The 43,029-nt window shown below is 38.7% G+C and carries 35 protein-coding genes and 1 pseudogene; all 36 read right to left on the reverse strand.

What is annotated here, in order from left to right:
* Nucleotides 1–212 precede the first annotated feature (212 nt).
* Nucleotides 213–1,511 carry an SLC13 family permease gene (locus EO120_RS06925; protein WP_127134758.1) on the reverse strand — a complete coding sequence of 433 codons (1,299 nt, stop codon included), beginning with the start codon at nucleotides 1,509–1,511 and terminating at the stop codon, nucleotides 213–215.
* A gap of 57 nt (nucleotides 1,512–1,568) precedes the next feature.
* Nucleotides 1,569–1,835 (reverse strand): hypothetical protein, encoded by a 267-nt coding sequence (locus EO120_RS06930; RefSeq protein ID WP_241234912.1) that lies wholly within the window; start codon nucleotides 1,833–1,835, stop codon nucleotides 1,569–1,571.
* Nucleotides 1,836–2,018: 183 nt separating this feature from the next.
* Entirely contained in the window at nucleotides 2,019–3,134 is a 1,116-nt protein-coding gene (mmdB, locus tag EO120_RS06935) for a methylmalonyl-CoA decarboxylase subunit beta (RefSeq protein WP_127134760.1), read from the reverse strand.
* Between the two features lie 60 nt (nucleotides 3,135–3,194).
* Nucleotides 3,195–3,575: a methylmalonyl-CoA decarboxylase subunit gamma gene (gene mmdC / locus EO120_RS06940; RefSeq protein ID WP_127134761.1), complete on the reverse strand. Its 381-nt coding sequence runs from the start codon at nucleotides 3,573–3,575 to the stop codon at nucleotides 3,195–3,197.
* A 68-nt stretch (nucleotides 3,576–3,643) separates the two neighbouring features.
* The gene (gene mmdE, locus EO120_RS09180) at nucleotides 3,644–3,811 is read right to left on the reverse strand and encodes a methylmalonyl-CoA decarboxylase subunit epsilon (protein WP_164725732.1); all 168 of its coding nucleotides are present in this window, start codon (nucleotides 3,809–3,811) and stop codon (nucleotides 3,644–3,646) included.
* 24 nt (nucleotides 3,812–3,835) lie between these two features.
* Nucleotides 3,836–4,173: pseudogene (gene mmdD, locus EO120_RS09380) on the reverse strand (methylmalonyl-CoA decarboxylase subunit delta).
* A gap of 76 nt (nucleotides 4,174–4,249) precedes the next feature.
* Nucleotides 4,250–5,779 (reverse strand): methylmalonyl-CoA decarboxylase subunit alpha, encoded by a 1,530-nt coding sequence (gene mmdA / locus EO120_RS06950; RefSeq protein ID WP_127134763.1) that lies wholly within the window; start codon nucleotides 5,777–5,779, stop codon nucleotides 4,250–4,252.
* A gap of 39 nt (nucleotides 5,780–5,818) precedes the next feature.
* Nucleotides 5,819–6,241 carry a methylmalonyl-CoA epimerase gene (gene mce / locus EO120_RS06955; RefSeq protein WP_004696488.1) on the reverse strand — a complete coding sequence of 141 codons (423 nt, stop codon included), beginning with the start codon at nucleotides 6,239–6,241 and terminating at the stop codon, nucleotides 5,819–5,821.
* Nucleotides 6,242–6,289: 48 nt separating this feature from the next.
* Nucleotides 6,290–7,228: a methylmalonyl Co-A mutase-associated GTPase MeaB gene (gene meaB, locus EO120_RS06960; protein WP_127134764.1), complete on the reverse strand. Its 939-nt coding sequence runs from the start codon at nucleotides 7,226–7,228 to the stop codon at nucleotides 6,290–6,292.
* A gap of 79 nt (nucleotides 7,229–7,307) precedes the next feature.
* Nucleotides 7,308–7,703, reverse strand: a complete 396-nt coding sequence (locus EO120_RS06965) for a cobalamin B12-binding domain-containing protein (protein ID WP_127134765.1) — start codon at nucleotides 7,701–7,703, stop codon at nucleotides 7,308–7,310.
* Between the two features lie 28 nt (nucleotides 7,704–7,731).
* Entirely contained in the window at nucleotides 7,732–9,378 is a 1,647-nt protein-coding gene (locus EO120_RS06970) for an acyl-CoA mutase large subunit family protein (protein WP_127134766.1), read from the reverse strand.
* A 28-nt stretch (nucleotides 9,379–9,406) separates the two neighbouring features.
* Complete coding sequence (locus EO120_RS06975; RefSeq protein WP_206512477.1) at nucleotides 9,407–10,912, reverse strand: acetyl-CoA hydrolase/transferase family protein; 1,506 nt, start codon at nucleotides 10,910–10,912, stop codon at nucleotides 9,407–9,409.
* A gap of 526 nt (nucleotides 10,913–11,438) precedes the next feature.
* Nucleotides 11,439–12,695: an O-antigen ligase family protein gene (locus EO120_RS06980; protein ID WP_127134767.1), complete on the reverse strand. Its 1,257-nt coding sequence runs from the start codon at nucleotides 12,693–12,695 to the stop codon at nucleotides 11,439–11,441.
* 9 nt (nucleotides 12,696–12,704) lie between these two features.
* Nucleotides 12,705–14,012: a bifunctional folylpolyglutamate synthase/dihydrofolate synthase gene (locus EO120_RS06985; RefSeq protein WP_127134768.1), complete on the reverse strand. Its 1,308-nt coding sequence runs from the start codon at nucleotides 14,010–14,012 to the stop codon at nucleotides 12,705–12,707.
* A 9-nt stretch (nucleotides 14,013–14,021) separates the two neighbouring features.
* A complete protein-coding gene (locus EO120_RS06990) occupies nucleotides 14,022–16,679 on the reverse strand; it encodes a valine--tRNA ligase (protein WP_127134769.1) in 2,658 nt (885 codons plus the stop codon).
* Between the two features lie 22 nt (nucleotides 16,680–16,701).
* Nucleotides 16,702–17,580: a twin-arginine translocase subunit TatC gene (gene tatC, locus EO120_RS06995; protein WP_127134770.1), complete on the reverse strand. Its 879-nt coding sequence runs from the start codon at nucleotides 17,578–17,580 to the stop codon at nucleotides 16,702–16,704.
* Between the two features lies 1 nt (nucleotide 17,581).
* Complete coding sequence (locus tag EO120_RS07000; RefSeq protein WP_127134771.1) at nucleotides 17,582–18,553, reverse strand: polyprenyl synthetase family protein; 972 nt, start codon at nucleotides 18,551–18,553, stop codon at nucleotides 17,582–17,584.
* Nucleotides 18,550–19,248 carry a ribosome biogenesis GTP-binding protein YihA/YsxC gene (gene yihA / locus EO120_RS07005; protein WP_127134772.1) on the reverse strand — a complete coding sequence of 233 codons (699 nt, stop codon included), beginning with the start codon at nucleotides 19,246–19,248 and terminating at the stop codon, nucleotides 18,550–18,552. The genes EO120_RS07000 and yihA overlap by 4 nt, the downstream gene beginning before the upstream one ends.
* The gene (gene lon / locus EO120_RS07010; RefSeq protein WP_127134773.1) at nucleotides 19,248–21,557 is read right to left on the reverse strand and encodes an endopeptidase La; all 2,310 of its coding nucleotides are present in this window, start codon (nucleotides 21,555–21,557) and stop codon (nucleotides 19,248–19,250) included. Before lon ends, yihA begins: the two co-directional genes overlap by 1 nt.
* 64 nt (nucleotides 21,558–21,621) lie before the next feature.
* Nucleotides 21,622–22,875: an ATP-dependent protease ATP-binding subunit ClpX gene (clpX, locus tag EO120_RS07015; protein ID WP_127134774.1), complete on the reverse strand. Its 1,254-nt coding sequence runs from the start codon at nucleotides 22,873–22,875 to the stop codon at nucleotides 21,622–21,624.
* A 12-nt stretch (nucleotides 22,876–22,887) separates the two neighbouring features.
* Nucleotides 22,888–23,481 (reverse strand): ATP-dependent Clp endopeptidase proteolytic subunit ClpP, encoded by a 594-nt coding sequence (clpP, locus tag EO120_RS07020; RefSeq protein WP_127134775.1) that lies wholly within the window; start codon nucleotides 23,479–23,481, stop codon nucleotides 22,888–22,890.
* Nucleotides 23,482–23,515: 34 nt separating this feature from the next.
* Entirely contained in the window at nucleotides 23,516–24,820 is a 1,305-nt protein-coding gene (gene tig, locus EO120_RS07025) for a trigger factor (RefSeq protein ID WP_127134776.1), read from the reverse strand.
* 157 nt (nucleotides 24,821–24,977) lie between these two features.
* Nucleotides 24,978–25,433, reverse strand: coding sequence for a CBS domain-containing protein (locus EO120_RS07030; RefSeq protein ID WP_127134777.1), 456 nt, complete (start codon nucleotides 25,431–25,433; stop codon nucleotides 24,978–24,980).
* Between the two features lie 101 nt (nucleotides 25,434–25,534).
* Complete coding sequence (gene rlmH / locus EO120_RS07035) at nucleotides 25,535–26,014, reverse strand: 23S rRNA (pseudouridine(1915)-N(3))-methyltransferase RlmH (RefSeq protein WP_127134778.1); 480 nt, start codon at nucleotides 26,012–26,014, stop codon at nucleotides 25,535–25,537.
* Nucleotides 26,015–26,115: 101 nt separating this feature from the next.
* Entirely contained in the window at nucleotides 26,116–26,916 is an 801-nt protein-coding gene (locus EO120_RS07040) for an MBL fold metallo-hydrolase (protein WP_127134779.1), read from the reverse strand.
* Nucleotides 26,913–28,088 carry a RuBisCO large subunit C-terminal-like domain-containing protein gene (locus EO120_RS07045; RefSeq protein WP_127134780.1) on the reverse strand — a complete coding sequence of 392 codons (1,176 nt, stop codon included), beginning with the start codon at nucleotides 28,086–28,088 and terminating at the stop codon, nucleotides 26,913–26,915. Before EO120_RS07045 ends, EO120_RS07040 begins: the two co-directional genes overlap by 4 nt.
* A gap of 90 nt (nucleotides 28,089–28,178) precedes the next feature.
* Nucleotides 28,179–29,525, reverse strand: a complete 1,347-nt coding sequence (locus tag EO120_RS07050; protein WP_407834511.1) for a nucleobase:cation symporter-2 family protein — start codon at nucleotides 29,523–29,525, stop codon at nucleotides 28,179–28,181.
* Between the two features lie 177 nt (nucleotides 29,526–29,702).
* The gene (gene xdh, locus EO120_RS07055; RefSeq protein ID WP_127134782.1) at nucleotides 29,703–32,252 is read right to left on the reverse strand and encodes a selenium-dependent xanthine dehydrogenase; all 2,550 of its coding nucleotides are present in this window, start codon (nucleotides 32,250–32,252) and stop codon (nucleotides 29,703–29,705) included.
* A gap of 18 nt (nucleotides 32,253–32,270) precedes the next feature.
* Nucleotides 32,271–33,620, reverse strand: coding sequence for a dihydropyrimidinase (gene hydA / locus EO120_RS07060; protein ID WP_127134783.1), 1,350 nt, complete (start codon nucleotides 33,618–33,620; stop codon nucleotides 32,271–32,273).
* Complete coding sequence (locus EO120_RS07065; protein ID WP_127134784.1) at nucleotides 33,617–35,308, reverse strand: selenate reductase; 1,692 nt, start codon at nucleotides 35,306–35,308, stop codon at nucleotides 33,617–33,619. Before EO120_RS07065 ends, hydA begins: the two co-directional genes overlap by 4 nt.
* Nucleotides 35,309–35,425: 117 nt before the next feature.
* Nucleotides 35,426–36,751 (reverse strand): putative aminohydrolase SsnA, encoded by a 1,326-nt coding sequence (ssnA, locus tag EO120_RS07070; protein WP_127134785.1) that lies wholly within the window; start codon nucleotides 36,749–36,751, stop codon nucleotides 35,426–35,428.
* A 42-nt stretch (nucleotides 36,752–36,793) separates the two neighbouring features.
* Complete coding sequence (arcC, locus tag EO120_RS07075; protein WP_127134786.1) at nucleotides 36,794–37,729, reverse strand: carbamate kinase; 936 nt, start codon at nucleotides 37,727–37,729, stop codon at nucleotides 36,794–36,796.
* Nucleotides 37,730–37,878: 149 nt separating this feature from the next.
* The gene (ygeW, locus tag EO120_RS07080) at nucleotides 37,879–39,072 is read right to left on the reverse strand and encodes a knotted carbamoyltransferase YgeW (RefSeq protein WP_127134787.1); all 1,194 of its coding nucleotides are present in this window, start codon (nucleotides 39,070–39,072) and stop codon (nucleotides 37,879–37,881) included.
* A 246-nt stretch (nucleotides 39,073–39,318) separates the two neighbouring features.
* Nucleotides 39,319–40,626, reverse strand: a complete 1,308-nt coding sequence (locus tag EO120_RS07085; RefSeq protein ID WP_127134788.1) for a YgeY family selenium metabolism-linked hydrolase — start codon at nucleotides 40,624–40,626, stop codon at nucleotides 39,319–39,321.
* A 109-nt stretch (nucleotides 40,627–40,735) separates the two neighbouring features.
* Nucleotides 40,736–41,947: a diaminopropionate ammonia-lyase gene (gene dpaL / locus EO120_RS07090; RefSeq protein ID WP_127134789.1), complete on the reverse strand. Its 1,212-nt coding sequence runs from the start codon at nucleotides 41,945–41,947 to the stop codon at nucleotides 40,736–40,738.
* A 10-nt stretch (nucleotides 41,948–41,957) separates the two neighbouring features.
* Nucleotides 41,958–42,602 carry a helix-turn-helix transcriptional regulator gene (locus tag EO120_RS07095; protein WP_127134790.1) on the reverse strand — a complete coding sequence of 215 codons (645 nt, stop codon included), beginning with the start codon at nucleotides 42,600–42,602 and terminating at the stop codon, nucleotides 41,958–41,960.
* Nucleotides 42,603–43,029 lie beyond the last annotated feature (427 nt).

Consider the following 43,029-nt stretch of genomic DNA (forward strand, 5'->3'; position numbering starts at 1 on the left):
AGATTAAACCCTTATAACACTAGATATTTACTAGTATTACAAGGGTTTTTACACACACTTTTTGTCCTATAAGCCTAAAATAACCTATATATAATAACCATGAACACATAAAGTCATACAGCTCCGATAAAAATCTTGGTAAAAAAATCGGCCAAACCAAAAGGTTTGACCGATTTCAGTGCTTATATAATTGTAGAGTAACCTAGCCCCTATTATTTACCAGGGAAGAATGGCCATACCATTGGAATTATAATAATACTTACGATGAAGCATACTACAATTAAAGGTACACCGGCTTTAACATAATCCATAAATTTATATTGACCAGGACCAAGAACCAATGTATTTGGAGGAGTACCTACTGGTGTGCCAAATGCACAAGATGCAGCTACACCAATGGCCATCAATACTGCATGTGGATCTGCGCCCATCCCTTTTGCAATGGCAATACCAATTGGTGCCAACAATGCAGAGGATGCAGTATTAGACATAAATTGAGTCATTACACAGGATAAGATAAATAGAACAGCTGTAGCAAAATAAGGACTCGGATCAGAACCCATAACGCCTAATACAGCATTGGCAATCATTTGACCTGCACCGGATTTATCAAGCGCTTCTGCGACAGGCATCATACCAGCAAACAAGAAAATAGTTACCCAGTCAATCGATGTGTAGGCTTGTTTTTCTTTCAAACAACCTGTCAATACACAAAGCATTGCACCAATAACAGCAACCATACTTAATGGCAAGTTAATACCAAACTTTTTCAAGAAATCTCCAGCAATCATAGCGATGATAACACCTAAAAGAATCAAGCCAGAATATAATTGCTTTTTAGGGTCATTTGAAATTTCATCAGCAGATACTTCTTGTTCCACTTCACCAGCATCTGTAATTTCATGTTTTGGTAAGAAATATTTACCTATAAACATCATAAAAACAATAGTAGCAATAGTAAGAGGAACACCAATCCAAGCAAATTCAAAAAATCCAAATGGTGTAATACCGGATTTAGCCAATGTACCATTAACAATAATATTAGGAGGCGTACCAACCATAGTAATAATACCACCTATACCAGCAGCAAAGGCTAATGGCATTAATTGTCTAGATGCAGGTATTTTCGCAACAGAGCAAATACCAACTACTACTGGAAGCAATGCTGCTGCTGTACCAGTATTAGAAAGGAATGCGGACATTGTTGCTGTTACCAACATGATAGCAAGCATCAATCCATTTTCACTAGTACCAGCGTGAGATACAACAGTTTCACCGATTTTTTGAGCCAAACCAGTGTAGAACAAAGCACCACCTACTACGAACATACCAGCAAAAAGAACTACCGTACTATCCGATAAACCAGAGAAAACTACTTTTGGTGTAATAATCCCCAATAACCCTAACGTAATCGCGCCACCAAGGGATGTAATTGCTAGTGGAATAATTTCTGTAACAAATAAAACAGCCATAACTGCAAGGACGATTAAAGTTTGTTCTGCAGCACCCATACATCATCATCTCCTCTCAGAGAAATATGTCCATTGCTATATACGAATCAACCTATACTACAATATACACATCAAATAACTTACGGCACCAATGACTACAACCATTATACCTGTTACCCCATAACCTTCTTTTGTTTTGGGATATCCAAAATGTAATAGCTCACTAATAATTCCTCTTCTATTGAACCAAGAGTATTTAGTTCTTTTTTGAAACCACTGTGCCTTTCTATCAGCACCAATAATAAGTGCAGTAACAAAAAAAACAATAAATGCCCACACAAAACAAACCAGTATTTTCATTTCTACCGATAACAAGATGACCACCTCTACTTACTAAGCACGTTGACAGGTTATTCTGTGAAATTCTTGCTCATCACTAAATGACCGATTCGATGTATTGCATTTATTGCTATAAAACTAATTAATATACATACATAATACATATTCTATTTTTATTTTGCCAAAGTGTATTACAACAATACACCTTGGCAAATAAAGGTTAATAACTTATCGAGACATCATAGCTAACATAGTGCCCGCTGCAACAGCTGTACCAATTACACCTGCCACATTTGGCCCCATAGCATGCATGAGCAAGAAGTTTGCTGGATTTGCTTTAGCACCTACCACTTGAGATACACGAGCCGCCATAGGAACAGCGGATACCCCAGCAGATCCAATGAGTGGATTAGTTTTACCATCAATCATATACATTAATTTGCCAAACAATACACCACCAGCAGTACCAAAGATAAATGCAACAAGACCTAAGAAAATAATAAGTAAGGTTTGTGCACTAATAAAATGCTCTGCATCCATGGTTAAACCAGTACCTGTAGCTAAGAAGATAGTTACAGTATTGATTAACGCATTTTGAGATGTATCCGACAAACGATTTGTTACGCCAGACTCACGGAATAAATTGCCAAGCATCAACATACCTAACAATGCAGTAATAGATGGTAATAATAGAGAAATAAATATAGTTGCAACAATTGGGAATGCAATTTTTTCAAACTTAGTTACTTCACGCAATTGCTCCATTACTACTTCACGTTCTTTTTGTGTAGTGAACAATTTCATTACAGGAGGTTGAATAAGCGGCACTAAAGACATATAAGAATATGCTGCTACCGCGATAGCTCCTAGTAATTCAGGTGCCAATTTTGCTGCTAAATAAATTGATGTAGGACCATCAGCACCACCAATGATACCAATAGCGGCAGCTTGTTGCTCTGTAAAGCCTAAAAGCATCGCTCCAGCTAGAGCAATAAACACACCAATTTGAGCTGCTGCACCTAAAAGTAAAGTCTTCGGATTTGCAAGTAAAGGCCCGAAATCAGTCATCGCCCCAACGCCTAAGAAAATTAAAGGTGGGAAAATTTCTTGTGATACACCAGCACTGATAAGTGCCATAACACCTTCATCAAATCCGTTACGAGGAATGTTTGCTAAAATACACCCAAAGGCAATTGGACCTAACAACAATGGTTCAAACTCTTTAGCAAATGCCATATACAATAAGATTAAACCGACAAGAATCATAATAGCGTTACCACCTGTAAAAGCTTGGAATGCGCTATCTGTCCATACAGAGTTAATCGCTACGATAAAAGCATCCATATGCGTTCCCCTTTCATAAAATATAGAGTTATAAGGGAGGCACTAGCCCCCCTTTGTTAATTAGCCAAGAACTACCAAGTCTTCGCCAGTGGATACTGTTTGGTTTGCAGAAACACGAACTTCTGCAACAACTGCATCATGAGGAGCAGCAATTTCATTTTGCATTTTCATTGCTTCAAGAATCAACAATGTTTCGCCTTTTTTAACTGCTTGACCAGCGGATACTGCTACAGATAGGATTTTACCAGGCATTGGAGCTTTTACAGTTTCTGCGCCAGCTGGAACTGGAGCTGCTGGAGCTGCTGCAGGTGCAGGAGCTGCTTTAGGAGCAGGAGCTGCTGCTGGAGCTGCTTTAGGAGCTGCTGCAGGAGCTGCGGCTTTTACTTCATTAACTTCTACTTCGTATGCTGTGCCATTTACTGTAACGTTGAATTTTTTCATTTTAAATTCCTCCAAATGTGTGTTTACACAAAAATTTCAAATAATTTACACATATAAATAGGATAATCCTATCGATTACCGCGTAAGCGACCTTCCATTTTCCAATTATAGCTTACAATTGGACGGATATGAGCAATCTGACTACTGGAGTAACCCATTGCTTCTAAAGCACCAACGATAACAGCCACTACTTCTTTGCTAGGTGCTGCACCATTAGTTTTTGTAGCATTGTTCATTACAAATGCCTCCTCAATAATGAATTAATTTCTACCGCTCAAACGACCTTCTAAGCGCCATTGACGACTCGTTGCAGTAGGTCGAATGGATGCGATTTGTTCCGAAGAATAACCCATCGAAACAATTGCACCTACGATAGCCGCTACTACCTCTTCATTATTTGCTGACACGGTTGCTTCCGATACTACAGGTGCTGCGGGAGCAGCAACAGGTGCAGTAACGGGCTCAGGCTTTTTTTAGTCGGGTCAATCCAATGAATGACTTTCATAAGTACGCCTAATGCAATAAGAACAGCAAAAACGACTGTCATATTGATTGCCATAACGAGCCAAGGGCTAGTAGTAACTACGTGGCCTTCCATAATCATTTCCCCTTTCTATAAATATAAAATAAAGAAAGGTATCTCCCAAAGACGATAGTAAACTTACTACATCGAATTATAATGGAATATTACCATGTTTCTTAGGTGCACGGTTTTCTCGTTTGCTTGCTAACATCGCTAATGCATTGATGATTGCAGGACGAGTATGTTTAGGTTCAATAACAATATCTACGAAACCGCGTTCAGCAGCTTTGTATGGTGTTGCGAACTCTTCCACATATTTTGCTGTTTTAGCATCTTTATCTTCATCTTTTTTGAAAATAATATTTGCTGCACCAGCAGGGCCCATTACTGCAATTTCAGATGTAGGCCAAGCGTATACTTGATCTGCTCCCAAATCTTGAGAACACATTGCCAAGTAAGAACCACCGTACGCTTTACGAGTGATAACAGTAATTTTAGGTACTGTAGCTTCAGAGTAAGCATAGAGCATTTTAGCACCATGACGAATGATACCGCCCCATTCTTGATTTGTGCCAGGCAAGAAACCAGGAACGTCAACAAAGTTAACGATTGGAATATTGAAAGCATCACAGAAACGGATAAAACGGGAAGATTTGTCAGAAGCATTGATATCTAAGCAACCAGCCATAACTTTAGGTTGGTTAGCGATGATACCTACAGATTGACCATCAAAACGTGCAAAACATGTGATGATATTTGTAGCATAGAATGGTTGAACTTCATAGTATTCACCATTATCAACAGTAGCAGCAATAACATCTTTCATGTCATAAGGCATATTACTGTTATCTGGCAACAAGCTATTTAAGCCTTCATCTTCACGAGTTGGGTCATCGCCAGTATCTACTAATGGTGCATCTTCCATGTTATTAGAAGGTAAGAAGCCCAATAAGTAGCGAATTTGAGCAATGCAGTCATCTTCATTTTCAGCCGCAAAATGAGCTACACCAGATACAGAGTTGTGAGCCATTGCGCCACCAAGATCTTCAGCTGTAACTTCTTCACCTGTTACAGATTTGATAACAGCTGGACCAGTGATGAACATTTGAGAAGTGTTTTTTACCATGTAGATGAAATCAGTCAATGCTGGAGAATATACAGCACCACCTGCACATGGTCCCATGATTACGGAAATTTGAGGAATAACGCCAGATGCATTTGTATTTTCAAAGAAAATTTTACCGTAACCAGCAAGTGCGTCTACAGCTTCTTGAATACGAGCCCCGCCGGAATCATTAATACCAATGATAGGCGCACCCATTTTCATTGCTAAGCGTTGTACTTTTACGATTTTTGCAGCGTGCATTTCACCAAGGGAACCACCTTCTACAGTGAAGTCTTGAGCGAATGCATACACTAAACGCCCATCAACAGTACCGTAACCAGTTACAACACCTTCGCCTGGTAATTCTTTTTTGTCTTGACCGAAGTTTACACAACGATGTTTAACAAATTGGTCTAGTTCAACAAAAGAATTTTCATCAAACAATTTTTCCAAACGTTCACGAGCAGTCATTTTACCTTGAGAGTGTTGTTTCTCAATGCGTTTTTCACCGCCACCAGCTTTAACTTTAGCTAGCTTTTCGTGCAATAACTCAATTTTTTCTTGCACTGTTTGCATGTCAGCACCTCCATAAAAAAAACTTGTTACATTATTATTTTATTTCATTCGTTGGCAAAGTTCAAGTAGAACACCACCAGTTGCTTTAGGATGCAAGAATGCAATAGAGGAACCGCCAGCACCATAACGAGGTTTTTCGTCAATCATACGAACACCTTTTGCCATAAGATCAGCAATAGCATTTTCAATATTATCTACGCGTAAAGCTACGTGTTGGATACCATCGCGACCACCATTTTTTTCGATGAATTTGCCGATAGGACCGTCTGGGGTAGTAGTTTCCAAAAATTCTAATTCCGCATCACCGCATGGGAAGAAGGAAACTTTTACTTTTTGTTCTTCAACAATTTCATCTTCTGGAAGATGTTCAATGCCTAACGCATTTTTATAAAATTCTTTAGTTGCTGCTAAATCATTAACACCAATACCGATGTGATCCACTTGTAATACTTTAAAAGCCATTTTGATTATCTCCTTTAAGGCTAACATTTTATGCTATGTAGTCGCCGCCTACTTTAGCACACTAGTCATGACATTATTGACAACTGTATACGGATCATTTGTCCGTTCATTTACAGCTGCTACCTGACTATTAAATTCATCGCTAACAACTACTTTTTCAGCTACATAGCGACCAATTTGTTCGTTAATCATTGCAATGATTTCATCTCGAGTCCGTTCAGCTCGGCGATTTTGTAATTCACCAGAATCTTCTAAATACTCGAAATGTTCATCTAAGGCATCAATCAATTCGTCTACGCCTTGATCTTTACTAGCGATAGTACGTTTAATTGGTGGTCGCCATTTAACTTCGCGAGAGTCGAGATCAAGCATCATTTCAATTTCAACATTCAAACGATCACAACCATCTCTATCTGCTTTATTAATAGCAAATACATCACCAATTTCAAGGATACCTGCTTTAATAGCTTGGATATCATCACCTAAACCAGGTACGAGAACAACCAACGTAGTATCAGCATTTTTTACGATATCTACTTCGGATTGACCTACCCCTACAGTTTCGATAATTACTAAATCCATGCCAAAGGCATCCATAAGTTTTACTACATCAGCAGTCTTTTTGGATAAACCACCAAGACTACCTCGAGTGCCCATGCTTCGAATAAAAACATTTTCGTTTAATGTTAAATCATTCATTCGAATACGGTCCCCCAAAATAGCACCACCTGAAAATGGGCTAGTTGGGTCGATGGCAACGATGCCGATTTTTTTACCTTGATCTAAGTAGTGTTTTACCACTTTATCAGTTAAGGTACTTTTACCAGCACCAGGGGCCCCTGTAATACCAAGAATACGAGCATTTCCTGTTTTAGGATAAATGGCCTTCATAATGTCGATGGCATTATCATACTCATTTTCTACGGCCGTAATGGACCGTGCTAAGGCGAGCCTGGAACCTTCAAATAGTCCTTTTACTAAATCCATGCGCCTCACCACCTATCTAAAAATATGGGAATAGAGGGATCCAATATGTAGTTGAGTCCCTCTGCCCCATTAAGTTACATTATTTTACATTGGCATTGATGAAATCAACAATGTCGCCAGTTGGTGTACCAGGTGTAAATACAGCCGCTACGCCAGCTTCTTTCAAGCCAGGAATATCAGCATCAGGGATTACACCACCGCCGATAACAAGAACATCGCCCATACCTTTTTCTTTCAAAAGTTCAACGATTTTAGGGAACAATGTGTTGTGTGCACCAGAAAGAAGGGATAATGCAACTACATTAACATCTTCAGAAAGAGCTGCTTCAACGATTTGTTCTGGAGTTTGACGAAGACCTGTATAGATTACTTCGAAACCAGCATCGCGAAGTGCGCGTGCTACTACTTTTGCACCACGGTCATGACCATCAAGACCTGGTTTTGCTACGATAACTCTAATGCGTTTTTCTGCCATGATATATTACCTCCGAAATTAGCTATGATTATAATGTAGAGTGAGCTTCGTATTCACCGAATACTTCACGTAATACATTACAAATTTCACCCAAAGTAGCATATGTTTTAACTGCTGCAAGAATTAGAGGCATTAAGTTAACGTTTTCGTCAGCTGCACCTTTTTTCAATTCTGCAAGAGCTGCATCAACTGCTGCTTGATCACGTTCTGCACGAACAGCTTGAGTTTTTTTGGATTGGTTTACACCAACGGAAGCGTCAACGCGAAGCAAGTCTTTTGGAGCTTCTTCTTCTACTTGGAATTTGTTAACACCTACGATTGTACGTAAGCCAGATTCAACTTCCATTTGCCATTTGTAAGCAGATTCTTGGATTTCTTTTTGGATGTAGCCTTTTTCGATTGCTACTACAGCGCCGCCCATTTCATCGATTTTTTTGATGTATTCCATAGCTTCGTCATAGATAGCATTTGTCATAGCTTCTACGTAGTAGGAACCACCCAATGGGTCAACTACGTCAGCCAAACCAGATTCATAAGCCACGATTTGTTGTGTACGAAGTGCTACTTGTACAGATGCTTCTGTAGGAAGAGCCAATGCTTCGTCGCGAGAGTTAGTATGTAAGGATTGAGTACCACCCATTACAGCTGCAGCAGTTTGTAATGCTACACGAACGATGTTGTTATCAACTTGTTGAGCTGTCAACATAGAACCTGCTGTTTGAGTATGTACACGGAGCATCATGGATTTTGGTTTTTTAGCACCAAAACGTTCTTTCATGATAGTCGCCCATAAACGACGGGATGCACGGAATTTTGCAACTTCTTCAAGTACATTGTTATGTGCATTCCAGAAGAAGGACAAGCGACCAGCAAATGTATCAACATCAAGACCAGCTTTCAAAGCTGCTTCTACATATGCGATACCGTCAGCAATCGTAAATGCGATTTCTTGAGCTGCTGTAGAACCTGCTTCACGAATATGGTAACCAGAGATGGAAATTGTATTCCATTTTGGAACGTATTGAGAGCAATATTCGAAGATATTAGTAATCAAACGCATAGATGGTTTTGGAGGGAAAATGTATGTACCACGAGCTGCGTATTCTTTCAAAATATCATTTTGAATAGTACCTTTCAATTCTGTAGAAGGTACGCCTTGTTTTTCAGCTACTGCAATGTACATTGCCAACAAAACGGATGCTGGAGCGTTGATTGTCATAGATGTAGAAACTTTACCGAGATCGATACCGTCGAACAAAATTTCCATATCTTTCAAGGAGTCGATAGCAACCCCTACTTTACCAACTTCACCTTCTGCCATTACATCATCAGAGTCATAACCGATTTGTGTAGGCAAGTCGAATGCACAGGAAAGACCTGTCGCACCGGATTCGATAAGGTAACGATAACGTTTGTTGGATTCTTCCGCTGTTGCAAAGCCTGCATACATACGCATTGTCCAAAAACGACCGCGGTACATAGTAGGTTGAACACCTCGAGTATATGGGAATTCGCCAGGCATTCCCAAATCGCGTTCGTAATCAAAGCCTTCGATGTCTACTGGAGTGTAAACACGATTATATTTCAAATTTTGACGCTCTGGAGTTTTCGCAGATTTTTCGTCACAAAGTTTATTGTACTCAGCAATTTGGGCTTTAAGGTTTTCGTAAGCCATGTTTTCATCATCCTCCTAAAAAAACAGGTTATTTTTTCATGCTTCCAGTATCTGTGAAGCGTTTATGCCAAGAAAGAGCTTCGTCAAGCAACATTGGTGTATGGGCATTCTTTGTTGCTGCTAATGCTTTTTCTAGGTATTCAGTTAACATAGGTTTGTAATCAGGGTGTGCACATTTTTCAATAATCAAACGTGCTCTTTCCACTGGGCTTAAACCACGGCAATCAGCTACGCCTTGTTCTGTACAGAAAATCATTGTGTCATGTTCTGTATGATCCACATGAGATACAAATGGAACGATAGAACTAATGTCGCCGCCTTTTGCTACAGAATTAGTACAGAAGATTGTAAGATATGCACTACGTGCAAAATCACCAGATCCACCTACACCATTCATCATTTTAGACCCCATAATATGAGTGGAGTTTACATTGCCAAGAATATCAAATTCGATAGCGGTATTCATGGCAATAACACCTAAACGACGAGCAATGCCAGGGTTATTAGATAATTCTTGAGGACGAAGAATAATTTTCTTACGATACTCATCAATATTATCATAGAATCGTTTTAATCCATCTGGAGAAGGACTCAATGCCGTACCGGAACATACTGTAACTTTTCCAGCATCGATAAGATCAAACATACCATCTTGGATTACTTCTGTATATATAGATAAGTTTGTGAAAGGACCTTGTGCTAAACCACTAATTACTGCATTAGCTACAGAACCCACACCAGATTGTAATGGAAGCAAGTTTTCAGGCAAGCGGCCTTCTTTAATTTCATTTTCAAAGAATTTAATTAAATGTTGGCTCATTGCTTTTGCATCATCATCAATTGGCGCTAATGGTCTAGTTGTGTCAGGGATATCACAAGCTACGATAGCTACAATTTTGTCTGGGTCACAAGGAATTGCATCTGTACCAATTCGATCCCCTGCAGCTTCCAACGGAATTGGTTTTCTGAAAGGAGGGTCTAATGGCTCATAGATATCATGCATACCTACCAAAGACAATGGTTGAGACACATTCACTTCTACAATTACCTTTTTAGCTTGACTCACAAATGTTGGTGAGTTGCCTACTGATGTAGTAGGTACGATGGAGCCATCTTCATTAACTTGTACAGCCTCGATAATCGCCACATCTAAATCACCAAAGAAACCATAGCGAACATTTTGAGCCATTTCACTTAAGTGCATGTCAATGTATTTCATATGTCCACTATTCAATGCTTTTCGCGTATCCCCATTTGTTTGATATGGGAATCGACGATTAATACCGCCTACACGAGTTAATGCTCCGTCTGCTTCATCGCCTACAGAAGCACCTGTCCACAAATCAATTTTGAATGGTTCCGTTTCCATTCGTTTAGCCAATGCTAAAGGAACAGCTTTTGCATATCCAGATGGAGTAAAGCCGGAAATACCAACCTTATCATTTGGATTAATGACTTTTGCTGCTTCGTCAGCAGAGACAATTTTACCTTGGAGGGCCGCAGATTTTACGCGGTCTTTGATGTCTATCATCATAACCATCTCCTTCAATTAAGAATCATTGTTAAACGACAGTTAATCTCTTGGTTTAGATTTCTTCCTTAAACCGAATTCATCGTATTCCCTTTGCAAATTATTGTCAACTTATATGCATAAAATGTATTTTTTACCACACAACCACTATGCATTATGACTAAAAGTCATCAATATTGCACTTTAGGAATAAGTTTTATTCACATCGTTATAACCGTCAGGAATCATCGATATAGTGTCATATGTTGATAATATTCTAGTAAATCGATAGTTACCTATACAGTATATTGATTTACATCAATTACCATCTACTAGTTTTTAGATAATTAAGAGTCATAAAATTTTAAATTGTTTAATATCTTTCAATTATGATTGATTTAATAATGTTTAGATATACAAAAACCGATTTTCCAAACTATCGATATGATACTCATATGACTAACTTTAGAAAATCGGTTAACTACTACACAATCTACAGCCCTACTTCAGATATACGTAGATTACACCATATTATTAAATTTTATTATTATCACTTTGTATTAAAATGCACTTTCCCAAAAGCCCCTACAAGACCTATCAACTGCCAAAATACGATGGTCACTTGATGACTATAAAGTTCAAAATCTGATAAACCACTGACTAGAACAGCCACTACTAACGCACCTACCCCAATCTGTGCAGCTTGACGGAATATATCTCCTTGTAATCGTATAGATGTATATACATGTCCAAACAGCACGCCTAAAAAAGATACTAGTCCTAGAACACCAGCCTCTGCCAATATATTGAGATATAAATTATGTGCATGATACATGAGAATATGAGGCCCTTGAATATAGTAGTTATAATCGGGATAGACTAAAAAAAAGGTATTCCAGCCAATACCAAAAATAGGATGCGCCCGTACGATATACAAAGTACTATCCCACAACGCCCATCGAAGATCTGTCGATGTATCTTGGCCTTGGAAAATAGACCATAATCGAGATGCGATTTCCCCCTCATAACAGTACAGAATTAATGGTACCGCTAGTAAGGACCAAAATAACCGCCGTTCCACAAATATAGCCCAGTAAAGAATCATCGCACAAAAGCTAATCCAAATACCTCTAGAATATGTTAACAACATAGTAACAAAGAGAATAGCAAAAATGGGAATCATCATTAATGCATCTTGTCTTCGTTTATTCGCTTGAGCGCCCATACCTTGTGGTACTTTTACATAGACCAAAATATAACTAATCACTACACTAAGTATCATCAACAAATAGGCTCCTAATAAATTAGGATTCATCAATGTAGATGCCATACGGCGTTTTAATTTTGGAAATTGCGCTGCATCTACCCATTCCTTCATATGCATATTAGGAACAAATATATATTGATAGATACCAATCACACACACTAGAAATGCAGTTCCTAACATACATTGAATAAAATATTTCCATTGTTTTGGCGTCGTTATATAGGTACGTACCAAATAATACATCCCCCCACCAGCGACGATTTGATAAAACCAACTCATCAGGGACCATTGCCAATGTTCTGATAGTAGCGCAGTCAATCCAGTCCATACTACAAAGAACATAACAGACCAAGATAAATAGCCTGTCGGTAAACTTAGACGACCTCGCCTCAGTAAATCTATAATGGCCGCAACAATGGCAATCCACAGTAGTACATCCCCTACCATTGGCTGTAATGGCATGGCAATGACAATACCATAAATAAGGCGCTCAATATAAAATCTTAATTTATTTTCTGTAGGAAATAATGAGTGTTCCATACGTCCACCTTAGTGGCCCATATGGTTTTGTAACCAGGACCGAGCTTCACCCAAGATATAAAGCGAACCACAAACAACGATAGTATCCCCACTTTGTGTATTTTTTAGAGCTAATTCTAATGCCTCCCCTACAGAGTCTGCTGTTTGTGCCACTACAGATGGTACAGTCTGTCTCACTACTGTCACCAATTGTTCTGGTGTTTCAGTACGCGGTGTTGGTGCAGCTACAGTTATAACGGTATCATTAGTCCGTACTACTTCCTTAATAATCCCCGCTTCGTCTTTATCTTTTAAAATAGCCAACACGATGGTTTTAGGTTTATCTTGATATAACTCTTGATATGTCATATTAAAAGCTTCTGCACCGGCAGCATTATGCGCTCCATCAAAAATAAACTGTCGATTTAAGACTCGTTTAATCTCAAATCGGCCTGCCCATGTGGCACGAGCAAAACCTTCACGCATAGTTTCTTCACTAATCGCACTCTCATTAATCATCAATAATCGTACTGCTTGTAACGCACAAGAGAGATTTACCGCTTGATGGATACCCGGCATGGTGGTAAACAACATGGCAGGGGCCGCATTATCAGCGCTAACAGTAATCATTTGACCACCTGTAACAGCACTGCGGCTATCAACACCAAATTTCTTATTAAATACATAGAGAGGTGCCTGTTTATCCTTCGCTATATCTTCAATAATGCGCAATGGCGCATCTTGAGCCGCCGTAATGACTGGTACACCCTCTTTTATAATGCCACCCTTATGCCTTGCAATGTCTTCTACTGTATCTCCGCAATAAGCTTGATGATCTAATGTCACATTTGTGATGACCGATACTACAGGCTTAACAACATTAGTGGAGTCTAACAAGCCGCCTAATCCAACTTCTACAACGGCATAGTCAACACCTTGCTCTTTGAAAAACAACAGGGCCGCCGCTGTAAGAATTTCAAATTGTGTTGGCGCTTCAATCCCCTTTGCAACACAAGTATCTACGGCCGATTTAATTTTACCGATAAGTTCCCCAAATGCGGCTTCACTAATTTGAGCATCATTAATTTGAATACGCTCTGTATATGATTCAAGGTGAGGCGATATAAACCGCCCCACCCGTAATCCACTAGTAAACAGAGCATACGAAATATAAGTGGTTACTGAACCTTTGCCATTTGTACCTGCTACATGAACAATCTTATACGCCTCTTCAGGATGATCTAAGGCTGTCATTAATGCTTTGATACGATCAAGGCCTGGTTTAATCCCAAAGGACGATGTAGATTCAAGGTAGGTTAAAGCTTCTTCGTATGTCATATAAACCTCCTATAAGGTTTTCAAGAACTCTTCCCGTTCTAACAACGCTTGTTGTTTTTGTTTATACTCTTCCAATTTTTCTTTTTCTTTTTCCACTACTGCTTTTGGTGCTTTAGCAAGGAAACCTTCGTTATTTAATTTACCTTCTAAACGAGCGATTTCTTTCTGCATTTGTACCTTTTCTTTCGCAATACGTTCCTTCTCTTTATCTGCATCAATAAGATCTTTCAAGAGAAGATATACTTCCATGCCATTAACAACTGTAACAGTAGCATTGTCTGGTTTGCTATCAGTAATACCTAAAACAGTTACTTTTTCAGCCCATGCAAGGGTTACGAAATAATCGCTATGATTAGCAACCGCATTTGCAATAGATTCATCTGTAGGCGCTACAATGACTTCGGCTTTTTTACCTAATGGTACATTCATTTCAGCGCGCATATTGCGAATCCCTTTGATAGCATCCATCATAATTTCCATTTGACGTGCTGATTCATCAAGGTTGGTGAAAGCTATCGCTTCTGGCCATTTAGCAACGACGATACTGTCCCCTTCGTGTGGTAAATGTTGCCAAATATGTTCTGTAACGAATGGCATAAATGGATGTAACAATTCGAGCATATGACGCAAAATTGTTACCAATAAATATTGTACGGTACGACGATCACGTTCATTATTATCGCTATATAAACGTGGTTTTGCCAATTCTATATACCAGTCACAGTATGTATTCCAAATGAAATCATACACAGAGCTTGCCGCTTCACCTAACTCAAATTTGTCAAGGTTAGCAGTAATACTTGCTACTGTTTCATTGTATTTAGCAATGATCCATTTATCTGCCAATGTAAGGTCTGATTCGGTTGGTTCAAAGTTTTCATCATAATTCGTCAAATTCATAAGAACGAATTTAGAAGCATTCCAAATTTTATTAGCAAAATTGCGATTTGCCTCTACTCGTTCCATATAGAAACGCATATCATTACCTGGTGTATTACCTGTTACTAATGTAAAGCGTAATGCATCAGCACCGTATTCATCAATAACCTCTAATGGGTTAATACCATTGCCAAGGGATTTACTCATTTTACGGCCTTGGCTGTCACGAACAAGTCCATGGATAAATACATGTTTGAATGGAATTTCATGTTCAAATTCAAGAGCCATGAAAATCATACGAGCTACCCAGAAGAAAATAATGTCATAACCAGTAACAAGAACACTAGTTGGATACCATTGTTTTAATTCTGCTGTTTGCTCAGGCCATCCCATAGTAGCAAATGGCCATAAACCAGAACTAAACCATGTATCTAGAACGTCTGGATCCTGTGTAACCGCACCGTGGCAATGAGGGCATTCCGTAATATCTTCACGACTAACGATGGTTTCCCCACAATTATCACAGTACCAAGCAGGAATACGATGTCCCCACCACAATTGACGAGAAATCGTCCAGTCGCGGATATTTTCTAACCAGTTTACATAGGTTTTTGTAAAGCGTTCTGGAACGAACTGAACTTCACCTTCTTTAACGACTTTTAATGCTGGTTCAGCCAAAGGTTTCATATCAACGAACCATTGCTTAGAAACCATAGGTTCAATAATTGTTTTACAACGAGAACAATGACCTACTGCATGATCATGATCTTCCACTTTTTCTAGTAAACCTAACTCATCTAATGCAGCTACTACTTGTTTGCGCGCTTCTTCCCGTGTTAAACCACTAAATTTACCAGCTCCATCATTCATAGTTGCATCATTATTCATAACAACGATAGATTCCAAGTTATGACGTTGTCCCATTTCAAAGTCATTAGGGTCATGGGCTGGTGTAATTTTTACGCAACCGGTACCAAAGCTAGCATCTACATAGTCATCAGCTATAACAGGAATTTCGCGATTCACAAATGGCAATACTAATTTTTTACCAATTAAGTCCTGATATCGTTTATCCTCTGGATTTACAGCCACTGCTACGTCACCAAACATCGTTTCAGGGCGGGTCGTAGCAATGATAACAAAGCGATTATCCTCACCCTTAACAGGATATTTAATATGCCATAAATGACCATGTTCCTCTTCATGGTCTACTTCTACATCAGATAAAGCTGTTGCACAACGAGGGCACCAGTTAATGATGCGTTCCCCACGGTAAATAAGCCCTTTTTCATAGAGACTAACAAAAACCTCTCTCACTGCATGATAGTAACCATCGTCCAATGTAAATCGCTCGCGATCCCAGTCACAAGATGCACCAAGACTCCGAATTTGTTTTACAATGGTATCGCCATACTCTTTTTTCCAATCCCATACGCGTTCTACGAATTTTTCACGACCTAAATCATGGCGAGATTTACCTTCACTTTTTGCTAGCATCTCTTCTACTTTGATTTGCGTAGCAATACCAGCATGATCCGTACCAGGCATCCACAATACATTATACCCTTGCATGCGTTTAAAACGGATCAAAATGTCTTGTAATGTATTGTCTAGTGCGTGTCCCATATGCAACATGCCTGTTACATTTGGAGGTGGCAATACAATGCTAAATGGCTCTTTATTAGTATCCACTTCTTCGTGAAAGTATCCTTGATTTTCCCAATAGGAATACCATTTACTTTCAATCTCACCAGGATTATAGGTGGTTAAATTTTCGTAGGTTTTCATCGTTCCTCCTAAAAGTATGTACTTAACGTTTCATCACTTTTGCTAATACAAAGAGGCTCGTTTCATAGAGCAAAATCATAGGTAATGCAATCATAGTTTGAGAGAACATATCCGGTGTTGGAGATATCACTGCACCTATGATAAAAGCAAGTAATATAAATATTTTACGTTTAGATTTTAAAAATTGGGATGTAATTAAATTGAAATATCCCATAATAATTATAATCAGTGGTAATTCGAAGATAAAGCCAAAAGGCAACACAAAGGACAATACAAAATCCAAGTATTGTCCTATGGAAAACATCGGCTGTAGCTCATTAGTAGCAAATCCCATAAAGAAAGTGACTGCTGCAGGCAGAACCAAAGTATAAGAAAATATAATGCCTACAGCAAATAATACAATAGCTATTGGCAAAACCCAATTAGAAATATATTTTTCTTTAACTGTCAGTGCAGGCTTTACAAAGGCCCAAATTTGATACAAGATAATCGGCGCGGCCATAATAAAGCCCCCTACAATAGACACCTTCATATAGGTAAAAAATGCCTCTGTAGGACGCATATAATATAGTTTACCGGCTGGTGCCAATAAAATTTCTAAAATAAAATCTATATAATAATAAGCAATACCTGTACCGATAATGATGGATACAAAAGCAATGATAATACGTGTGCGCAGTTCAGATAAATGACCTACTAAGGACAATTGTGCCGCTTCATCCATCATTTTCTGTTCCATTTCTGTATATACAGGGCTATCATCTATTGGCTCAGTAGAAATCACTGCATATCGTTGTTGTTCTTCCTCTTGTTCTCTGGCGCGCCGTTTTTGTCTCACTACACTATCAAAAGAAGGTTTCTTTATGGGATATTCGAAATCTTTCGGTTCGAAGGCCTCCATATTATACCTTTCTATCTGCTAAATTTTGAACAGCTAGCACTAAAAACTCCTTGCCGTCAAAATCGCGTACATTTGCTAATGCTGTTAAAGCATCTTGGCAGTATTTATCAGCTACTGCTAATGTGTTATCAATACCACCTTGGGCAATAACATAGTCGATAATATCTTGTTCATTACCACCATGATTGAGATTTTTAATATCTGCTAACAATATATCACGATTTGTGTCATTTACAATACTTAGCAATGGATATGTTAGTAGACCTTCCCGCAAATCATTACCTACCGGTTTACCTGTCGTATCTGATGTTTCTCGGTAGTCCATGATATCATCAGTAATTTGGAATGCCATACCTAAAGCATGACCATATTTTTTTAACTCTACGATCTCTGCATCTGACCACTTACCGAGTAAACCGCCTAACTCCATACAGCCTTCCATAAAGTCCGCCGTTTTCTTTTGTGTTTTTGTCATATAGCGTTCAATGCCTTGGTCGATACGGTATATATCTTCCATTTGCATAAATTCACCCTCTACAAGACAAGTAATAATATGAGAAAAAATCTTCAAATACCCCATATGCGGCATATCAGATACAATGCGGAACGCTTTGGCAAATAAGTAATCACCACTTAGGATGGCTACTTTATTTCCCTTATGTTTATGAATCGTTTCTTCTCCACGACGGATTTCTGCCTGATCTAGTACATCATCATGAATCAAAGTTGCCAAATGGAGCATTTCCACAGCTTCCGCAATTTTAATACGCTCCACCTCTACAGAATTCCCTGCATTAGCAATGAGCAAGCACAATTGTGCTCGCAATCGTTTGCCACCAGCCACCGACAACGGTCGAATCAATTCATTAAAATCTTCTGAACCAGTATGAAAAGATTCGGCAAGAGCGTTTTCTACGCCCTCTAAGTCGAGCGCAATCCGTTCCATCATATCGAATTGATTTGAGTGACTCATGCTTCATCTCCTAATAATACTTGATTAATTCGTTGTTGCAATAATTCTCGCCCCGTATGTTTTAATGAGCTATATAAAATCGGTGCCGTATCGGTAGGATACATAGATTGAATTTTTGCTAAATTAACAGATTTTTCTTTAGCATTTAATTTATCTGCTTTAGTTACTACAATTTGTAGTGGTATTCCCGCCTCCACGAGCCAATCGAAAGCTAATTTATCGATAGGCATTTCTGGATGACGCCCATCAATAAGTAAGCATAGTAACATCAGTCGTTCCGAATGCAAAATATAATCGGCAATAAAGGAGGACCACAAATTGCGGTTTCCTTTATTGGTTTTCGCAAAACCATAGCCTGGCAAATCGACAAGGAACCAGTGGTAACGACGTTCTTCCGTTTCACTAATATCTTCTTTCGATTCAATATCAAAATAATTGATTGTCTTCGTTTTACCTGGCTGTCCACTAACGAGGGCAAGACCACGATAATTACAGAGAGAGTTAATCAATGATGATTTGCCCACATTAGAGCGCCCCAAAAAAGCTACTTCTACCGTATCTCCTTCTGGATATTGGTCAGCTTTTACACAAGACGTATTATATTTTGCTGCTATAATGCGAGGCCCTTTTGGCTCTTTTCTGGTATATTGTGGCTTAGGCCCCATTTGTTTAGTGGATTTTTTCTTTTTTTGCATTATATAAGTGCCTTTGCTAAAACTTCATCCATTGTCTTTACTGGCGTAATAGTAAGACCTGATTTCACACTGTCCGGTAATTCTGGAATATCTTTTTCATTACTTTTCGGAATGAATACTTCTTTTACTCCGTAGGATAAGGCGGCTAACAGTTTTTCTTTTAAGCCACCAATCGGTAATACGCGACCACGCAATGTAATTTCCCCTGTCATAGCCACGTCAGCACGGACTTTTTGCCCCGTTAAGGCAGATACCATAGCTAGTGTCATCGTAATACCTGCGGAAGGGCCATCTTTAGGTGTAGCTCCTTCAGGTAAATGAACATGAATATCCAACTTTTTATAAAAATCTTCTTCAATACCTAATTTTTTCGTATTATGACGAATATAGCTCATAGCTGCTTGACCAGATTCTTGCATTACTTTACCAAGACTACCAGTGAGAGCTAATTTACCAGCCCCATCCATAGTAGTCGCTTCACAAGGCAAAACCACACCACCTACAGATGTCCATGCAAGACCGTTTACATAACCAACTTGCGGTTCCTTTTCACGCTCTTCATCAATAAAAATAGGCGAGCCTAAATAGTCAGGGAGATTTCTAACCGTTACTTTTGGTGTTTCAACGCCTTCTTCTACTACTTGATATGCCATTTTACGACAGATCTTAGCGATCGTTTTTTCCAATGTACGAACTCCAGCTTCACGAGTATATTCGGAAATCACTTTTTTCAACACTGCATCGGACAATTTGATTTTGTAATCTTTCAAACCATTTTTTACGATTTGTTTTGGCACTAAATACCGTTTAGCAATTTCTAATTTTTCATCTTCCATGTAGCTAGATACTTCGATAATCTCCATACGATCAAGCAATGGGCCAGGAATATTAGATGCTACATTAGCTGTAGTAATCCAAAAAACATCTGAAAAATCAAATGGAATTTCAATAAAATGATCGCTAAATGTACTATTTTGTTCAGGATCCAACACCTCTAACAGAGCAGACGAAGGATCACCTTTATAGTCAGAAGCTAATTTATCAATTTCATCAAGTAAAAATACGGGATTACGAGTACCCGCATTTTTGATTCCTTGAATCATACGCCCTGGCAATGCGCCAATATAAGTGCGCCGATGTCCACGAATCTCAGCTTCATCACGAACACCACCTAATGACGCACGGATAAACTTACGATTCATTGCTTTTGCAATGGATGTAGCTAGCGATGTTTTACCAACCCCTGGTGGCCCCACTAAGCAAAGAATGGATCCACTATTTTTTCCAGTTAATTTACGAACTGCCAAAAATTCAAGAATACGTTTCTTAACTTTTTCTAAACCATAGTGGTCAGCTTCTAGCATACTTTTTGCTTCGTTAATATCAAGGCGATCATCTGACACATCATTCCAAGGTAATCCTAATACCCAGTCCAAATAATTGCGCAAAATCGTCGCCTCGGGCATCATTTGCGGCATGCGGCTATAACGGGAGATCTCTTTATCGATGCGATTGTGAATCTCTTCACTAAGATTCAATTCTTTTAATTGTTTACGAAGATCTTCTGCTTCTTCTTCAGGATTTCCTTTATCGCCTAGTTCATCGTGTATAACACGAATTTTTTCGCGCAAGAAATATTCCTTTTGTGCTTTTTCCATAGATTGACGTACTTGATTATTAATAGAGTTTTCTAAATCAGAAATTTGAAGTTCCATATTCAAAATGCCTACAATCATATTTAAACGATGAGAAACAGACAGTTCTTCTAACAACTCTTGCCGTTTTAAATTATTAATAGGCAATAAGAATGCCACTTGGTCAGCGAGTTCACAAGGATCACGCAATTCCATAATGCGCTCAACCCCATCTTCTGTTACTGTTTTGGCTTCTGCAGCCCAATCATTGAATTTAGCTTGTGCTAAACGACGATAAGCTTCTAATTCTACATCGTCTTCATAAATAGATGCAACACGCTCATAATCACCTACATAGTATGGATCCATACTAGTAATGTTCATCACTTGCAAACGTGTGATACCCTCTACAAGGACGCGAACAATACCACCAGGAAGGCGCAACATTTGTTTAATTTTAACAAGAGTCCCCATTGGTGCTAAATCGTGAATTGTAGGAGCATCAATAGCATCATCTTTTTGTGTAATAACCGCTAAAATACGGTCTTCATTCATAGCCGCTTCTACAGCCTTGATGGATGCATCTCGACCGATATCGAGGTGAATCACAATATTTGGGTATACTACCATACCTCTAAGAGGGACAGTAGGAATGCCTATTTCTAATAAGCTCATAGGTCCTCCAAAGATTATATTATAAAAAGAAACCCATTCCTACACAGAAATGAGTTTCTTCGAATTACGATTTCAGCTTGATGTCTTGGTCTGCCTCATTTTTGAGTATAGGTTCACCTGTGCCCAATACGGCCTCACGGGTTACTATGCACTTCGCTACCTCTTCCATGGATGGCACTTCATACATAACATACTTCATTACTTTTTCAATAATAGCACGCAAACCACGAGCACCAGTTTTTCGCTGTAATGCTTCATCAGCGATTTCATTTAATGCATCGTCTGTGAAAGTTAAATCTACTCCGTCAAGGGATAGAATTTTTTCATATTGTTTAGTCAATGCATTTTTCGGTTTTGTCAAAATTTGAATTAACGCATCTCGATCTAATTGGTCCAATGTCACCATTACTGGTAATCGACCAATAAATTCAGGAATCAATCCAAACTTCAATAAATCTTCTGGTACAACATCTTTTAAAATAGCAGAAACATTCCGCTCTTCACTACGTTGTACATCAGCACCAAAACCTAATGTTTTCTTAGCAGTACGTTTAGTAATTACTCGATCCATACCATCAAATGCACCACCACAAATAAACAAAATATTTGTAGTATCAATTTGAAGCATTTCTTGATTAGGATGTTTCCGTCCACCTTGTGGCGGTACAGATGCAGTAGTACCTTCTAAGATTTTTAACAATGCTTGTTGTACACCTTCACCAGATACATCACGTGTAATGGAAGGATTTTCAGACTTACGAGCAATTTTATCGATTTCATCAATATAAATAATGCCTTGTTCAGCCCGAGAAATATCATAATCAGCAGCTTGAATGAGTTTTAGTAAAATATTTTCTACGTCTTCCCCTACATAACCTGCTTCTGTCAAACTCGTTGCATCCGCAATAGCAAATGGGACCTCTAACATTTTAGCTAAAGTTTGTGCTAATAATGTTTTACCACTACCGGTAGGTCCTATAAATAGGACATTCGATTTTTGTAATTCTACATCGTCTACGACATTATCTGTTTGTAAACGTTTATAATGATTATATACAGCCACGGCAAGGGAAATTTTAGCATCATCTTGACCAATGACATATTGATCAAGATGTGCTTTGATTTCTTTTGGCGTCGGCAACTCTTTTAGTGAAAAGTCTTCTGCTCCAATATCATCTAATTCATCTTCAATGATGCGTTCACAAACTTCTACGCATTCATCACAAATATATACATTAGGACCAGCTATTAATTTTTTTACTTCATCACTAGTGCGCCCACAGAAACTGCAGCGCATACTATCTTTATCTTTTGCCAAAGAGCGCCTCCATTACTTGCTTTCAACAGGTTCACGAGTGAGTACCTCATCAATCAATCCGTATTCAACGGCATCTTGAGCACTCATGAAATTATCGCGGTCCGTATCGCGAGCCACCACTTCAATATCTTGTCCACTGCGAGAAGCTAAAATACCATTTAACTCTTCACGCATGCGAAGAATTTCACGGGCATGAATCTCGATTTCAGACGCTTGCCCCTGTACGCCACCTAATGGTTGGTGTATCATGACCCGTGCATGAGGTAATGCAAAACGTTTTCCCTTTGCACCTGCTGTCAATAATACTGCCCCCATACTCGCCGCAGAGCCTACACAAATAGTAGATACATCGGGTTTAATATATTGCATTGTATCATAAATAGCCATACCTGCAGTAACAACACCGCCAGGACTATTGATATATAAATGAATATCTTTATCTGGATCTTCCGCTTCTAAAAATAGCATTTGTGCAATAACAGCATTAGCAACATTGTCATCGATAGGACCACCTAAGAAAATGATGCGATCTTTTAATAAGCGAGAGTAAATATCATAAGAACGTTCACCACGTTCACTTTGTTCAACTACGATTGGTACATACATGTTATCACCTTTTCATGCACCTAGTGAGCAAGGATTATTCTGCTGCTTCAGCACCTTTTGCATTATCGACGATGAGTCGAGCTGCTTTTTTGCGAGCTACAGAGCCTGCCAACATAGCTACACGACCTTCTTTTGCAATAATATCCCAAACCTCTTTAGGATCTGCCCCAAAGTTTTGAGCCATCACGAAGATTTCACGGTTCATGTCGTCTGGAGTCACTTCGATGTTTTCTGCAGTTGCAATAGCATCAAGAACTAGATCAGCACGTACATTTTCACCAGCAGATTCTTTGTATTCTGCGCGTAAATCTTCTACAGTTTTGTTGGAGAATTTCAAGTAGTCATCTAATTTCAAGCCACGGCCTTCCATGTTCATCGCCAATTCTTGAATCATTTGTTCTACACGATCAGTAATCATTACTTCTGGAATCTCAACAGATGCATTTTTAACAGCTGTTTGAATCAATTCCGCATTATAAGTATCGATTGCGCGACGAGAAGCTTCTTCTTCCATTTTTGCGCGAAGATCATTTTTCAATTCTTCCAATGTTTCATAGGAGCTAGCTTCTTTGGCAAATTCATCATTCAATTCAGGCAATTCTTTGCGTTTGATATCGTGAATATGAGTTTTGAATTCCGCTTCTTTACCAGCCAATTCAGCTACGAAATAGTCTTCTGGGAATGTTACTTTTACAGTTACATCATCGCCAGCTTTAGCACCGATTAATTGGTCTTCAAAACCAGGGATAAAGCTGCCAGAACCGATTTGTAATGGATAGGATTTACCTTCGCCACCATCGAATGGTTTGCCGTCAACGGAACCAGCAAAGTCAATCACTGCAAAATCATCTTTTTGAATTGCAGCACCAGCTTCAGCCACTACCATTTTCGCTTGTTGTTCACGAATGTTGTTCAATTGTTCTTCGATTTGTTCATCAGATACAGTAGCATCTTGTTTTTCAGCATCTAAACCTTTGTAATCACCAAGAGTTACTTCTGGGCGTTTAGTCAAAGTAGCTTTGAAAATCAAGTCTTTGCCTTCTTCGAATTGTTCGCGCTCGATTTCTGGTTCAGATACAGGAACGATATCATTTTCACGAAGTGCAGCGCTGTAATTTTGGCTAGCCAATACTTCAAATGCTTCTTCCAAGATTGCATCTTTACCAAAGTTCATTTCCAATACACGACGAGGTGCATGGCCTTTACGGAAACCAGGAATATTAACTTGGTTTGCAATACGTTTTACCGCTTGCTTAATACCTTTATCTACTTCTGCTGCAGGTACTTCGATTGTCAAAGTTACTACGTGTTGATCAACAGGATTTACAGTTGCTTTCATTTAAAATATGTCCTCCTTGAAGGGCAAACGCCCAAATTTCTGTAGTATATTATGCACTCCTTATAATATCACAAATAAAAAGTCAATGCAATTCCATCGGATTACAAGAAAACAGCCACCCTTAAGGTGGCTGTTTTAAATCAAGTCAAATTGTCGATTAATTATCTTTTGCAATCAATTTGATGATGTCGCGACGAGACAAGATACCTATTAATTTGTATTCTTTATCTACTACTGGAACATTTTTCAAATGTTGGTCTAGCATAACAGAAACGATTTCTTCCACATCTTTGTCAGGTGTAGTAGTAATCACTTCATCAGTCATCAACTCATGTACATGAGATGCTAACAACTTCTTAAACTGAGAATTATATTCACCAATACCATTATAATAAATACTAGCGCCTAGTACATTTACATAGTGAGGTACATGCGGGCGCACTTTCTTGTAAAGTAAATCACCTTCGGAAATAATGCCAAGTAATTTGTTATTTTCATCTACCACAGACACAGCTGTCAAATTATATTTAACCAATAAATCTGCTACATCAGAAATCGGTGCATCCTTACCAACAGTAACAGGATATTTATTCATTACTTCTTGGATTTTCATATGGAATCCCTCCTTCAAAATTTCCTAGTTTAATTATACTATTCGACTTAGAATATGAAAACTCCTTTTTTTAGTTATAACAAATATTTATTAGCTGTAATTTACCAATGATATGGTTCATTGCGATTTATTTTAGCAGTCCTATAAATCTGTTCGACTAACAAAAGTCGCACCATTTGATGAGTGAAGGTCATTGGACTAAATGACAGCTTTCTATTAACAGCTCCGCGCAGCTCATCACTCACTCCAAAGGCGCCACCGATAATAAAAGCCATATCGCTAATACCATCTACCTCTAATTGAGCTACCGTAGCCGCTAACTGTTCGGAAGACATTGTTTTTCCATATACGTCGAGGAGTACTGTATAGGCTGATTTTGGAACCGCTTTCAATAACCGCTGTCCCTCTTCTAGTACCACTTGTTTGCGGTCACTATCGCTAGGTTTGTCACCAATCTTGCTTTCATTCAACTCGGTTATCGTAATACCACCATAAGGGCGCATGCGTTTTACAAACTCCGCCACCCCATCACGCAAATAAGCATCTTTTAATTTACCGATACATATAATGGTAAATCTCATGTACAATCTCCTTTACCATATCTACTAACAATGCACAGCCTCTATAGTATGGTCAACCACAAACAACTATAAAATAATCCAGTAAAGAAATGCTATCACAACTATTTTCTTTTACCACCAATCATAGAAATGATTTCATTAGGCTGTCCATGTTGTAATTTCATTTCTGGTCCAATTTTAACGCCTCCATCGACCAGCATTTGTCCAATAGTTTGAGTCACCCGCACAGGATTATTGTTATTTTCAGACCGATGCGCAAGGATAACTTGCATAAATTTTGGTCGTTTCATCATCAACAGTGTCTGCGCCGCCATTTCATTGCTTAAATGGCCTAACTCACTGGCTACTCGCTGTTTCAAAAATGGTTGGTACGGGCCAAATTTGAGCATATGTGGATCGTAATTGGCTTCTAATACAAAGAGCGTCGTATCATCTAAACGTCCTAAGATTTCGTCATTTACGGTACCTGTATCGGTGAGAATAGTCACCTTATCGTTGCCCCCAAACACATTGATACCAATAGGATCTGCCGCATCATGGCTTACGGAAAAGGCCTCTACTGTCAAACGACCTAACGTTAAACTCCCCTTCGTAAGCGGTATCAATTGTTCTTTAGGGACCATCAATTTATCTTGAATTTCCCGCCACGTATGCTGTTTCGTATACACCGGAATATCGTATTTTTTAAGGATTTGTTTCAACCCACAAATATGATCGCTATGCTCATGACTAATAAAAATCCCTTCAATCTCCTGCATATCAATGTGCAAGTCTTTTAACCCATTCACAATGCGGCGACAACTAATCCCCACATCGTAGAGAATGACGGAATTACCTTTTTTAATTACCGTACAATTCCCTTTGCTGCCACTGGCTAAAACATGGACTTCTACTTCACTCATCGTGAAAGTCCTTCTAAACGGGATACAAAATATTTCATATTATCCTCTATATTCGGCCCACGTCTAAACATATCACCGCCTACTAAGAACATCGTATCAGGGCCATATAATGATACTAGTTCATCTAGGCGCGCATCCGTCACACCACCGCCCGGCGCGGGACAAGCAGGTTTCATATACGAATTATCTACTTTAATATAATGACTAATCCATTTACATTGTTCTTCTGTGAAAGTAAACCGACCACCATAGGACACAAAAATCGGCATATCTGCACCAAATAAACGAGGCAACCAGCCGAGATATAAATAATCGGCTACACCGGAAACACCAGGGCTTACAAAGCCCCCCCCAAATGCTGGATGCGCGATAATAGGTAAACCTAAACTTTCATCAGTAGCCAAAGCATGGAGCCATCCAAACCCAACTAGACTAGGTGCCACCATAAGTGCTGTAGCCCCCACCTCTTTGGCGTAATGAGCCCGTTCTAACACCTCCGTGCCATCGCCAGACACATTAGCAGCATATAAAGTATGATGACCGTATTGTTCATTCATAGTTCGCACTTCATTTGCACATCGAGCCACACGGTCTTTGAAGTTTGTAAAACTTTGATTCGTTATGCCGTGGTCATCTTTGATGACATCTGCACCACCTCGAGTGTAGGCACCACACATACGAGCCAACTCCTCATTAGGCGTTCCCATAGGTTTTACCACCGCTTGAATCATGGCACGTTGCGGTGGTGTATGTACTAAAGAACGAAGTCCATCTAAACCAAATCGTGGTCCTTTGAACACATCGTACATAGAAGCAGGCAATTCAATATCAACTACCCAAATATGAGGTTGCAACGACGAATTACCAAAAATGACATTCATCAACTGAGTCGCTTCCATACCAGCCGTAGATACGTGATAGGAAATGCGCGCTATATAAAACTCAGATGGCACATCCGAAACAATCCCCACGGTACCATAAGCCAAATCTGCAGGCATAGGATTTAAAGATTCTAATCGGCCAGTAATAGTATTTTTAATATACTCATCAGTAACAAATTCATAAGGAAATTCTATGGTTTGCTCCACCTGAGCAGACCAAGCAATTTGCTTTGCTTCATCATAACTATTAGCAGCTATACGATAGGTGACTATAAAACGTTCTTCACTCATGATGGTTACCTCCTCATTATATTTGTTAATTATAAACTAAAAGACACCTCAATCATAGAGGTGTCTTTCACTAGGATTTACAAAATTGCATTATTGATAAAAATGTTTTGGATAACCTTTAAATCTCGTAAAGTGTCGATATTTTCTAGCGGCTGCATTACCTTCATTCACAGTTTTATAACCGAACCCATTAAATAGCATATTTAAAATGACTGCCATAATACTACCCGCTGTAATACCAGATTTACATATGATTTGTGCACCACTTGGAAATTGATCATAGAAATGTGGCGCTGCTAAGGGAATCATCGAAACACCAATACTAATGGCTACCAACATTAGATTATAGTTATTATCAAAACGCACTTTGCCAAGAGACCGAATGCCACTAGCGCAAATCATCCCAAACATGGCAATGCCGGCTCCGCCAAGCACAGCATTGGGAATACTAGCTACAATAGCAGCCAGTTTTGGAAATAAACCAAGAACGATTAGAATTATACCGGACATAGCTACTACAAATCGACTTTTTACTCGTGTTACCGCTATGAGCCCTACATTTTGAGCAAATGCGGTATATGGGAAGCTATTGAGAACACCACCAATCATAGTAGACAAACCGTCTGCACGTAGAACAGCTGCCAATTCTTTTTGACCAATTTTTTTGTCTACAATCTCCCCTACGGCGATGCTATCACCTGTGGTTTCTACCATAACTACGAGCATAACAATTATCATGGAAATGATAGATGCCACATCAAAGACAGGTAGACCAAAATAGAACGGTTGCACAACAGAAATCCATTGTGCTTTTCCTACTTCATCAAAATTAGTAATACCTACAAACATAGCTATAACAGTACCTAAAATCAATCCAATGAGGATTGCTAGGTTACCGATAAAGCCCTTGCCAAAGCGATATGTTAGTACAACGATAACAAAGGTAGCTACACCTAAGGCAATATTAGTAATACTGCCAAACTCAGGGTTGCCAATACCGCCTCCCATCCAATTGACTGCTACTGGCAATAGATTAATCCCGATAATAGTAATAATCGTACCTGTTACAACTGGTGGAAACAATCGAATCAAACGACTGAAGAATGGCGCTACTAAAAATGTAAATAAACCAGCTACTATAATAGCACCATAAATAGTAGGCATATCATGTTGAGTTCCAATCATAATCATAGGCCCTACGGAAGCAAATGTAACACCTTGAATGAGTGGTATGCGACCACCGATATAACCAAATCCTAATGTTTGAAGAAGGGTAGCAATTCCACAAGTAAATAAATCCGCAGTAATAAGTCGAATCAAATCCTCGATAGGTAAATGCATCGCTTGCGCAATAATAATCGGTACCGCTACCGCCCCTGCATACATAGCTAATACATGTTGTAAACCATAAGCAAACATCTGTGGTAATGGCACCATACCATCCACATGATTAACGCCATCCTTATTCATATAAATCACCTCATATCTTGTATAGATTATTAGTTTCTATATTATGTATAAGACTTATTTCCAATCATATAATAACTAAAAGCCATATTATACAGGCTTGTATTCTATTACGGATATAAACTCAAGACTATAACTATAATCTAGCTATTTCCTATATCCTGTATGGCACAACGGTAAGGACCGACGTGGTTCTCCATCAATACGACGATATGCATTGGCAATAGATGGCGCAATAGGAATACTACTAATTTCGCCTATTCCTTTCGCACCATATGCATATTGGTCAGGTGTACCTTTTTCGATAAGTGATACATGTATTTTAGGACACTGTGTAGACCGTAACAAACCTAACGTGCCATATTTCGACATAACATATCCATCTTTATAGACAAAGTCTTCTGTCACACCATAGCCCATGCCCATAATAGCTCCACCTTCGGCTTGTCCTTCACAAGATTGCGGGTTTATAACGCGACCTACATCATAAGCTACATGTAAATCAGATACTTTATTATCATCACCTATAATAGCTACACAAGCACCAAACCCATAGGCAACATGATTTTTAGGATGCGGTTTATCCGAATTAAAAGGATCTGTAACACCTAAAAACTCTTCCGTAATTTCAGTCCCATTTAATTCATCTAAAGATTTAGTTTCTAATAACTCTTTTAGCTTTACACTAGCTAAACGTGTAGCTTCACCAGTAAACAATGTTTGTCGTGATGCAGTAGTGGTACCGGAATTCGGTGTTCGCACGGTGTCTGGTGACTCTACCAATACTTTATCCCTTGTTAACCCCGTTGTTTCACAAAGTATTTGTGTCGCCATAGTACCTACACCTTGTCCGATACATGCAGCACCAGTACGGATACGAACGATACCATTTTGTACTTCTAGAGTTGTGCGACCAATATCAGGTAGTCCTACTCCAATACCGCTATTTTTCATACAAATAGCGAGACCACTGCGAGGAGAACTATAATATGCCTCTTTCACAGCCTCTAAACATTCCACTAACCCTGTTTCTTCACTACAAATTTGTCCATTCGGCAAAGCTTCACCTGGTCTCACTGCATTCTTATAGCGAAATGCCCATGGATCCATACCAACAAGAGCGGCTAACTCATCAATATTTTGCTCTTGCCCAAATACAGTTTGGGTTACCCCAAAACCACGAAATGCCCCACCAGGCACGGTATTTGTATAGACACATACACCATCGAAAGCAAAATTTTCAAAGTGATAAGGACCACTAGAATGAGTACCAGCCCGCTGCAATACAGGTCCACCTAAAGAGGCATAGGCACCGCAATTAGATACGATGGATACCTTGCTAGCTGTCAAATTCCCTTCTTCATCACAAGCAGTGGTTATATCCATTTCCATAGCATGCCGTTTTGTATGAATCAGCAAGCTTTCTTGACGAGAAAATCGGACATTTACAGGCAGTCCTGTAATCCACGCTGCAAGAGATGCATGATGTTGCACACTCATATCTTCTTTGCCGCCAAAGCCACCACCAACGAGCATACTGTGAACTTGAACAGACTCATCAGGAATTCCTAACATGCGAGCTACCTCTCGCCGATCATCAAATACATTTTGACTTCCCGAATGAAGATGAAGTATATCTCCAACTCTATAAGCTACTGCACATTCTGGTTCCATGAAAGCATGATCCGTTTGCGGTGTAGAGTAGTGATTTGTCACAACAAATGCAGATTCCGCAATAGCCTTATCAACGTCACCACGAGACAAGGTTTGATAGGACAAGATATTGCCCGACTCATGCAATAGTGGTGCATCGGGAGCCATTGCCTCCTCTGGGGTTAGCAAAGGTTTTAGTTCCGTATATTCTACGTCGATTAAATTGCATACTTCATCAAGGTATTTTTTTTCTTTTACTACCGCCAAAGCTATTGCATCACCAACATAGCGGGTCACATGACCTTCTTTGATAAATACATCCCAGTCCGGAGTAAGATGCCCCGTTTTATTAAATGGTACATCACAAGCTGTGAGCACCGTAATGCATTGTGGATGTGCTAATGCTTTATTAATATCGATTCTATCAACTCGTGCACGTGGATATTTAGAACGAATAGCCTTCGCATAAACCATGCCATCTACTTTAAAATCATCACTGTAAAGCCCTGTACCAAGGACTTTATCTTCTACATCGATACGATGTAACGGAGTCCCCACTGCAGCTGTATAATCTGCAGCAGGCACAGGTATATTATCACGTAACATTTGTGCCGCTAAGGCTATACCTTGTTCTATTTTCACATATCCTGTACAACGACAAATATTACCCATAATAGCTTTTTTTATATCTGCTGATGTGGGATTAGGATTTTCATCAATAAGTGCTTTCGCACTGATAATCATGCCTGGAATACAAAATCCGCATTGTACAGCACCGCATTCACCAAAGGCATATGTATATACAGATTTTTCGCGCTCCGATAAACCTTCAATGGTGGTTACCTTTTTGCCATCCAACTGTGATAATGTAACGACACAGGCTTTAGATTTTTTGCCATCTATAAGAATTGTGCATGTACCACAGGCACCACCACTACAACCTTCTTTTGTGCCTCTTAAGCCTAATGTGTCCCGTAAATAATCGATTAAACGCTGATCGTCTAGGACCTGATGATAGGTACCATTCACTTGAAATTGGTACATATAATCGCCCTCCCTCCACTAAGGAATACATTTACCTAAATGGTCATTTATAATCTCACCGTTATCTACGACATGATGTCCTCGTAAGAAAACATGTGCAATGCCACCTTTTATTTTCATCCCTTCATAGGGAATATAATCAGCCTTAGTATGGGCTGTTCGTTTTGAAAGCACTTGCTCTATATGTGGATTGAGTATAGTAATATCTGCATCACTACCCACTTGTAAAGCACCTTTCTTAGGATACAGCCCATATAATTTTGCCGAATTTTCACTAATAACCTTCATAAAAGTATGCGGACTGCCGTGGCGTTCATTAACTATAACATGATAAGTAATTAAACCACGTTCTTCCACACCAGGAACACCACCAGGAATACGAGTAAAATCATGTAATCCTTGTTTTTTCTGGCTTTCAAAATTAAAACTACAATGGTCTGAACCTACTGTTTGAACCATATCTGACATCAATCCATTCTGCAGTGCCACATTATCTTGCTTGCACCGCAGTGGCGGACTCATCACATATTTGGCACCTTCAAAATCTGGCAATGTATATAACGATTCATTCAACACCAAGTACTGTGGACATGTTTCACACGTAACGTGATGCCCTTTCCTTCGCTCTTGTTCAATGATATTAAGTCCTAACTCAGAACTAACATGAACGATATGAACCGGATAATCAGCTAATGCACCAATAGTAATAAACCTCTGTATTGCTTCCGTTTCAATCAGTATCGGTCTCGATATAGGATGACTGCCCACTCCCAATTTCGATGCCTGTCGCAGCTCATCTATGAGAGCCTCAATAAGAGGACCATTCTCACAATGAGCAGCCACCAGCACACCTGTTTGAGATATGGCTCGTATCACCCTGTATAAGTCTTTGTCATTTAATCGAAATCCATATGCTAAATAAACTTTAAAAGATGATACTCCGTGATTTACAATTCGAGGAATTTCCACCAAAATCGTATCATTCACATCTACAATTTCCATATGGAATGCTACATCGCATGATATATGATTGTCGGCTCTACGACGATGAACCTGCAACCCTTTTATCAAAGAGCCCTCTTCAGGAGTAGCAAAATTAATAACCGTCGTAGTCCCTCCGGCAATAGCCGCCAGGCTACCGCTTTCAAAATCATCTGCAGTACTAGCCAATACATTGGTCATTTGAAAATGTGTATGAGGATCTATAAATCCTGGAAATACATAGCACCCAGTTGCATCTATTATTTCGGCACCTACAGGTATATCATGAATATGTCCGATATGTGTAATTATTTCATTATTTATCATAATATCGCCATTGATGATTTCATTTGGCAGCACAAGTTCTCCATTGCGTATGATTTTCATGATACATAATAGGCATGCTCTTTTATAAAAGCTTGCACAACTCCTTTTAATTCTTCAGGTAATGCATCGATATCACATACCCCTGCCACGCCTTTAAATCGATACCCACATAAGGTACCAAGAACATAGAATCCATCATTAGTACTGTCATCTAAGGCTAACTCATTATGGAAGTAAGTAAGACGATCTTTATATGGTTGACAAGGTTCTATACAGTGACACGCACAATTACCACATTCATTGCAACTTTCATCAATATGAATAATAATACGTTTATTCCCTATAGTGAGAATCTCATTAGTTCGATTTGGACAGACGCGAACACAGGCACCACAGAGAACTCGGCACTGATAATCCTGAGCACGAGTATCTGGGAAACTAGGATGAGCATCACGCTTTTTCTGCATCACTTCTGATTTTTTGAATAATTTGTTATTTCCAATATCCTCTACGAGCTGTTTAATTTTATCCTTCTGTACTGATTTTGCTAATTCATAATCACCAGTTTCTACAGAATCTGCGAGGCTCTTAAAGGTGTCGTACCCTTCACCTTGCAACAAAATAGTACATACCGTAATTGGCCAAATACCACATTCAAAAATAGATTTAATATTTTGTTTCACCGCACCACCGCTATAAGAAATAGGCAATCGAGAGCCAAAATGACTACTCAATAGTTGGGCTACACCAACAGTCAATGGCAATAGTGATTTGCCAGACATATACATTTGTTCTCCTGGCAATTCATGATTATGGATAGCTACGGGGAATGTATTCGTCAATTTAACCCCAAATACAACGCCTGCATCAGCACCAACTGCAAGCAACCGTTCTAACATTGGAATGGCAGCATCAAATTTTAAATCTACATCAAATTGATGTTCATCAAATTCTATATATTTAAATCCTGCATCATCTAATAATTGACGAACTGTTTTAGGTCCTAGTAAAGTAGGATTACATTTTAAATATAAATTAAGCCCTTTATCCTTCATTAAATAGGTACAGATAGACTCTATTTCCTCCGCTGGACACCCATGCATGGTAGACAATGTTATGGCTACACAAATCTCATCACTAATGCTATTAATATAGTCAATATCAATGTTCTCAAATTTGTGTAAATTATCTAGAGCCCACTGCTTGCACTCATTCCACATCGGTGATTGCTTTCCATGCCTCATGGTTTCTATGAAATCATCTACTAGCTCACTTTGAATACCTGCTAAGTTATATCCAACACTCATGATAAACATAAATCCATGAGGGTCTCCTAAGCTATACTCTTTAGCGATAAGATGAATAGCAAACCAAGCCTTAATATATTCTTCAGCTGCTTTGTCACAGCGATATTCCGCAGACCATTCCACGTTATAAGCTTCGTCTACAGAGTTAATACAAGGCCTTGGAATGCCTAACTCCTCACCATACATAATTTGTACCGTCTTTAATTCGATGCATCGAGCACCACCTACATAGGAGGCTACAATGTTTTGCGCTAATTGCGTGTTAGGACCTGCCGCAGGTCCTAGAGGATTTTCTAATTTTCTACCAAAAAGAGATAATGATTTATTATGTGTTGTGCGATGGATTTTTTTTACATTGTAAATCCGATTGTACAACGAATATTCCGTCATAATATGATTCATTAATTTCCCGAAACTTACGGGATACATAATATCACTCATACAATCACACTCCTTATCTAAAGGTATTCATTATGTGTTGAGACGTTTCCATAAACGTTCTAATTAATATGTAAACTAACTGTATACCATATACGCTCTATTTGTTATCTATTAAGTCTATATAATTCTCTTCCACAAGGTTTCGGAAGTCTTTCGAATATATTCCATTATTTCCGCTTTATCCAGGCCTTGTAATTGACGATCAATCATACGTGGTATGCCATCACTAATAGTAGTTATTACATGCATACCTGTAGCTCCGAACAGTAGATGTCCATTAATATTTTTTTCATCTAATGGCGTAGGTGCTATATAATCTAATACCACCACATCTGCTGCAGCACTAGGTCTTAATACCCCCACCGTAACATCAAAGAATTGATTTGCCAATGTACGATTATTTTCAAACAACATATATGGCACTTCACTCCATCCAACATAAGGTTTATGGTTTTCATGTTTTACTAAACAATTTGCCACCTTATAAGATTCCAACATATCATTCGTATATCCATCTGTACCAAGGCCTACAGTTATACCTGCACCTAATAATTTGAGGATATCCGTAGTCCCTACGGCATTGCCCATATTACTTTCTGGATTGTGCACCACATTTGTATGTGAATCTTTTAATAGCTGTACATCTTCGTCATTTACATGTACGCAATGTCCTGCAATAGTTTTAGACCCTAATATATTACATTCATATAAACGGCGCACCGGACTCACACCATATTGTTCTATGCTATCTTGTACATCTTCTGGTCCTTCTGCAATATGAACATGATATCCTAACTGTTTAGTGTTCTTTGATTGAACATAATCTAAAGTAGATGGGCTCAACGTAAAGGATGCATGAAGTCCCATCATAGCAGCTAAGTGTTCAGCATCTTTCTCCGCTTCCTCGGCAAATCGTAAGTTTTCATGTACAGCCTGTTTCATAGCTTCCACGCCATTGCGATCAGATATTTCATAACATAAACATGACCGTACACCAAATCGTTTCGCCACATCTGCAATAATGGATAGGCTACCGTCTATATCACCATAGCTAGCATGGTGATCAAAAATGGTAGTTACACCATTTTCAATGCATCCCATATATGTTAAAAGTGCACTCGCTTTTACATCATCAGCTAATAAATGATTGTCTAGTTTGAACCATAAATTCTCTAAAATTTCACCGAAATTTGTAGGTGCTGATCCCGGCATAGATAATCCTCTAGCCAAAGCAGAATAAATATGATGATGTCCGTTAATAAACCCCGGCATAATGAGTCCATTATGAGCATCGATAATCTCTACATTAGGATTTTTTTGTTGTAGCGTTTTAAAATCCTCTACTGCAACGATAGTAGAACCATCTATTAATACACCGCCATCATAAATAATTGGTCGATTTACATCCCTCGTAATGACTGTGCCACGTCCTAACAAAATCACAATATCACCTCCTATTTTGCATTCTTATTCATTTATATATTATTATAATACGATACGCGTCCCCGTTTCTCCTGCTATACCAGCTTTAGATTTTTCTAATAATGTAATAATCGCAACACGACCCGGCTTGGATTCAGCGAATGCAACAGCAGCTTCCATTTTCGGTTTCATAGAACCTTTAGCAAATTCACCATTGGCGATATGATGTTTCGCCTCTTCCACAGTTATGGTATCCAACCATTCTTGATCAGGTTGCCCAAAACGAATAGCCGCTTTTTCAATAGCCGTTAAAATAACGAGAATATCTGCATCAATTTCTCTTGCTAATAGACTACTGGTCCAATCTTTATCAATAACCGCAGATGCACCATTGAGCGCATACCCATCTCGTGTAACAGGAATTCCTCCACCTCCACAAGCAATAATAAGCTCTTTGCCGACTAAATCCTTAATAGCATTTAATTCGATAATTTCCTTCGGCTCCGGTGATGCCACTACACGTCGATATCCACGACCTGCATCTTCTTTTACTACATAATCATAATGACTTGCAGCGAATTCAGCTTCCTCTTTTGTCATAAAATGGCCAATTGGCTTCGTTGGGTTTTTAAAAGCAGGATCATCAGCATCAACCCGAACTTGTGTAACCATGGACATAACAGGCAAGTCTTTAATACCTCGATTCAAAAGCTCTTCTCTAATTGCATTTTGTAAGTCATAGCCAATATAAGCTTGGCTCATGGCTACACATACAGATAAAGGCGTGTTAGGTTGTGTTTTTACTTCTCTTGTCAACGCCGCCATAGCATTATTAATCATGCCAATTTGTGGGCCATTACCGTGAGTAACAACCACATCACAACCTTCTTCTACTAAATCTACAATTGTTTTTGCTGTACTTTTAACAGCGATTTTTTGCTCCGGCAATGTGTTTCCTAGAGCATTGCCACCTAAGGCAACAACAACACGTTTATTCATAATGTACCTCATGTACTAACAAAGATAGCTACAGGGCAATAAATTCTATACTGTATCTCCTACACATAAAGTCTGGCAACGCAATGGATATGCCTTTTATCTAAAAGATACAAAAAAGGGCTATCTTGAACAGATAGCCCTCAAAAAACTTACGGTTGAACTCGTTCTGTTCCCTTACGTTCTAATTCTTTTAAGGTTTCTACAGGATTTTTAAATTTGCTAAGGAAAATCATAGCAGCAATAACATATGGTTTAAAGCTAGCTTCTTTATAAAGAGGTACTCTATACCGCTCAAATACACTTGCATCGACTTCCCCTTCGTCGCAGCTGACACCAGTAATATCCGCCGGTAAACAGTGCAAGTATAATGCTTTACCATCTTTTGTAAGCTTCATCATCTCTTCGGTACAAGCCCAGTCCTTGTGATTTGCATTTTCTTGTAACAACTCTTGTTCTAATGCTTTAATACCTTCATAATCATTATCACCATATAGTTTCGTCCGCTTTTCCATAGCTCCAAATGGCGCCCAGCTCTTCGGATAAACAATGTCTGCATCTTTAAAAGCATCCGCCATATCATTAGTGCGACGGAATGAACCTCCACTCGCCTTAGCTTGCTCTTCAGCCAATTTTTCTACATCGGGCATCACTTCATAACCTTCTGGATGAGCCAATACGACATCCATACCAAGGCGTGTAAACAATCCGATAGCCCCTTGTGGAACAGATAAAGGTTTACCATACGAAGGTGAGTAAGCCCAAGTCATTGCAATTTTCTTGCCTTTTAAATTCTCAATACCACCAAATTCTCGAATAATATGAGCTGTGTCAGCCATAATTTGTGTTGGATGATCGATATCGCATTGCAAATTAACTAATGTTGGTCTTTGTTCTAATACACCATCTTCATAGCCCTCTTGCACTGCATCGGCTACAGTGTGCATATACGCATTGCCTTTTCCGATATACATATCATCACGAATACCGATAACATCAGCCATAAAGGAAATCATATTTGCCGTTTCCCGCACGGTTTCTCCATGTGCAATTTGAGATTTACCTTCATCTAAATCTTGCACCTCTAAGCCAAGCAAATTACAAGCAGATGTAAAGGAAAAACGAGTCCGTGTAGAATTATCTCTAAACAAAGAGATACCTAAACCGCTATCAAATACTTTTGTGGAAATATTGCGTTCTCGCAATGCGCGCAATGCATCTGCAACAGCCCATATACCGCGCAACTCATCATCTGTTTTCTCCCAAGTTAAGAAGAAATCATTACCATACATCTTGCTTACGTCTAATTGTTCTAGAGCTTCAATACTTTTGTTGAAATCAGTCATAATAGGCCTCACTTTCACAAGGTATAGAATGTATAAAAGATATATTGATATATCACCTATAATTGTCTTGCTTATCTATGATAAAAATATGTATAGGAAAGTGTAAGAGCGTATATCAACAGCCAACTATAGGTGACATATAAGCTAATAAATTTATATATTCATTGTCTGTAGATTTATACAGTAACGAACTCAAATATTATTGATTTACAACCAACTATGCAATTACTATTAATAGATAGCATTCTATTTACAATATACGGTTGGTAGTAATGCATATACGGCGGCACAAGTAATTAAATCTTGTTTCCACGTAATTTCATTCGGTGCATGCGCTTGTGCTTCAGCACCAGGGCCAAAGCCGATACATGGGATGCCATTGCGTCCCATGATAGATACACCATTCGTAGAAAATGTCCATTTATCAGTTAACGGACGAGAGCGACGCATTTCAATTGTATCTGATGCCCCTATCCGTTCTGTGCCATATAAAGTAGTATATGCTTCTTCTAAAGCAACAGTAACTTTATGATCTTTTGGAATGACCCAAGTAGGGAAATAGCATTCAATAGGATATGTTAATCCAGTCCATGATGGACGAGCATATTCGTACATAGTTACGGTAGCACCATATTTTTGAACATGTGGTAAACTTTCAATTTCAGCTAAACAAGATTGCCACGTTTCACCAGCAGTCATGCGCCTATCCAAGGATATCGCACAGGAGTCAGCAACAGCACAACGGCTTGGGGAGGTATAAAATATTTGAGATGTCGTCACTGTACCTCGTCCAAGGAAACGTGCTTCTTCATAATGGTCTGGATTATACTTAGGGTCTAGCATCTTAACAAGCCCTTTGATACTTGTACTTTCATCAGCAGAGTTGGCATTTAACTGACGAATATCTTGAAGAATGTCTGCCATTTTATAAATCGCATTGTCACCGCGTTCAGGCGCTGATCCATGACAAGATACACCTTGTACATCAACACGAATTTCCATACGTCCCCGTTGTCCGCGATAAATTCCCCCATCTGTAGGTTCTGTGGACACTACGAATTCCGGTCTTATGTTGCGTTCTTTGATTATGTATTCCCAGCAAAGACCATCACAGTCTTCTTCTTGTACAGTACCAACTACGAGAATGCGATATTTATCACTTAAAAGACCTAAATCCTTCATAATTTTAGCACCATATACAGCAGATACAATGCCGCCTAATTGATCGGATACACCACGTCCACCAATTTTTGTATCATCTTCAAAGCCTTGATAAGGATCAAATTCCCAATTATCTCTATTACCAATACCTACAGTATCGATATGTCCATCAAAGGCAATTAATGTTTTCCCAGACCCCATATAACCAAGGATATTTCCCATCGGATCTATTTCTACTTCATCAAAACCAAGATTTTTCATTTCTTGTTCAATCCGTTTTACATGGTCTTTTTCCTCTGCACTTTCACCTGGAAATGCAACGATATCACGTAAAAACTTGGTCATTGCAGGACCATATTGAGCTGCTGCAGTTTTAATTGCTTGTACATCCATCTCGAGTTCCTCCTGTTGTTCAACTATATTAATCTAACTCCATGTCAAACTCTAAGTATATTCTAGATTACTAACTTAATAGTCATCTTATCTATAAAAACACTAACTATTATGTATCCAAACCGTACCAAACAATATTTTTATATCTATCAGGGTCAGTATTACCCTCAGTAGAGAAACAAAGAACCTTAGAATGTTCATTTAGTTCTAATTCATTTCGCAAATCTTCGTATTCTGCCATGGTCATAACAGCCATGATAAAACCTAATGGGGCTGCCCCAGATTCACCAGATATAATAGATGTATCGCCTTTAAGTGGCGCTGCACTGACACGCATACCGAGCCGTGCCACCCAATCAGGAATAGCTACGAAATAATCTACGTGATTACGCAGAATATCCCATGATACGATATTCGGCTCCCCACAGGCAAGGCCAGCCATAATAGTTGGCAAATCACCTTCTACAATGCGTGGATTTCCATCGTTAGCAACAGCACCTTTATATAAACACGCAGCGCCATCTGCTTCCACAACAATGAATTTTGGTTTATGAATTGCATCATGATAAAAATTTGAGAAATATCCCACCATAGCACCTGCTAAGGATCCTACACCAGCTTGAACAACGATATGAGTTGGAATGTTACATCCACTTTGTTCCAATTGCTGTGATGCTTCCATTGCCAATGTACCATAACCTTGCATAATCCAGTTCGGAATATCCTCATATCCATCCCACGCTGTATCTTGAACAACTACACCATTTTCAACCTTCTTAGATTCTGCTGTAGCTAAACGTACACAATCATCGTAATTAAATTTCTCGATAGTAACGGTAGCACCTTCATTAGCAATTTGTTGCTTTCTATATTCCGTTGATCCTTTTGGCATAAACACAACAGACTTCTGACCTAATTTATTGGCCGCCCAGGCTACACCGCGACCATGATTGCCATCAGTAGCTGTAAAAAATGTAGCTTGCCCAAATTCATCACGAAGTTCTTGTGATATAAGTACGTCATACGGTAATTCTTTTACCGATTTACCTAACTTCTCTGCTACATATTTGCCTATTGCATAAGATCCGCCTAACACCTTAAATGCATTGAGCCCAAATCGATAGGATTCATCTTTTACAAACAATGACGCTAATCCTATATTTTCTGCTAACTGTGAAAGAGAAACTAATGGTGTTTCGCTATATTGAGGAAAACTTTCATGAAATGTTTTTGCTGCCTTAACTTCACGAATATCCATTATCGGTAAGTACTTGTCACTAGAATGTTCCATTCTATTACGGACCCATTTAATCTGTTCCATCATATACCTCCTAGGTTTCAGTTGAAGAATTACACTCTTCTTTGACAGTATTTAAATCACTATATAAAGTGAACTTTGAAACATTAAAATAATCCCCTATCTTCTCTGATGATTTAGAAATTAAAAAAGCTCCTTTTTCATACAAATATTTAATAGCTCGTAATCTTTCCATTTTATTCATTAATGGTCCAGGCTTACCAACTAAACGCTCTGCATTCACTAACAAGTCATCTAATAAATCACTAACACTTGATGTAATTTGTTCTACAGGACCATCAATAGGTGTAGCGATAATCTGTGCTAATGAATTATGCATCATAACAAAATTCGTAATATCTTGATTAATACCCAATAAATATTGAATTTGTCCTTCGTCATCGCGTATATATATAGTGGTTGATCGTAATATACGACCTTCCTTGGTTTTAGTTAGGTATCCAAACCGTCCATCACTACCATCATCATTTTGTAATACGTCTAATACTACATGAGATGGTCCATCTCCAATTTGTCGATTCGATATATTTCCGTTCTCAATGTAAACAAGAGATTTATCCATATCTGTGCGTACATCATGGATAAGAACTTCACAAGAGTTGCCAAATTGTACTGCTAGTCCATGAGCAATTACAATCAGTCGTTCCAACGCTCCCATTCATATAACCTCCTATCAGTACTACTGAAATTGGTTTATAAATCTATATAAATGCACTCTAATTATTTGTCTTGTTATCTAACTATTTGTTAGGCTTCTTGATTTGATTATATAATCACCATGCAAAAAAATCAATATTATTATGCACAAAATTAATAGATATGCATTAGGTAATGAACATACGCATTATAAATCTAGACAATAACAATATCCTCTATAAAAATATAAAATAAGTTATTACAAAAAATGCTAACTCATCGTCAAGCTCTCAATTACAAAGACATAAACAAAATATGTTTACTAGTCTAGCACAGGATATTCCATTCACAGTTAATAAAGGGATTGTATATCAGGGTTATAGGACAAAAAGTGTGTGTGACTAATCCCAATAAGTTGGAAAATTTGTAGACATATGTAGCTCATTCCA

Source organism: Veillonella caviae (assembly GCF_003992125.1).
Lineage (GTDB): Bacteria > Bacillota > Negativicutes > Veillonellales > Veillonellaceae > Veillonella > Veillonella caviae.

What these genes read in the sequence shown, in the direction of transcription:
- EO120_RS06925 (WP_127134758.1), bottom strand. Translation starts at nt 1,511, where the DNA reads ATGGGTGCTGCAGAACAAACTTTAATCGTCCTTGCAGTTATGGCTGTT.
- mmdB (WP_127134760.1), bottom strand. Translation starts at nt 3,134, where the DNA reads ATGGATGCTTTTATCGTAGCGATTAACTCTGTATGGACAGATAGCGCA.
- mmdC (WP_127134761.1), bottom strand. Translation starts at nt 3,575, where the DNA reads ATGAAAAAATTCAACGTTACAGTAAATGGCACAGCATACGAAGTAGAA.
- mmdE (WP_164725732.1), bottom strand. Translation starts at nt 3,811, where the DNA reads ATGAACAATGCTACAAAAACTAATGGTGCAGCACCTAGCAAAGAAGTA.
- mmdA (WP_127134763.1), bottom strand. Translation starts at nt 5,779, where the DNA reads ATGCAAACAGTGCAAGAAAAAATTGAGTTATTGCACGAAAAGCTAGCT.
- mce (WP_004696488.1), bottom strand. Translation starts at nt 6,241, where the DNA reads ATGGCTTTTAAAGTATTACAAGTGGATCACATCGGTATTGGTGTTAAT.
- meaB (WP_127134764.1), bottom strand. Translation starts at nt 7,228, where the DNA reads ATGGATTTAGTAAAAGGACTATTTGAAGGTTCCAGGCTCGCCTTAGCA.
- EO120_RS06965 (WP_127134765.1), bottom strand. Translation starts at nt 7,703, where the DNA reads ATGGCAGAAAAACGCATTAGAGTTATCGTAGCAAAACCAGGTCTTGAT.
- EO120_RS06970 (WP_127134766.1), bottom strand. Translation starts at nt 9,378, where the DNA reads ATGGCTTACGAAAACCTTAAAGCCCAAATTGCTGAGTACAATAAACTT.
- EO120_RS06975 (WP_206512477.1), bottom strand. Translation starts at nt 10,912, where the DNA reads ATGATGATAGACATCAAAGACCGCGTAAAATCTGCGGCCCTCCAAGGT.
- EO120_RS06980 (WP_127134767.1), bottom strand. Translation starts at nt 12,695, where the DNA reads ATGGAACACTCATTATTTCCTACAGAAAATAAATTAAGATTTTATATT.
- EO120_RS06985 (WP_127134768.1), bottom strand. Translation starts at nt 14,012, where the DNA reads ATGACATACGAAGAAGCTTTAACCTACCTTGAATCTACATCGTCCTTT.
- EO120_RS06990 (WP_127134769.1), bottom strand. Translation starts at nt 16,679, where the DNA reads ATGAAAACCTACGAAAATTTAACCACCTATAATCCTGGTGAGATTGAA.
- tatC (WP_127134770.1), bottom strand. Translation starts at nt 17,580, where the DNA reads ATGGAGGCCTTCGAACCGAAAGATTTCGAATATCCCATAAAGAAACCT.
- EO120_RS07000 (WP_127134771.1), bottom strand. Translation starts at nt 18,553, where the DNA reads ATGAGTCACTCAAATCAATTCGATATGATGGAACGGATTGCGCTCGAC.
- yihA (WP_127134772.1), bottom strand. Translation starts at nt 19,248, where the DNA reads ATGCAAAAAAAGAAAAAATCCACTAAACAAATGGGGCCTAAGCCACAA.
- lon (WP_127134773.1), bottom strand. Translation starts at nt 21,557, where the DNA reads ATGAGCTTATTAGAAATAGGCATTCCTACTGTCCCTCTTAGAGGTATG.
- clpP (WP_127134775.1), bottom strand. Translation starts at nt 23,481, where the DNA reads ATGTATGTACCAATCGTAGTTGAACAAAGTGAACGTGGTGAACGTTCT.
- tig (WP_127134776.1), bottom strand. Translation starts at nt 24,820, where the DNA reads ATGAAAGCAACTGTAAATCCTGTTGATCAACACGTAGTAACTTTGACA.
- EO120_RS07030 (WP_127134777.1), bottom strand. Translation starts at nt 25,433, where the DNA reads ATGAAAATCCAAGAAGTAATGAATAAATATCCTGTTACTGTTGGTAAG.
- rlmH (WP_127134778.1), bottom strand. Translation starts at nt 26,014, where the DNA reads ATGAGATTTACCATTATATGTATCGGTAAATTAAAAGATGCTTATTTG.
- EO120_RS07040 (WP_127134779.1), bottom strand. Translation starts at nt 26,916, where the DNA reads ATGAGTGAAGTAGAAGTCCATGTTTTAGCCAGTGGCAGCAAAGGGAAT.
- EO120_RS07045 (WP_127134780.1), bottom strand. Translation starts at nt 28,088, where the DNA reads ATGAGTGAAGAACGTTTTATAGTCACCTATCGTATAGCTGCTAATAGT.
- EO120_RS07050 (WP_407834511.1), bottom strand. Translation starts at nt 29,525, where the DNA reads ATGGTGCCATTACCACAGATGTTTGCTTATGGTTTACAACATGTATTA.
- xdh (WP_127134782.1), bottom strand. Translation starts at nt 32,252, where the DNA reads ATGTACCAATTTCAAGTGAATGGTACCTATCATCAGGTCCTAGACGAT.
- hydA (WP_127134783.1), bottom strand. Translation starts at nt 33,620, where the DNA reads ATGAAAATCATACGCAATGGAGAACTTGTGCTGCCAAATGAAATCATC.
- EO120_RS07065 (WP_127134784.1), bottom strand. Translation starts at nt 35,308, where the DNA reads ATGAGTGATATTATGTATCCCGTAAGTTTCGGGAAATTAATGAATCAT.
- arcC (WP_127134786.1), bottom strand. Translation starts at nt 37,729, where the DNA reads ATGAATAAACGTGTTGTTGTTGCCTTAGGTGGCAATGCTCTAGGAAAC.
- ygeW (WP_127134787.1), bottom strand. Translation starts at nt 39,072, where the DNA reads ATGACTGATTTCAACAAAAGTATTGAAGCTCTAGAACAATTAGACGTA.
- EO120_RS07085 (WP_127134788.1), bottom strand. Translation starts at nt 40,626, where the DNA reads ATGGATGTACAAGCAATTAAAACTGCAGCAGCTCAATATGGTCCTGCA.
- dpaL (WP_127134789.1), bottom strand. Translation starts at nt 41,947, where the DNA reads ATGGAACAGATTAAATGGGTCCGTAATAGAATGGAACATTCTAGTGAC.
- EO120_RS07095 (WP_127134790.1), bottom strand. Translation starts at nt 42,602, where the DNA reads ATGGGAGCGTTGGAACGACTGATTGTAATTGCTCATGGACTAGCAGTA.